Origin of the sequence: Parasphingomonas halimpatiens (genome assembly GCF_036663795.1) — a bacterium.
GTDB lineage: Bacteria > Pseudomonadota > Alphaproteobacteria > Sphingomonadales > Sphingomonadaceae > Sphingomonas.
On sequence record NZ_JAXOJP010000002.1, the window covers coordinates 229,290 to 286,960 of the forward strand.

General features: G+C 65.1%; 49 protein-coding genes (2 of these 49 cut by a window edge). 26 read left to right on the forward strand and 23 right to left on the reverse strand.

Annotated features, from left to right (window positions below; translation table 11 throughout):
- Positions 1–111, reverse strand: partial view of a VOC family protein gene (locus tag U1839_RS03520; RefSeq protein ID WP_332802291.1) — the 5' portion only. 357 nt of this gene lie to the left of the window's left edge; the window shows 111 of its 468 coding nt (coding positions 1–111); the start codon lies at positions 109–111; its stop codon lies off the left edge, out of view.
- A 4-nt stretch (positions 112–115) separates the two neighbouring features.
- Positions 116–1,258 (reverse strand): sulfotransferase family protein, encoded by a 1,143-nt coding sequence (locus U1839_RS03525; RefSeq protein WP_332802361.1) that lies wholly within the window; start codon positions 1,256–1,258, stop codon positions 116–118.
- A gap of 227 nt (positions 1,259–1,485) precedes the next feature.
- On the opposite strand from U1839_RS03525, the gene U1839_RS03530 reads away from it, so the two are divergent.
- Together U1839_RS03530 and U1839_RS03535 are read left to right on the forward strand one after the other, a co-directional pair.
- A complete protein-coding gene (locus U1839_RS03530; protein WP_332802292.1) occupies positions 1,486–2,343 on the forward strand; it encodes an SDR family NAD(P)-dependent oxidoreductase in 858 nt (285 codons plus the stop codon).
- On the forward strand, positions 2,340–2,990 hold the full coding sequence (locus U1839_RS03535; protein ID WP_332802293.1) for a carboxymuconolactone decarboxylase family protein: 651 nt from the start codon (positions 2,340–2,342) through the stop codon (positions 2,988–2,990). Before U1839_RS03530 ends, U1839_RS03535 begins: the two co-directional genes overlap by 4 nt.
- A 353-nt stretch (positions 2,991–3,343) precedes the next feature.
- Here U1839_RS03535 and U1839_RS03540 read toward each other — a convergent pair whose 3' ends face one another.
- Complete coding sequence (locus tag U1839_RS03540; protein WP_332802294.1) at positions 3,344–4,210, reverse strand: helix-turn-helix transcriptional regulator; 867 nt, start codon at positions 4,208–4,210, stop codon at positions 3,344–3,346.
- 159 nt (positions 4,211–4,369) lie between these two features.
- Here U1839_RS03540 and U1839_RS03545 point away from each other — a divergent pair, with 159 nt between their 5' ends.
- The 6 genes from U1839_RS03545 (at position 4,370) to U1839_RS03570 (ending at position 11,113) form a co-directional block, all read left to right on the forward strand.
- Positions 4,370–5,191: an SDR family NAD(P)-dependent oxidoreductase gene (locus U1839_RS03545; RefSeq protein ID WP_332802295.1), complete on the forward strand. Its 822-nt coding sequence runs from the start codon at positions 4,370–4,372 to the stop codon at positions 5,189–5,191.
- A 15-nt stretch (positions 5,192–5,206) separates the two neighbouring features.
- Positions 5,207–6,217 carry a zinc-dependent alcohol dehydrogenase gene (locus U1839_RS03550; protein WP_332802296.1) on the forward strand — a complete coding sequence of 337 codons (1,011 nt, stop codon included), beginning with the start codon at positions 5,207–5,209 and terminating at the stop codon, positions 6,215–6,217.
- Positions 6,214–7,455, forward strand: a complete 1,242-nt coding sequence (locus U1839_RS03555; RefSeq protein WP_332802297.1) for an MBL fold metallo-hydrolase — start codon at positions 6,214–6,216, stop codon at positions 7,453–7,455. Before U1839_RS03550 ends, U1839_RS03555 begins: the two co-directional genes overlap by 4 nt.
- Before the next feature lie 81 nt (positions 7,456–7,536).
- Positions 7,537–8,442, forward strand: coding sequence for a sulfate adenylyltransferase subunit CysD (gene cysD, locus U1839_RS03560; RefSeq protein WP_332802298.1), 906 nt, complete (start codon positions 7,537–7,539; stop codon positions 8,440–8,442).
- Positions 8,442–10,361, forward strand: coding sequence for a sulfate adenylyltransferase subunit CysN (gene cysN, locus U1839_RS03565; RefSeq protein WP_332802299.1), 1,920 nt, complete (start codon positions 8,442–8,444; stop codon positions 10,359–10,361). Before cysD ends, cysN begins: the two co-directional genes overlap by 1 nt.
- Positions 10,362–10,369: 8 nt before the next feature.
- On the forward strand, positions 10,370–11,113 hold the full coding sequence (locus U1839_RS03570) for a 3'(2'),5'-bisphosphate nucleotidase CysQ (RefSeq protein WP_332802300.1): 744 nt from the start codon (positions 10,370–10,372) through the stop codon (positions 11,111–11,113).
- Positions 11,114–11,120: 7 nt separating this feature from the next.
- On the opposite strand, the gene U1839_RS03575 is transcribed toward U1839_RS03570, so the two are convergent.
- From U1839_RS03575 to U1839_RS03625, 11 genes are all read right to left on the reverse strand, one after another.
- Positions 11,121–11,411 (reverse strand): hypothetical protein, encoded by a 291-nt coding sequence (locus U1839_RS03575; protein ID WP_332802301.1) that lies wholly within the window; start codon positions 11,409–11,411, stop codon positions 11,121–11,123.
- A 76-nt stretch (positions 11,412–11,487) separates the two neighbouring features.
- Positions 11,488–13,095, reverse strand: a complete 1,608-nt coding sequence (locus U1839_RS03580) for a gluconolaconase (RefSeq protein WP_332802302.1) — start codon at positions 13,093–13,095, stop codon at positions 11,488–11,490.
- A complete protein-coding gene (locus U1839_RS03585) occupies positions 13,092–14,516 on the reverse strand; it encodes an aldehyde dehydrogenase family protein (protein ID WP_332802303.1) in 1,425 nt (474 codons plus the stop codon). Before U1839_RS03585 ends, U1839_RS03580 begins: the two co-directional genes overlap by 4 nt.
- A 45-nt stretch (positions 14,517–14,561) precedes the next feature.
- A complete protein-coding gene (locus U1839_RS03590; RefSeq protein ID WP_332802304.1) occupies positions 14,562–16,361 on the reverse strand; it encodes a thiamine pyrophosphate-binding protein in 1,800 nt (599 codons plus the stop codon).
- Positions 16,358–17,731, reverse strand: coding sequence for an aromatic ring-hydroxylating oxygenase subunit alpha (locus tag U1839_RS03595; protein WP_332802305.1), 1,374 nt, complete (start codon positions 17,729–17,731; stop codon positions 16,358–16,360). The genes U1839_RS03590 and U1839_RS03595 overlap by 4 nt, the downstream gene beginning before the upstream one ends.
- Before the next feature lie 117 nt (positions 17,732–17,848).
- Positions 17,849–19,684: a flavin-containing monooxygenase gene (locus tag U1839_RS03600; RefSeq protein ID WP_332802306.1), complete on the reverse strand. Its 1,836-nt coding sequence runs from the start codon at positions 19,682–19,684 to the stop codon at positions 17,849–17,851.
- Between the two features lie 139 nt (positions 19,685–19,823).
- Positions 19,824–21,050, reverse strand: a complete 1,227-nt coding sequence (locus U1839_RS03605; RefSeq protein WP_332802307.1) for a phytanoyl-CoA dioxygenase family protein — start codon at positions 21,048–21,050, stop codon at positions 19,824–19,826.
- Between the two features lies 1 nt (position 21,051).
- Positions 21,052–21,546, reverse strand: a complete 495-nt coding sequence (locus U1839_RS03610) for a nuclear transport factor 2 family protein (protein ID WP_332802308.1) — start codon at positions 21,544–21,546, stop codon at positions 21,052–21,054.
- A gap of 23 nt (positions 21,547–21,569) precedes the next feature.
- A complete protein-coding gene (locus U1839_RS03615; RefSeq protein ID WP_332802309.1) occupies positions 21,570–22,331 on the reverse strand; it encodes an SDR family NAD(P)-dependent oxidoreductase in 762 nt (253 codons plus the stop codon).
- Positions 22,328–23,290 carry an alpha/beta hydrolase gene (locus U1839_RS03620; protein ID WP_332802310.1) on the reverse strand — a complete coding sequence of 321 codons (963 nt, stop codon included), beginning with the start codon at positions 23,288–23,290 and terminating at the stop codon, positions 22,328–22,330. The genes U1839_RS03615 and U1839_RS03620 overlap by 4 nt, the downstream gene beginning before the upstream one ends.
- 2 nt (positions 23,291–23,292) lie before the next feature.
- On the reverse strand, positions 23,293–24,741 hold the full coding sequence (locus tag U1839_RS03625; protein ID WP_332802311.1) for an NAD-dependent succinate-semialdehyde dehydrogenase: 1,449 nt from the start codon (positions 24,739–24,741) through the stop codon (positions 23,293–23,295).
- Between the two features lie 268 nt (positions 24,742–25,009).
- Here U1839_RS03625 and U1839_RS03630 point away from each other — a divergent pair, with 268 nt between their 5' ends.
- Together U1839_RS03630 and U1839_RS03635 are read left to right on the forward strand one after the other, a co-directional pair.
- The gene (locus tag U1839_RS03630) at positions 25,010–26,278 is read left to right on the forward strand and encodes an amidohydrolase family protein (RefSeq protein ID WP_332802312.1); all 1,269 of its coding nucleotides are present in this window, start codon (positions 25,010–25,012) and stop codon (positions 26,276–26,278) included.
- A 79-nt stretch (positions 26,279–26,357) separates the two neighbouring features.
- A complete protein-coding gene (locus U1839_RS03635) occupies positions 26,358–26,624 on the forward strand; it encodes a hypothetical protein (RefSeq protein ID WP_332802313.1) in 267 nt (88 codons plus the stop codon).
- A gap of 3 nt (positions 26,625–26,627) precedes the next feature.
- Here U1839_RS03635 and U1839_RS03640 read toward each other — a convergent pair whose 3' ends face one another.
- The 3 genes from U1839_RS03640 to U1839_RS03650 all read right to left on the reverse strand — a co-directional run bounded on the left by U1839_RS03640 (position 26,628) and on the right by U1839_RS03650 (position 30,650).
- Positions 26,628–27,848, reverse strand: coding sequence for a CaiB/BaiF CoA transferase family protein (locus U1839_RS03640; RefSeq protein ID WP_332802314.1), 1,221 nt, complete (start codon positions 27,846–27,848; stop codon positions 26,628–26,630).
- Positions 27,849–27,920: 72 nt separating this feature from the next.
- A complete protein-coding gene (locus U1839_RS03645; RefSeq protein ID WP_332802315.1) occupies positions 27,921–29,066 on the reverse strand; it encodes an FAS1-like dehydratase domain-containing protein in 1,146 nt (381 codons plus the stop codon).
- 18 nt (positions 29,067–29,084) lie between these two features.
- Positions 29,085–30,650, reverse strand: coding sequence for an acetate--CoA ligase (locus U1839_RS03650; RefSeq protein WP_332802316.1), 1,566 nt, complete (start codon positions 30,648–30,650; stop codon positions 29,085–29,087).
- 146 nt (positions 30,651–30,796) lie between these two features.
- Between U1839_RS03650 and U1839_RS03655 the strand changes: the two genes are divergently transcribed.
- Positions 30,797–31,600 carry an IclR family transcriptional regulator gene (locus tag U1839_RS03655; RefSeq protein ID WP_332802317.1) on the forward strand — a complete coding sequence of 268 codons (804 nt, stop codon included), beginning with the start codon at positions 30,797–30,799 and terminating at the stop codon, positions 31,598–31,600.
- 100 nt (positions 31,601–31,700) lie between these two features.
- Positions 31,701–32,735 (forward strand): NAD(P)H-dependent amine dehydrogenase family protein, encoded by a 1,035-nt coding sequence (locus tag U1839_RS03660; protein ID WP_332802318.1) that lies wholly within the window; start codon positions 31,701–31,703, stop codon positions 32,733–32,735.
- Positions 32,736–32,757: 22 nt separating this feature from the next.
- On the opposite strand, the gene U1839_RS03665 is transcribed toward U1839_RS03660, so the two are convergent.
- The 3 genes from U1839_RS03665 to U1839_RS03675 form a co-directional block, all read right to left on the reverse strand.
- On the reverse strand, positions 32,758–33,804 hold the full coding sequence (locus tag U1839_RS03665; RefSeq protein WP_332802319.1) for an NAD(P)H-dependent amine dehydrogenase family protein: 1,047 nt from the start codon (positions 33,802–33,804) through the stop codon (positions 32,758–32,760).
- A gap of 65 nt (positions 33,805–33,869) precedes the next feature.
- The gene (locus U1839_RS03670; protein WP_332802320.1) at positions 33,870–34,676 is read right to left on the reverse strand and encodes an SDR family NAD(P)-dependent oxidoreductase; all 807 of its coding nucleotides are present in this window, start codon (positions 34,674–34,676) and stop codon (positions 33,870–33,872) included.
- Positions 34,677–35,072: 396 nt separating this feature from the next.
- Entirely contained in the window at positions 35,073–36,419 is a 1,347-nt protein-coding gene (locus U1839_RS03675; protein WP_332802321.1) for a tyrosine-type recombinase/integrase, read from the reverse strand.
- Between the two features lie 808 nt (positions 36,420–37,227).
- On the opposite strand from U1839_RS03675, the gene U1839_RS03680 reads away from it, so the two are divergent.
- Positions 37,228–37,470 carry a DUF6894 family protein gene (locus tag U1839_RS03680; protein WP_332802322.1) on the forward strand — a complete coding sequence of 81 codons (243 nt, stop codon included), beginning with the start codon at positions 37,228–37,230 and terminating at the stop codon, positions 37,468–37,470.
- A 42-nt stretch (positions 37,471–37,512) separates the two neighbouring features.
- Here U1839_RS03680 and U1839_RS03685 read toward each other — a convergent pair whose 3' ends face one another.
- The gene (locus U1839_RS03685; protein WP_332802323.1) at positions 37,513–38,187 is read right to left on the reverse strand and encodes a glycoside hydrolase domain-containing protein; all 675 of its coding nucleotides are present in this window, start codon (positions 38,185–38,187) and stop codon (positions 37,513–37,515) included.
- Positions 38,188–38,383: 196 nt separating this feature from the next.
- Between U1839_RS03685 and secE the strand changes: the two genes are divergently transcribed.
- The 10 genes from secE to U1839_RS03735 all read left to right on the forward strand — a co-directional run bounded on the left by secE (position 38,384) and on the right by U1839_RS03735 (position 44,878).
- Positions 38,384–38,581: a preprotein translocase subunit SecE gene (gene secE / locus U1839_RS03690; protein ID WP_281129644.1), complete on the forward strand. Its 198-nt coding sequence runs from the start codon at positions 38,384–38,386 to the stop codon at positions 38,579–38,581.
- 13 nt (positions 38,582–38,594) lie between these two features.
- A complete protein-coding gene (gene nusG, locus U1839_RS03695; protein ID WP_281129645.1) occupies positions 38,595–39,131 on the forward strand; it encodes a transcription termination/antitermination protein NusG in 537 nt (178 codons plus the stop codon).
- A gap of 125 nt (positions 39,132–39,256) precedes the next feature.
- Positions 39,257–39,688, forward strand: a complete 432-nt coding sequence (gene rplK / locus U1839_RS03700; protein ID WP_281129646.1) for a 50S ribosomal protein L11 — start codon at positions 39,257–39,259, stop codon at positions 39,686–39,688.
- A 4-nt stretch (positions 39,689–39,692) separates the two neighbouring features.
- Complete coding sequence (gene rplA, locus U1839_RS03705) at positions 39,693–40,385, forward strand: 50S ribosomal protein L1 (protein ID WP_332802324.1); 693 nt, start codon at positions 39,693–39,695, stop codon at positions 40,383–40,385.
- Positions 40,386–40,505: 120 nt separating this feature from the next.
- Positions 40,506–40,697 (forward strand): type II toxin-antitoxin system VapB family antitoxin, encoded by a 192-nt coding sequence (locus tag U1839_RS03710; protein WP_332802325.1) that lies wholly within the window; start codon positions 40,506–40,508, stop codon positions 40,695–40,697.
- 3 nt (positions 40,698–40,700) lie between these two features.
- On the forward strand, positions 40,701–41,072 hold the full coding sequence (locus U1839_RS03715) for a type II toxin-antitoxin system VapC family toxin (RefSeq protein WP_332802326.1): 372 nt from the start codon (positions 40,701–40,703) through the stop codon (positions 41,070–41,072).
- A 67-nt stretch (positions 41,073–41,139) separates the two neighbouring features.
- On the forward strand, positions 41,140–42,615 hold the full coding sequence (locus U1839_RS03720) for an NCS1 family nucleobase:cation symporter-1 (protein WP_332802327.1): 1,476 nt from the start codon (positions 41,140–41,142) through the stop codon (positions 42,613–42,615).
- A 270-nt stretch (positions 42,616–42,885) separates the two neighbouring features.
- On the forward strand, positions 42,886–43,401 hold the full coding sequence (gene rplJ, locus U1839_RS03725; protein WP_281129653.1) for a 50S ribosomal protein L10: 516 nt from the start codon (positions 42,886–42,888) through the stop codon (positions 43,399–43,401).
- Positions 43,402–43,465: 64 nt separating this feature from the next.
- A complete protein-coding gene (gene rplL / locus U1839_RS03730) occupies positions 43,466–43,840 on the forward strand; it encodes a 50S ribosomal protein L7/L12 (RefSeq protein ID WP_281129655.1) in 375 nt (124 codons plus the stop codon).
- 171 nt (positions 43,841–44,011) lie between these two features.
- A complete protein-coding gene (locus U1839_RS03735) occupies positions 44,012–44,878 on the forward strand; it encodes an alpha/beta hydrolase (RefSeq protein ID WP_332802328.1) in 867 nt (288 codons plus the stop codon).
- Positions 44,879–44,976: 98 nt separating this feature from the next.
- Here U1839_RS03735 and U1839_RS03740 read toward each other — a convergent pair whose 3' ends face one another.
- Both U1839_RS03740 and U1839_RS03745 read right to left on the reverse strand, forming a co-directional pair.
- Positions 44,977–46,494, reverse strand: a complete 1,518-nt coding sequence (locus U1839_RS03740) for a hypothetical protein (RefSeq protein WP_332802329.1) — start codon at positions 46,492–46,494, stop codon at positions 44,977–44,979.
- 174 nt (positions 46,495–46,668) lie between these two features.
- Positions 46,669–48,033, reverse strand: coding sequence for a hypothetical protein (locus U1839_RS03745; RefSeq protein ID WP_332802330.1), 1,365 nt, complete (start codon positions 48,031–48,033; stop codon positions 46,669–46,671).
- 346 nt (positions 48,034–48,379) lie between these two features.
- On the opposite strand from U1839_RS03745, the gene rpoB reads away from it, so the two are divergent.
- From rpoB to U1839_RS03760, 3 genes are all read left to right on the forward strand, one after another.
- A complete protein-coding gene (gene rpoB / locus U1839_RS03750) occupies positions 48,380–52,531 on the forward strand; it encodes a DNA-directed RNA polymerase subunit beta (RefSeq protein ID WP_332802331.1) in 4,152 nt (1,383 codons plus the stop codon).
- 126 nt (positions 52,532–52,657) lie between these two features.
- Positions 52,658–56,929: a DNA-directed RNA polymerase subunit beta' gene (rpoC, locus tag U1839_RS03755; protein WP_332802332.1), complete on the forward strand. Its 4,272-nt coding sequence runs from the start codon at positions 52,658–52,660 to the stop codon at positions 56,927–56,929.
- 432 nt (positions 56,930–57,361) lie between these two features.
- A protein-coding gene (locus U1839_RS03760; RefSeq protein WP_332802333.1) for an NHL repeat-containing protein crosses the window boundary here: on the forward strand, positions 57,362–57,671 show its 5' end (the start). The gene runs 1,763 nt beyond the window's last position; only the first 310 of its 2,073 coding nucleotides appear in the window; its start codon is at positions 57,362–57,364; the stop codon falls past the right edge of the window.

Consider the following 57,671-nt stretch of genomic DNA (forward strand, 5'->3'; position numbering starts at 1 on the left):
GGTCTCGATCTCCATGATCGTGCGCACATCGGCGTGGCGTCGGAAACTCGCCACGGCCTTGTCGACGTCCCGCGTGACATAGGCGTTCTGGTAATGCCGGCCGATGCTCATCGTATCAGCCCTCCCGCGCCACGTCATATTGCGACAGATAGCGCCCGAAGCGTGGCGTCAGCGCCTCGACCGACAGACCATATTGGTCGAGCGCATATTCGTGCTTGCCGAATTTGCCTTGCGGGTTCTCGTCGAGCCAGTTCTGCATCGCCGCTTCCGCCTCCGGCGTCAGCGTATCGCCGAGGTCGGCATAGAGTTTGCGGATGGCGGCCATCGGGTCGCGGGTCACATCGGCATAATGCACATCGACGATCCGGTCGTGGCCGAGCGCCTCGCGGCTATCCATGATGCGGTCGAGGTGCAGCTGCGCCTGGTAGGAGCAATCCTCGCCGAGCCATTCGTAATCGATCTTCCCGGTATAGCCCATATGCGCCATCGACAGGATGGAGCAGAACGAGCTGGTCGCGGTGAACGGATCGCGATGCGCCCACACGAGCCGCGCGTCGGGATAGGTCTCGAGCAGCGTATCCAGCCACAGGCCATGGCTCGGCATTTTGAGGTTCCATGCACCCGGGGCATCTGCCTGGAGGAGTTGCAGGAAGCGCTTGTGATAGGCGTAGGCCGAACTCATGTCGGTCTGGAACAGCCAGTCGCGATACGCCTTCAACTTGCCGCGAGACTCGAGCGCCAGACCCTTGAAGTCATGGATCATGAAGAACATGCATTCGTTCGGATAGACCGCCGAATTGCGATAATATTTGCCCATTTCCGGGCGCGCGGCGAGCATCGCCTTTTCCTGTTCCAGCTTGGCGATCGCGCGCGGATCGGTCTTCAGCGTCGCGGTCGTCGGCGGCGGCACCGGCTGCTCGATCTCCCAGGTCAGCGCGGAGCGCCGCGCGGCATCGCAGGCGAGCAGGTTGCTGAGCAACGTCGTGCCGGTGCGCGGCATGCCGAACACGAACAGCGGCCGTTCAACGGGACGATCGAGCAGTTCGGGGCGATTGGCGAGATAGTCGGTCGTTTTCAGCCGATCGACCAGAGACTGGGCGAGCCCGCCGCGCATGCGCTCGATCAGCGGCTCGGGATGGTCGCTCGCATTATAGTCGGCGAGGAGAACATCCAGTCCCTCGCGATATGAATCGGAATCGAACCGGTCGAGCCCGGTCGTCGTCATGGCCTGTTCGATCAGCGCGTCGGCAACGAGCATCTGGCTCACAGCATTCTCTCCCAATGTCGTATTTTGTCGTCATCATGCGGAGCGCGGATGCCGTCGCCAATCCGCTTGGCTGTCGCTGGATAGCCGATCTATCCAAATCCGGCCACGAAGCCGACGCGCCATTCTACACGGCATCGCACCCGCGATGCCGGCCCCAGGCGCGATTGTCGCTCGCCAGTTTCGGACCGAAGGTAGCGGCATAAATTGGGAGAAGATCGATGACGCATCGCGTCGCTGTGGTGACCGGCGCCAGTTCCGGCATCGGCAAGGAAACGGCCAAAGCGCTTGCCGCACAAGGCTGGCATGTCATCGCGCTCGGTCGCGATCCGACGCGCACCGCCGCCGCCGAAGCCGAAATCCGCGCCGCTGCGACCGGCAAGGTCGACATGATCCGCGCGGATCTGTCGCTTATCGCCGAAGCCGAACGCGCCGTCGATGAGATCGCCGCGCTGACCCCAAGCATCGACATATTGATCAACAACGCCGGCGGCATGGCGAACCGCATGGTGATGACCAGTGAGGGGCTGGAACAGAATTTCGCCGGCAATCATCTCGGCCCGTTCGTGCTGACCAATCGCCTGCTGCCGCTGCTGCGCGCTGCCGCGCTGGACGCACCGGCCGGCAGCGTGCGGATCATCAACACCTCGTCCGACGGCAGCGAGATGATCCCCGGCCTGCATTGGGACGACCTGCAACTGCTCGGCGATTTCGTCGCCGGCCGCGCCTATTGCCAAGGGAAGCTCGCCAATGTGATGCACATGCGCGCGCTCGCCCGACTCCTCGCCGAGGACGGCATCGTGGTCCATGCGCAGCACCCCGGCACGGTCGACTCGAACTTCATCACCCATACCGACGCGGCCACGCAGGCGCATATCCGCACACGCGAGGCGATCAGCCCGGAAGCCGCTGGTGACGCTCTTGTCTGGCTCGCTATCGGCGACGAGCCGGGGCAATCGAGCGGAAACTATTATCATCAACGCAAGGTCATGCCGCCCAACCCGGCGGCGTTGGATGACCAACAGGTCGACCGCCTGTGGCGCGAGAGCGAGCGGCTCGTGGCATCAGCCAGGGCATGACCGACGCTCCACGCATCGCTGCGCTCGAGGCGCACGAAATCTCCGACGAACTGGCGGACTTGCTCGCCAGCATGATCGCGATCAACGCGGTGGTCGGGTCGCGCGAAGCCGAGACGCTGACCGATCTCCAGGCCGCCGATCTGAACGACAGTGGCGCGACCGACACGCGCGCCATGCTCGCCAATTTGCCCGAGATCATGCGCACCATGTTGCGCCATCCGGCACTGTTCACCCAATTGGCCAATACCGGGCTGCAATTGCTTGGGCATGGCGCGTTGCCGGGCCGGGACCGCGAACTGTCCATCCTGCGCATCGGCTGGCTGTGCCGCGCTCCCTATGAATGGGGCGAACATGTCCTGATCGCGAAAAAGCACGGCATCACCAGCGAGGAGATCGAAGCGATCACCACGGGATCGACGGCACCCGGCTGGAGCGAGCATGACCGCGCGGTCCTGCGCGCCGCGGAGGAATTATACGCCGACGCCACGATCTCCGACACCACCTGGGCGACGCTTGCCGCGCGGTACGACGAGCAGCAGTTGATCGAACTGCCCGTCGTGATCGGCCAATATCAGGCGGTAGCCTATTATCAGAACGCACTGCGTCTGCGGTTGCATCACGACAATCCGGGATTGAGCGCCCGCTAGGGTCGCGGCCGTCATGGCGCGATTCGACGCGCCGCAGGGCGATGGCAGGATGGGATCGGACGAAATGCCTCCAGGCATCCCGCCCTGCTCCTTCTCAGCGTGAATGATGCGACAGGATCAGCGCGGAACAGCGGGCAAGCCCGCTGTCCCGCCGGCTGTTACATCCGCTGTTCCTGCGCTGTTATCCCGCTGTTCCCACGTTGTTATTCGTCGCCGCCGAATGCAGTCCAAGCATTTGATATCGGCCTGTAAATCCGGAGATTCCCGCCAACAAAACAGCGCGCAAAAAAATTATCGGCGGAACAGCGGGGAACAGCGGGCAAATCGTCCGCTTTGTCCGGATGGTCCTGCCCCTAGATACGGGTGCGCAAAAAGCGCTGACGGAAGCGCAGCGGCGTGATCCCCGTCGCCCGCCCGAACGCGTAGGAAAAGCTCGACGGCGAGGCAAAGCCCAGCCCGAACGCGATCGACTTGATGCTGTCTTCGGTTGCCAGGGCACGCTTCGCCATCTCGATCCGCGTTTGCGCGATATGGTCGCCGATCGTACATCCGCGGCTGGAGCGAAAGCCGCGCGTCAGTTGCCGGATCGAGACGTTGCAAAGCTCCGCCAGTTCGCCGAGCGACGGCGGCGGTCCGCCGCGATGCAGTCGCTCGTCGATCAACCGCAGCCGCCAGGACGCCAGCCCGCCGGTGATCGGCCCCTCGGAAATCGCCTCGAGGTAGCGCGCCAGCTCGATCGCCAGCTGCCCCGCGATCATCGCCGCCAGATCGGCGCTGCCGGTACCGCCATGCCGTGCTTCCTCGGCCAGCCGCGACAGGCAGGAGCGGATATAGGGATGGACGATATCCAGCCCACCCTCCAGCCGCCGGTCGGTCCATTCCAGCCCGTGCGTCAACCAGCGATCGACCGCATCGGCATGGATCTCGCACGCGATCGATGCCTGGTTCTCGCCCGCGTCGGTGCGCACGTGCAGCGCTTCGCCGGGCGGCACGAGGAAGATTTCGCCAAGCCGCTCGAACCGGTGCGGCCCCCAGCGTTCCGAATAACAACCGCGCGCCTGTTCCGGCCGCGGCGTCAGGCACAGATCCAGCCAATAATGCGCACCACGACGGAAGATGTGGTTGGTCGGCCGGTCGTTGGCGAAGCGCATGATGCGCGCGACCCCGTGCGGGATCGGCAATTCCGCCTCGAACACCGATTTGGTGAATGTGTCCTCCATCGACCGCTCCCGCGCCATGTCGCTGCATGTCGCCCTTTGGCCATATGCCGATAAAATGGCCCGCCGTCGATAGGCAGGTCGATTGCCGACGAGCGCGCTCTGCCTGCACATTCACACCATCGATCGACCCGAACCAACCGGGCCACCAGGAGGATGTGAATGGCGAACGCTCTTTTCGATTGCACCGGCAAGGTGACTTTGGTGACCGGCGGCAATGGCGGCATCGGCCTCGGCTTCGCGCTGGGCGTCGCCAAGATGGGCGGCGACATCGCGATCTGGGCACGCAATGCGGACAAGAATGCCGAGGCCAAGGCGCAGCTTGAAGCGGCCGGCGCCGGGCGGGTCGAAACCTACCAGGTCGATGTGTCTTCCGAGGAAGCGATCATTGCAGGCTATGCCAGGTTGCTCGCCGATTTCGGCCGGATCGATTGCGTCTTCGCCAATTCGGGCCGGGCGTCCAAATCGCGGTCGGTGCTGACGCTGGACTCGGCCGAGTGGCATGACCTGCTGGCGGTCAACCTGCACGGCGCGTTCTTCACGCTGCGCGAGGGCGCCAAGGCGATGGTTGCGCGCGCGGAAGCGGGCGAGCCGGGCGGAAGCCTGGTCTATTGCGGCAGCCTGTCGATGTTCCACGGCATCCCCGGCATCAACAATTACGCCGCCTCCAAGGGCGGCATGGGTGCCGCGGTGCGCGGCATGGCGGCGGAACTCGGCAAATACGAGATCCGCGCCAACACCATCGCACCGGGCTATACCAAGACCGGCATCGGCAGCGACGCCGAACAGAGTCCGGAGATGCAGGCGCGCATGGCCGCGGTCGACGCGCATTTCTCCGCCAAGACACCGATCCGCCGCCCCGGCACGATCGCCGACTTCGAGGGGATCGGCGCCTATCTCGCCAGCGATGCATCGCGCTTCCACAGTGGCGATACGATCGTCATCGACGGCGGCAGTGCCATCTATCCACCTTATGCCTTCTGACGCCGGAGAGCTGAAATGCGCCGCCTGACCATCCATGACGTCAATGACGTCCGGCTCGATCCCTATGAGCGCCCCGCCGCCGGTGCGAACGATGTCGTCGTCAAGATGAAGGCATGCGGCATCTGCGGCAGCGACCTTTCCTATATCAAGAATGGCGGCATCCCGACGCCCGGCACGCGCACCGCTTTGGGCCATGAAGGCGCGGGCGAGATCCTCGAAGTCGGCAGCGATGTCGAGGGCCTGCATGTCGGCCAGAAGGTGATCGTCAACCCGATGAACACGCCGAGTTTCATCGGCAGCGGCGGCCCCGAAGGCGCATTCACGGAGGAGTTGCTGGTCCGCGACGGTCGCCTGAACGACAGCCTGCTGCCGATCCCCGAAGGCATCTCCTATGACGTCGCGGCGATGTGCGAGCCGCTCGCGGTCGCATTGCACGGCGTCAATCGCGCAGAGGCCAAGGCGGGTGACAAGCTGGTTATCTTCGGCTGCGGCCCGATCGGCCTCGGCATGGTGATGTGGGCGGTCGATCGCGGGTGCGACGTCGTCGCGGTAGACCTCGCCGAAGAGCGGCTGGAGCGCGCCAGGACGCTTGGCGCTCGCACGATCAACCCCGCAACCGAAGACCTGACCGCGCAGGTCAAGGCGCTGCACGGCGCGGAAATGTATTTCGGCCGCGAACGCGCCTCGGCCGATGCCTATATCGATGCCGCCGGCGCGCCCTCGATCCTCGGCGATGTCGTGCGCATGGCCAAGCGCCATGCGCGTCACGTCATCACCGCCGCCTATCTGAAGCCGATCGAACTGCCCGCCGGACCGATGCTGACCAGCGAGATGACGATCACCACCGCGGTTGGATACCCGACCGAATTTCCCGACGTCATCGCCGCGATGCCGCGCCTGCGCGACACGATCGCCATGCTGATCAGCCACACTCTGCCGTTCGGCGAGGTGCTTGATGGCCTGAAGATCGCCGCGACGCCGCAATCGGCGAAGGTCATGATCCGCTTCGAGGGACGCGACGCATGAGCGACAACAAGCAAACCCCGCTCGGCGCGCTGGTCACCGCGGGCGCAGGCCAGACCGAGGCCGAGGCGATCACCGATACCATCTTCATGGTGAAGGACATCTCCAACGCCTATCTCGTCACCACCGCGGATGGTGACCTGCTGATCAATACCGGCTTCATCGGCAACGGCCAGCGCAACAAGGATCTGTTCGCGCCGCACCGCACAGGCCCGCTCAGGCGCATCATCCTGACGCAAAGCCATGCCGACCATTATGGCGCGCTCCCCGAACAACGCGAGGACGGCACCGAGGTCATCGCCGGCGCAGGTTTCACCGAGACAGCCGAGTATTTCGACAAGCTCGCCCCGTTCCTTGCGCGCCGTTCGGGCAAATTATGGGCCTCGATGACCCGTCGCAACGGCCCTCCACCCGTGCCGCCCAAGATCGTGCCCGATATCGAGGTGTCGGACAGGCTGTCCTTCGAGCAGGGCGGCCGGAAGTTCGAGGTGGTCAAGACGCCGGGCGGCGAAACATTGTGCGCGGTATTCGTCTGGATGCCGGAGGAGCGCACGATCTTCACCGGCAACCTGTTCGGTCCGGTGTGGCGCGCCATGCCCAACCTCGTCACCATCCGCGGCGATCGCCCGCGCCTCGTGCGCGCCTATCTCGCCTCGCTGGAGGCAGTGCGTGCGCTCGAGCCCGAGCTCGTCGTCACCGGTCACGGCGAACCGATCCGTGGTGCGGCGAAGATCCGTGCCGATCTCGATGCGATGCGCGCCGCTGTCACGCATATCGAACGCGAGACGATCGCGGGAATGAACGCCGGCAGGACGGTCCACGAACTGATGCGCGAGATCACCTTGCCGGAAGACGGCCAGATCGGCGAGTTCCACGGCAAGACGTCATGGGTGGTTCGCGCGATATGGGAAGAGAATGCCGGGTGGTTCCACTATGCCGACGGCACCACCGAACTGTTCGCCGTGCCGCGCTCCTCGGTCGATGCCGACGTTGCCGAACTCGCTGGATGCGCTGCGCTGACCGATCGCGCGCATGAACATGTCGCTGCCGGCAAGCTGCTGGAGGCGTTGCACCTCGTCGACATTGCGCTTTCCGCCGCGCCGGCAGACGCCTCGGCGCTTAACGTGCGCAAGGCCGCGCTCGAATCACTTGCCGCCGCCAGCTCGGGAAAGAACCTCAGCGAGACGATGTGGCTGAAAGCCGAAATCGCGGACGTGGACGTGAAACTGGCGGCGGGATAGCTGCGCATTCCCGCCTCCAAAAATGCATTGATTGCCGGATCCTACCGGCTCGGGGCAAGGCGCCTCGCGGAGACTTAGACGATGACCAGGACACTAACCCATCTGGAACGCCTGGAAGCCGAGGCGATCCACATCATGCGTGAGGTCGTCGCCGAGGCCGACAAGCCGGTCATGCTCTATTCGGTCGGCAAGGATTCGGCCGTGATGCTGCATCTCGCGCGCAAGGCCTTCTACCCCTCGCCCCCGCCTTTCCCGCTGCTCCATGTCGACACGACCTGGAAGTTTCAGGAGATGTACAAGCTTCGCGATCACATGGCGACGGAGAGCGGCATGGAATTGCTGGTTTATCACAATCAGGAAGCGATGGACCGCGGCATCAACCCGTTCGACCATGGTGCGCTCCACACCGACATGTGGAAGACCGAGGGGCTGAAGCAGGCGCTCGACAAATATGGCTTCGACGCGGCCTTTGGCGGGGCGCGGCGCGACGAAGAGAAGAGCCGCGCCAAGGAACGCATCTTCTCGTTCCGCACCGCGAGCCATGGGTGGGACCCGAAGAACCAGCGCCCGGAATTATGGAACCTCTACAACGCCCGCAAAAACAAGGGCGAAAGCATCCGCGTGTTTCCGATCTCGAACTGGACCGAGCTCGACGTGTGGCAATATATCCAGCTCAACAACGTGCCGATCGTCCCGCTCTATTTCGCCGGCAAGCGCCCGACGGTCGAGCGCGACGGCATGCTGTTGATGGTCGATGACGACCGTTTCCCGCTCAAGCCCGGCGAGGTGCCGGTCGAACGCTCGATCCGCTTCCGCACCCTCGGCTGCTACCCGCTGACTGGCGCGGTCGAGAGCACCGCCTCGACCCTGTCCGAGATCATCCAGGAAACGCTGCTGACTACCACCAGCGAACGGCAAGGTCGCGCGATCGACAAGGATGCCGGCGGCGCGGGCATGGAAAAGAAGAAGCAGGAAGGGTATTTTTGATGGCCACGACTGCGGAACAATCGGTCTACCAGACCGAGGCGCTGATCGCCGAGGACATCGACGCCTATCTCGACCAGCACCAGCACAAGACGATGCTGCGCTTCATCACCTGCGGCAGCGTGGATGATGGCAAGTCGACGCTGATCGGGCGCCTGCTGTACGATTCGAAGATGATCTTCGAGGACCAGCTCGCCGCCCTCGAGGCGGACAGCAAGCGGGTCGGCACGCAGGGGCAGGAAATCGATTTCGCGCTGCTGGTCGACGGCCTCGCCGCCGAGCGCGAGCAGGGCATCACGATCGACGTCGCCTATCGCTTCTTCTCGACCGAGAAACGCAAGTTCATCGTCGCCGACACGCCGGGCCACGAGCAATATACCCGCAACATGGTGACGGGCGCCTCGACCGCCGACCTCGCCGTGATCCTGATCGATGCGCGCAAGGGCGTGCTGACGCAGACCCGACGCCATTCCTATCTCGCGCACCTCATCGGCATCAAGAACCTCGTGCTGGCGATCAACAAGATGGACCTGATCGGCTATGATCAGGCCCGCTACGAGGCGATCCTCGCCGACTATACCGCCTTTGCCGAGAGCATCGGCATCACCGCCTTCACCCCGATGCCGATCTCCGGCTTCAAGGGCGACAACATCTCGCTCAAGTCGGACAATATGCCATGGTATGACGGCCCGACGCTGATGGAGCATCTCGAAAGCGTCGAGGTCGGCGTCGACGAGGATCAGGCCAAGCCGTTCCGTATGGGCGTGCAATGGGTCAACCGCCCCAACCTCGATTTCCGCGGCTTTTCCGGCCAGATCGCCAGCGGCTCGGTCAAACCCGGTGACGCGATCCGCGTGCTGCCGGGCGGCAAGACGTCGACGATCAGCCGTATCACGACGCTTGGCGGCGATCTGGACGAAGCCGTTGCCGGCCAATCCGTCACGCTCTCCTTCGCCGACGAGATAGACTGCTCGCGTGGCAACGTCATCGCCTCGGCCGACACGCCGCCCGAAACCGCCGACCAATTCGAGGCGACGATCGTGTGGATGGACGATGCGCCGCTGACCGCTGGCCGCGCCTATTGGCTGAAGCTGGGAACGCAGATGGTGTCAGCGACGGTCCATGAGCCGAAATACCAGGTCAACGTCAACACGATGGAGCATCTCGCGGCGAAGACGCTGGAGCTCAATGCCATCGGTGTGGCCGAGGTAACGACCGACCGCGCGATCGTGTTCGAACCCTATGCCGACAACCACACGTTCGGCGGCTTCATCCTTATCGACAAGATCACCAACGCCACCGTCGCGGCGGGCATGCTCCACTTCAGCCTGCGGCGCGCGCAAAATGTCCACTGGCAGCCGACCGATATCGGGCGCCAGGCGCATGCCGATCTGAAGAACCAGAAGGCGCGCGTGCTATGGTTCACCGGCCTGTCGGGGTCAGGCAAATCGACCATCGCCAACGAGGTCGAGAAGTCGCTCAACCTGATGAACCGTCACACTTTCCTGCTCGACGGCGACAATATCCGGCACGGGTTGAACAAGGATCTCGGGTTCACGGAAGCGGACCGGATCGAGAATATCCGCCGCGTCGGCGAGGTGGCCAAGCTGATGGCGGATGCCGGGCTGATCGTGCTGACGGCGTTCATCTCGCCGTTCCGTGCCGAGCGCGACATGGTGCGGTCGATGCTGCCGGAGGGTGAGTTCATCGAGATCTTCGTCGACACGCCGCTGGAAGTGGCCGAGGCGCGCGACGTCAAGGGCCTCTATAAAAAGGCCCGTGCGGGCGCACTGAAGAACTTCACCGGTATCGACAGCCCCTACGAGGTCCCATTGAACGCCGACATCCGGGTCAACACGGTCGAAATAACGCCGGCCGAGGCGGCGGAGTATATCGTGCGCCAGATCATGCCGCTCAAATGAAAGGCACCATGACCGACGTCGATCTCGCCGCGCATCTGGCCGACACCGCCGGCAAACTGTTGCTCGCCGTGCGTGAGGCCGGGCTATTCTCCGACAAGTCGCTGGGCAAGGCGGGTGACCAGACCGCCAACCAGTTCCTGGTCCACGCCATCCGCGAGCAACGCCCCGATGACGGCCTGCTATCGGAGGAAATGAAATGCGACGGCTCGCGGCTCACGCATAGCCGTGTGTGGATCATCGATCCGGTCGACGGGACGCGCGAATATGGCGAGGGCCGGCCCGACTGGGCGGTGCATATCGGACTGGCGATCGACGGCGTGGCGACGATCGGCGCGGTGGCGCTGCCGGGGCTCGGGGTCACGCTGACCTCGGAAGCGCCCCCTACCCTGCCGCCGGCACAGGATCCGCCACGGATGCTGGTCAGCCGCACGCGCCCGGCGCGCGAGGCGGTCGCGGTGGCCGAGGCGCTGGGCGGCGAGCTCGTTGCGATGGGTTCGGCCGGGGCCAAGGCGATGGCGGTCGTGCGCGGCGAGGCGGAAATCTACCTGCACACCGGCGGCCAGTATGAATGGGACAGTTGCGCACCCGTCGCCGTGGCGCAGGCGGCCGGCCTGCACGTCAGCCGCGTCGATGGGTCGCCGCTGCGTTACAACGCGGAGGACACCTATCTGCCCGACCTGTTGATCTGCCGCGTCGAACTGGCCGCACGAGTGCTGGAACTGGTGCGAACGCTGCCTGTCGCGACGGACTGACCTGCGATCAGGGCGTCGCGGGGTCCGTCAGCAGCCAGGCCAGCGCGTCCTTCTCATTGGTGAAATAGCCCGTGGCGTCCTTCGGAGCCATCCGCTGCGACTGCAACTTGGCAATCGCCGAATGCATGATGATCGCGCTGCGATCGCCGGCCTGCCTCTTTGATTCAGCCAGGGCCGAGAAGGCCGCCGCGGTTTCCTGCGTATGGACCGCGGTTTCGCTGGCATCGACCAGGATCAGGCAGCGTCCATGCAGCGCGCGCGCCCGCGCCTGAAGTGCCACCGCCTTCTCCGCGAACACCTCGAGCTCCGCGATCGGCGTGGCGCCCCGCGACACGCAACGCAAGATGCCCAGTGCTTCATGTACATCATGTCGATCATGCGGCGACCCGACGCAGCATCAGCACGCTGCCTTCCGCGTCTCCCGAGACGTACAGCGTGCCGTCCCCCGCCACCGCGACATCGGCGAACGGGATCATCGGCCCGGCCATATCGCCGATCGAACCAAGGAACTTGGGCGTTACGCCAGCCGGCGCACCGACCGGCAGGTCGGTCGCGATGGCACGCGAGGTCCGCGCCTCGGGGTCGATCTCGAACAGCGCCTTGGCAACGGCATCGACCACGAACAGCTTCCCCCCATGCGCAGCCAGCCCCTGCGGACACGACAATCCGTCGACGACGGTCTGGGCTTTGCCGCCGGCGACCTTCACCACGCGACCCGCCCCTGCTTCGGTGACATAGACGACACCGTCGCTGTCGATCGCCACGCCCATCGGCTTGTCGAGGCCAGTGGCGAGCTCCGTGACATCGCCACCCAGCGCCGACAGCAATCGTCCGCCAGCATATTCGGCAAAGACCATCGACCCGTCACGCGCGATATCGACCCCCATCAACTGGTCGTATCCGGTCGCGATCATGTCGGATTCGCCCGCCCCCGGCCGGTAACGCGCGACGGCGCCGAGACCGGTCGTCACCACCCACTCCCCTGGTCCGGACGAGACGACGCCGCGCAGATAGCCAGGGCAGCCGGGATAGAAGATCATCCCCGCCAGCACGAGCCCGCCGCCCGGCGCGAGTGTATAACCGAACGCCCCATCGGCGACGAACAAACCGTCGTCCGCTCCAACTGCCAGCCCGAGCGGCCATTGCAAGCCGCGCGGAATGACGGATCGCACCTGCCCGCCACCAAGGATTTCGGTGATCTCGCCGGGGATGCTGGAGACGAAGATCCGGTCTCCGACAAAACTGACATTGTCGAGCCCCGGGCCGAGCTCGGCGAGCACTTCGCGAGCGCCGCTACGCGGATCGATCCTCAGCACCTGACCGCTCGCTACCTGGGTCGAGACGATCCGCCCTTTGGAATCGAACTTGACCGAGTCCGGCACGCCAAGGTCGCCCGCCACAACCTCGGGCGCGCCACCGGTGAGGCTGACCCGCCAGATCTCGTTTGTCCCCATGACCGGGAAATACAGCATCCCGTCGGGCCCGACATCGAAGGCGTTTGCCATCGGCACGCCCTCGAGGATCACGCGCGGCGCGCCGCCGTCGCGATCGAGTTCCATGATCCGCGCCCCGATCCGGCACTCGCCCGCGATCAGCCGGCCCTGATGATAGGTGATCGGGTTGGCGACCGGCATGTCGCCCTGAATCACGCGCACCGTGCCGTCCGGGGCGAGCATCGACACGCGGCCCTCGGTGATCTCGGTGGCGTAGATGTTGCCCGCCTCGTCGAACGCGATGTCGTCGGGCGCAACGATCTTGCCGCCCATCGGGCTGATCGCCTCGACCAGCCCGGTCTCGATATCGACCGCGCTGATCTGGCTGGCGGTGACCTGCGCGACATAGAGCCGCCCGTCGGCGCCGGTGCGCAGCCCGTTGGCCCCGTATAATCGGCTCGGCGGCGTCAAGCGCGACAGCGTCCAGCCATCGACAGCGACAGCGGTAGCGGCGGCGGGGGCGCTATAGCGGCTGAGCAGTGTGGTCATCCGGCGGGCGCGTAACCGAGCAGCGACTTGATCTCGACATATTCATGGAAGCCGAACGCGCCCCATTCGCGGCCGTTGCCGCTGCGCTTGTAGCCACCGAACGGGGCGTGGAAATCGAACCCGCCATTGATGCTGATCCAGCCCGTGCGCATCCGCCGCGCGACCGCCCGGCACAGATCGAGGTCACTGCCGTTCACATAGCCGGCGAGCCCGAAATTCGTGTCGTTGGCGATCTCGACCGCATGATCGATATCGTCATAACCGATGATCACCAGCACCGGCCCGAAGATCTCCTCGCGCGCAATTACCATGTCGTTGGTGCCGGCAAACACCGTGGGCTTCACGAACCAGCCCTTGTCGATCCCGCCGGGGCGGCCGAGACCGCCGGCGACCAATGTCGCGCCCTCGTCGAGACCCTTTTGGATGTAGTCCTGGATGATGTTGAACTGCGCCTTGGAGACGACCGGCCCCATTGCGACATTGCCTTTCGGATCGCCGACCGTGACGCCGTCCGCCGCCGCCTTCGACACCGCTTTCGCCTCGTCCAGCCGCGCCGCAGGCACCAGCAGACGGGAACCGGCGCTGCAGGTCTGGCCGGAATTGCCCATCATGCCCGCCGTCGCGCCCGCGACATTCTGCGCGAAGGCGTCGTCGTCGAGCACGATGAACGGGCTCTTGCCGCCCAGTTCGAGCCCGACGCGCTTGACGGTGGTCGCCGCATCCTTCTGGATCTGCACGCCGACCAGTTCGGATCCGGTGAAGGACACCATATCGACGTCCTGGTGGGTCGAAAGCGCCGTGCCGATCACGCCGCCTGAGCCCTGCACCATGTTGAACACGCCGGCCGGCACGCCCGCCGCGTGCAGGATTTCCGCCAGGATCTGCGCCGAGAACGGCGCCAGCTGCGGCGGCTTCAGGATCATCGTGCAGCCCGTCGCCAGCGCCGGAAAGATCTTCACGCAGGTCTGGTTCATCGGCCAGTTCCACGGCGTGATCAGCGCGCACACGCCGATCGGCTCGCGCGCGATCATCGTCGCACCACGTTGTTCGTCGAACTTGAACTCGCGCAGCACCTCGATCGCGGTCTGCAGATGCCCCGCGCCGAGCCCGACATGGAAACCATGCGCGAGCGACGACGGCGCGCCCATCTCTTCCATGATCGCGTCGCCGAGCTCGGTCTGGCGCTTGGCATATTCCGCCTGGATCGCGCCGAGCAGATCGAGCCGCTGCTCGCGCGTGACCTGCGACCAGCTGGCGAAGGCCTTGCGCGCCGCCCCCACTGCCTTGTCGACATCTGCGGGCGACCCGGAAGCGATCACGCCGGCGACTTCCTCGGTCGCGGGATTGATCACTTCCGCCGTCTTCGGTTCGACCGGGTCGACCCATGCGCCATCGATGTAGAATTTCAGATATTCGCGCATGTCCGTCTCCTGATCGTCACCGGGCGTTTGCCTCTGGTCGAAAGTCTATTGCGTGCCCTCGGCGTACCAGGTGCGGAACTTGTCGTATTTCGGCATCTCTTCCGAATTCGCCTTGGGGTCGATCGGGACATGGATCACCGCCGGGCCGCCATGAGCATAGGCGCGCGCGATCGCCGGGCCGATCTCGTCCGCCGTGGTGACATATTGGCCGTAGGCGCCCAGCCCCTCGGCGATCTTGTCGAAGCGCACCTTGTTGCTCCAGTGCGTGCCCGTCTCGGCGGTGCCGAGACCGAAGGTGCGTTTGTACACGCCGACTTCGAGGCCCCATTGGAAATCGACCGCCACCACGCAGACCAGCGGCAGGTTGCGGCGCACCGCCACCTCCAGTTCGGCGATGTGGAACAGGAAGGACGAATCCGACGTCACCAGCATGCCCGGACGCGTTACGCCGGTCTCCGCGATATCGGCGAGCATGGCGCCCGTCGCATAGGGCAGGCCAGTGCCGATATGCCCGTAATTCTGGTTCCAGATCACGTCGTTCGGTTTGCATTGATTATAGGTCCAGCCGAAGATGACCGAGGCGCCGCCATCGCGGATCATGATGCCGTCCTTGGGGAAGGCCTTGGTCGCCTCGACGATGAAGCGCGAGGTGTGGATCGGCACCTCGCCGGTGCCGTCGCTCTTGGTCAGCGTCTCCGCGGCGAGGCTGTCGAGCTCGGCCTGCCCGTCCTTCATGAACTTGGCGAGAGCGGGTCCAGCCGCGCGTCCCTTGCCGAGCGCGCGGCTCAGCTGCGGCACGACCGCGCGCACGTCGCCGACCAGCGGCACGTCGATCGGGCGGTTGACGCCGATCGCGGTGGGATCCTGCTGCACATAGATCCATTTGCGGTTCGCCTCGCCGGCATGCCAATGCCGCCAGCGCCCGAAATGCACAGGCTCGCCGAGCTCGGTGGCCAGGGCGACGACGCAGTCCGAGGCCTCCACCGCCTCGATCGAGGCGTCGGAGAAGACGTACTGGAAGGTCCGGTCCTCGAGTCCTGCGATATAGCTGGTGCCGCCCGAGGTTTGGATGACCGGGCAATTCATCAGCTCGGCCAGTTCCTTCACCGCCGCGCCCGACTTGGTCGTGTGCACCGCGTGGCCGACCAGCAGGATCGGGTTCTTCGCGGCGAGGATCAGCCTGGCCGCCTCGGCGATGCGGTCGCCATCGGCGCCTTGGTTGGTGAGGCGATAGCGATGCGGCGGCAGCACCGGCGGCACGTCCAGTTCCTCGAGGATGATGTGGCTCGGATATTCGACATAGGTCGGCCCCGGCGTCCCCGACATCGCGACGCGGATCGCCTCGCGGACCACCTCGTCGGTCTGATCGGCATATTCGATCGCGCCCGAATATTTGACCGAATCCTCGATCATCGGCTCCTGCCGCACGAACTGGATGCGCCCCCGGCGCACGCGGCGTTCGGTGACGCGCGCGCGCTGTCCGCCGAGGAAGATCACCGGCGAATTCTCGACCTTGCAGCACTGGATCGCGGGCATCATGTTCGCAAGGCCCGGGCCCAATGTGCCGAAGCACAAAGCGGGCTTGCCGGTGATGCGCGATGCCGCCTCGGCCATGAAACCGGCCGCAGCCTCGTGATGCGGCGACACCACGGTCCAGCCGCGCTGCTCGGCTTCGAGGCACATATGGACGAAGTTCGGATCGGGAATGCCGAACAACGTCTTGATCCCTTCCGCCTCGAACAAATCGAGGATGCGCTTGTAGACCGGCGTGCCGCCCGCCTTCAGCTTGAGGTCCGAGGTCGCAGTGGCCGGCTTGGGGGCCGGCTTGGGGTCGTCGTAGCTCATTTCAGTAACCTCGGTTCGCCCGTTCCCATGAACTTGGCCAGATTGCGGTGGAAATTGGTGATCTTGCGTTCCTGGTGCGGGTTAGGCAGCGGCCCGCGGAAGCCGCGCGATTTCATGCCCTTCTGCACCCAGCGCATGTTCGAGAAATCCTGCGCGAGGATGGCACCCCAATTCTCGGCGGTCGGCTCGGCGCATTCCCACTCGGTCGCGGGCTCGGCGCCCTCGGGATAGCGCTCGATCGCATAGGATTCGAAGATGCACATATTCGGGTCATCGCCGAAGGGGCGCGTGCGATAGCAAAGGGCAAAGGTGATACCCTGAAGCACCGACATGTTGGGGAAGATGTGCCAGGCGAGACCAGCTTCGGCCACCACGGCGGGCGGAATTTCCGGCCAGGCCACACCCCGCGCGGCATCGTCCGCCTTGGCCGATTTCAGCCAGTGCGCAATCACCTCCGGCGCAGACGCGCCTTCGGGAAGCTCGTCCTTCAACCGGCTGGCGGCTTCGACCAGCGTCTGGGTCGAGGCCGCATGGTTCAGCGTCTCATAATTTTCGCGGATCAGTTCATAGGTCGAGACGCGCGGATCGTCGCCCTTGCCGGCGCGCGTCACGGTCGACCCTTCGCTCATCTTGGCTTCGAGACCCTTCTGGTCGAAGCCGCTCACGCCATGAAGGTCATAGGCCGCGCTGTAGGCGTAATATTCCGCGTGGGCGAGCAGCTGGGTGTGCGTGCCCGCGACGTGATAGGGCTCCATGAACGCTTCGAGCGCGGTCTTCCAATTGCTGGGATAGACCACCCATTTGCGCCATTTATAGCGCATCCTGTCCATCTCGAAGTGCGACAGGAGCTCCCCTGCCCGGCCGAGAAAATCGACCAGGGGCTCGCACCCGGAATCCATGTTGATCCACAGCCAGCCACTCCAGGTGTCGACCTTGACGCGCGACAGGCAGGTCCGATCGGGTGTCAGCGCACCCTTCCAGTCCTGCGGATCGAGGACATAGATGTTGTTGCCTTCGGTATCGAAGGTCCAGCCGTGGAAACCGCAGACGAAATTGCGCCGGTTGCCGCGCACGCTGTGCGCGTCGTCGGGCGTGTCGATCAGCTGCCGGCCCCGATGCGGGCAGACGTTCTGGAACGCGTTGAAACTCGCCTCGCCGGTCTTGATCACGATGATCGAATCATCGGCGATGTTGTAGGTGACGAAGTCGCCGACCTCCTTGAAGTCCTCGACGCGCTCGACGACCTGCCACACCTTCGGCCAGAGCCTGTCCTTTTCGGCCTGCGCATAGTCGCGCGACAGAAATGCCTCGACCGGATAGGTCAGCGGTTCGGTCAGGTCTTCCTCAGCGATGTTGACTGGCTTGTTCACGGCGTCCTTCCCTTCGGTCCAAACGGCGGCGCGCATGGCGGTTCTTCGGAAATCACCTGCCGAAGTCCAGCCTTTCCGGCCTCGTTCCGGCAATCAACGCCCGAGCGATCCCGCGCCTCATTTCGTCAGTGACAGCCCTTCCATGTCGCCCCTTGCGCGCCACTCAGCGAGCAATGTCTGAAAAGCGTCCCAGCCAGGTCCGTAGCTGCGGAACAGGCGCCATTTCGCCTTTCCGTCTCCCTCGCCCTCATTGTTGAAATAGCTCGGCGTGCACTCGCGCGAGAAAGCCGAGAGGTCGATTTCGTGGCCCTCGAAATGCTCGACATAGGCGTCCTGCGCCGCCTGGGTCGGCTCGACCACCGCGACGTCGCGCTTCAGCGCCTCGCTGATGATATGGGCGATGTGATAGCCCTGTCGTCGGTTCTGCTCGGTCACCGACGCGTTCAGGCCGCCCTGGATATAACCCATGTAGAACTGGTTCGGGAAACCCGCCGTCATCACGCCGTGAAAGGTCTTCGGGCCATCGGCCCAATGCTGGTAGATCGACGCGCCGTCACGTCCCTCGATCGTGTCGATGCCCCAGCGCCGCTCGAGATCGCTGGTCACCTCGAAGCCGCTGGCAAAGATCATGCAGTCGACCTCATATTCCCGGCCGCCGGCGATGAAGCCCTTCTCGGTCATCGCCTCGACGCCCTTGGTCAGAGAGACATCGACCAGTTCGACATTCGGCTGGTTGAAGACCGGGTAATATTCGTCGCTCGACAGCGGGCGCTTGCACAGGAACCGGTAATAGGGCTTGAGCGCCTCCGCCGTGGCGGGGTCGTCGACCAGATCGTCGACGCGGCGACGGAGCCGCTCCATCACGCGGAATTCGACGACGTCGCGCTTCGCCAAGAACTGTTCGGGCGTCAGCGCGGGCCAGCCCTCCGCCTCCATCTCGGCGGCGAGGTTTCGGCTGATCTCGGTCCAGATATCGCAGATCAGATCTTCCTCGCCGGGATGGAACGCCTCCATTGCCGCGCGATGAAAATTGGCCTGTCGATCCTTCTGCCAGCCCGGCTGCAGCGCCTTGACCCAGTCCGGATTGGTCGGCGGGTTGGGGCGCTCGTCGACGCTCGAAGGGGTGCGCTGCACGACATAGAGTTTCTTGGCGTAACGCGCGAGATGCGGGACGATCTGGATCGCCGTGGCGCCGGTACCGACGACCGCGACGCGCTTGTCGGCGAGCTTGTCGAGCACCGGATTTTCGTGCGAGCCGCCGGTATAACCATAGTCCCAGCGCGCGCTGTGGAACATCTTGCCCTTGAACTTCTCGATGCCGGGAATGCCGGGCAATTTGGGCATGTTGAGCACGCCGCTGGCGATGATCACGAAGCGCGCGCGGATGTCGTCGCCGCGGTTCGAGAAGACGCGCCACCGATTGATGCTGGCATCCCAGCGCAGGCCATTCGCCTGGGTGTGGAACAGCGCCTTGTCGGCGAAGTCGAACTTCTCGGCGATCGCGCGCGCATAACCCTGGATCTCGCGTCCGTCGGCGAATTTGCGCGACGGCATGAAGCCGGTTTCTTCGAGCAGCGGCAGGTAGATATAGGATTCGTTGTCGCACTGGATGCCGGGATAGCGGTTCCAGTACCACACCCCGCCAAAGTCACCCGCGCCATCCAGATTGCGGAAGCTGGTGATGCCAGCCTTGGCGAGATGATAGGCGGCCATGATCCCCGACCAGCCCGCGCCCAGGATGATGACGTCGATATCCTCGGAGATCGGTTCGCGCGGCATCACCGGCATGTGCGGATCGGTGACATAATCCTCGACCACCTCGCCAGTCGGCCGGGAATATTGCTCCTGTCCCTCGCGCCGGATGCGCTTGTCGCGTTCATGGGCATAGCGCGCCTTGAGCGCGGGGATATCGATTTCATCGGCCGCGGGCGTCCGTGATGGCAGGCAGGTCATATCCGCTCCGGTCTCTTGCTCGTCAGCAGCTCAATCAACAGCTGCGTCTATTAGAGCTGCCCTAGCACGCCCGGTGCGGCGCACGAATTCGCCGGAGCGATGAGTTGCCGGCCGGGGGGACGGCGCCGGCCGGTCGAGGTCAGGCGGGGCGCAGGCCCCGGTCGCGGTGCAAGTCGCTGACTTGTTCGCGGATTTTCAGCAGCGCCGCCGACTCCCCGGCGTCGGCCCCCGGCAGCGCTTCCAGCGTCAGGTCGGTGTACATGACCCGGCGCTCGGTGGTTTTCGGCGCGGTCGCCTCGTGCAGCGTGCAGGAAAGATGGACGGTCAGATCGCCCTTGTCGGTGTCGAGCGCGACGACCGGAAGATAGGGGCGCGTCCTGGCGATCTCGACCGGCATCAACACACGATGCGAGCCGGCGATCACGCGCAGGCCGCCATTCTGTTCACCGCTGTCGCTGAGCGATACGCCGATCGTCAGCGTCGCGCATTTATAGGCGTGGCGACCGAGGTGACAATCGCGATGAAACGACAGGTCGGAGGGCCCCGACATGACGCCCACAGGTTTGATCAGCGCCTCGATGATACGCCCTTCGACGGGCGCGCGCACCAGGGTATCCGCGCCCCCCAGCAGGGTGCGGAGCCGATCCCAGCGTTCGCTCGACAATATCCGCGCTGTGGTCGGCGAGTGCGCAACAAATTCCTGGAGCCGCACGCAAACGCGCGACCCGTCCGCCAGCGTCGCCCACCACGATTTTCCGTCACCCTCGACATAGTCGGGCAGCACCCGGTCCATGTCTGCTGAAATCGCGTCCATATCCGCCGGATCGAGCCAGCCCCGCAACCGAAGAAAGCCGGCCTCGCGCAGGAAGTGCCGGATGTCGTCGGTGTCATCTCCTTGGGTGAAGCTCTGCGCCAGGTCGAGCGGCGCGCCGTGGCGATCGAGGAAGGTCAGCGCATCGTCGACCACCGGCCAGCCCTCGAGCAGGCCGAGCCACAGTGAATCCCACAGCGAAACCTCGGCGGCGCCGCCGCCCCGTACCGACAGGTTGCGCGCCGTCATGAAGCCGTTGAACGACGTCTGATTTTGCGCCCAGTCGGAAAATTGCTCGGGCGAGAGCGTCACGACCAGCGCTCCCTCGGCACTGCCGTCACGCACGGAAATCCCGTTGCCGTCGCGCGCCATCGTCCAGCACGCATCGCCGACCTCGATCGTCAGCGGCGGCGCATCAAGTGCGAGCATCGCCCTGGCGACAAGCGCGCCATGCGCCGCGGCGAGCCCTGGAAACGCCTCGGCGAAAAACACCCCCGGAGTCACCTTGCGCACATCGCAGTCGCGCCGGGATCGCCGATCGAGCGAGACCGCCATGTCAGAGAACCTTTCGCACGAAAGTGGGCTCGTCCACCCCCGGCATCGCCGGAAAGGGCCCGTAATCGGGCGGCACGACATAGCTGCCGCTCATGTCGACCGGGCCGTGATAGGCCATGCTCCAGTGACGCCACTGGAACCGCCACGCGCCGTCTTGCTCGACATAGCGATCATAATAGGTGCCGAAGGTGATCGCGCTGGTGCTGTCATGCTTCTTGGCAAATTCGGTGACCTGCAAGCGGCCGATGGCCGTGCCGTCGCCAACCTCGAGGATCGGTTGCCCGATGACGAGCTGGATCCGCTCGCAGCGGCCGAGCAGCTTGCTACAGGCCTCGCCGATTTCGTCGCGCCCGGTGATCACCATGCCGGCGATCTTCCACACGCCGTCGGTCGCGAAGCACGCGGCGAAGGTCGTCGCGTCCTGCCGCCACACCGCATCGACGAACCTGGCGTGCAATTGCCGGATGCCGCAATCGGCCACTACGAAATCGGTCATCTCGTCTCTCCCGTTGCCGGCGTTCAGCGCGGTGCCATGCGAATGGCGCCGTCGAGCCGGATCACTTCGCCGTTGAGCATCGGATTGGCGACGATCGCGTCGACCATCTGGGCATATTCCTCTGGCTTGCCGAGGCGGCTTGGATGGGGGACCTGCGTCCCGAGCGAATCCTGCGCGGCCTGCGGCAGCCCCATCAGCATGGGTGTGAGGAAGATACCCGGCGCGATGGTCACCACGCGGATGCGGTGCTGTGCGAGATCGCGCGCCGCGGTCAGCGTCAGGCCGACCACGCCGCCCTTGGACGCGGCATAGGCCGCTTGCCCGATCTGCCCGTCATAGGCAGCGACCGAGGCGGTGTTGACGATCACGCCCGCTTCCTCGCCCCCGATCTTTGCCGCGATCAACCGCGCGGCGAATTTCGAGATCATGTTGAACGTGCCGATCAGATTGACTTCGACCGTCTTGCGAAAGGCGTCGAGCGGATGCGCCACGCCCTCCTTGTTGACGATGCGGATGGCCGGCGCGACGCCCGCGCAATTGACCAGGATCCGCGCTGGCCCATGCACCGCCTCGGCCGCCTCCAGCGCTTCGGCGACGCTGGCATCGTCCGCCACATTGACCTTGAAGAAGGCGCCGCCCAGCTTTTCGGCAGCGGCTGCGCCGACCTCCTCGTTGAGATCGAAGATCGCCACCTTCGCGCCCGCCGCTGCGAGCATCGTCGCAGTTGCGTTGCCGAGGCCCGATGCGCCACCCGTTACGATCGCCGCTACGCCGTTCACATTCATTGTCTTGCCTCTTCCGTCGGGTGGAGCGCGCGGCGCAGCGCCGCGAGCGAATTTCGATATGCGGTTTTCGTCACTCCGGCCTCGACTGCGATGTCGAAACCGTGGAACGCACCGGGATAAACGTGCAGTTCGGTCGGCACGCCACTGCGCAGCAGGCGCCGCGCATAGTCGATATCCTCTTCCACAAAGAGATCGAGCGCACCAACCGCAATATAGGTAGGTGGCAGGCCCGTCAGATCGGTCGCGCGTGCCGCGGCGCCATAGGCATCGACACCCTCGCCGCCGGCGCCTTCTCCCAGCAGCGCCGTCCAGCCGAAGCGGTTTGACTCCGCCGTCCAGACGAATTCGCCCGTATAGGGATGCGGGTCGCCGAACGAGGTGCGATCGTCGATCATCGGATAGATCAGATGCTGGTGCGCCGCGGCCACGCCGCGGTCGCGGGCCATCAATGCCAGCGCCGCGGCAAGGCCGCCACCGGCACTCTCGCCCATCACGGCGATGCGCGCCGGATCGACGTCGAGTGCCGCGGCCTGCCCGATCACCCATTGCAGCGCGGCCCAGCAATCCTCGACCGGGCCGGGATGGCGCGTTTCGGGCGCAAGCCGATAGTCGACCGACACGACGACACATCCGACATCCGCGGCGGTGCGCTGGTTGCTCGCAACGGACATCTCGGCCGAGCCGATCACATAGCCACCGCCATGGATGTGCAGCACCGCCGGCAGCGGCCCCACAGCAGCACGCGGCCTGTGCACCATCAGCAGAATGTCGTTGCCGTCCGGCCCGTCGATATGCCGTTCGACGGACACTATGTCGGGATGCTCGACCGGTCGTCGCGACGCGACCATCTGCGCCATCATCGTTCGCGTCGGCGACAGCATCTCTTGCGAGAAGCCCATCGTCGGCATCATCTCGAGCCCGACCCACAGCCCCGGATCGACCAGATGGCGCGACGACATGTTCACATCCCCGCCATGCAGAGATACTTCATCTCGACATAATCCTCGATCCCGTGCCGCGATCCCTCACGGCCCATGCCCGATTGCTTGATTCCGCCAAACGGCGCGACCTCGGTCGAGATGATTCCTGTGTTGATCCCGACGATGCCGACCTCCAGCGCCTCGCCGACGCGCCAGGTGCGCGCGAGATCGCGGGTGTAGAAATACGCCGCGAGCCCGACCTCGCTGTCATTGGCCAAGGCAACCGCCTCTTCCTCGGTGTCGAACAGGAAGATCGACGCGAGCGGCCCGAAGGTCTCCTCGCTGGCCAGCGCCATATCGGTCGTGCACCCGGACACGATCGTCGGCTCGAAGAAGCTATGGCCCAGCGGATGGCGGTGCCCCCCGGCGACCAGGCGCGCGCCCTTGGCGAGGGCGTCGGCAATATGCTCCTCGACCTTGGCGACGGCATTGTCGTCGATCAGCGGCCCCTGCATCACGCCTTCGCCCACGCCGGGCCCGACCTTCAGCCGGGCCACCGCCGCGACCAGCTTCGCCTCGAACGCCGGCGCCACTTCGCGCTGCACCAGGATGCGGTTGACGCACACACAGGTCTGCCCGCTGTTGCGATATTTGGACGCGATCGCGCCCTCGACCGCAGCATCCAGATCGGCATCGGCAAAGACGATGAAAGGGGCATTGCCGCCCAGTTCCATCGACAGTTTCTTCATCGTCGGCGCGCACTGCGCCATCAGCGTCTTGCCGACCTCGGTCGAGCCGGTGAAGCTCAGCTTGCGCACCACTGCGCTTCCGGTCAGTTCCGCGCCGATCACCCGCGACGATCCGGTGACCACGTTGAACACACCCTTGGGGATCCCTGCCCGCTCCGCCAGCACCGCCAGGGCGAGCGCGCTGAGCGGCGTCTGCGTGGCGGGCTTCAGCACCATCGTGCACCCGGCCGCGAGTGCCGGCGCGGCCTTGCGCGTGACCATCGCGGCGGGGAAGTTCCACGGCGTGATCGCGGCGACCACGCCGACCGGCTGGCGGATCACGACGATGCGGCTGTCGGCGCGGTGGCTGGGGATCACCTCGCCATAGATGCGCTTGGCTTCTTCGGCGAACCATTCGATGAAGGAAGCGGCATAGGCGATCTCGCCTTTCGCCTCCGCCAGCGGCTTGCCCTGTTCGCGCGTCAGGATCATCGCCAGATCGTCTTGCGCGGCCATGATCAGCTCGAACCAGCGGCGCAGCAGGCGCGACCGCTCGCCCGCCGTCTTTGCGCGCCATGCCGGCAGGGCGGCTTCGGCGGCCGCGATGGCCGCACGTGTCTGATCTGCGTCGAGCGACGGCACCAGCGCCAGCGTCTCGCATGTCGCGGGATCGTCGACGGCGATCGTCCCGTCGCCAATCCACGCCCCATCGACGAAGCATTGCGCGCGCAGCAGCGCCGTGTCGGCCAGTGTCAGAGTCATGCGCATTGCCTTGCTGCCGCGAACATCGGCCGCTTTCTGCGGGGCGCGAATTGCGCCGTCAATTTCACCCGCAAGGCATCGCCCGCGCGCTGTCCGACGCGCCGGTGCGACAGCCGCCATCGCCGGGGCGGACTTTGCGGGATGCCCTTCGCGCAGGGTGGATACCCGCGCGACGATGAGCGTATGAGTCCGCGACTGCGGTTCCCGAGGACGCTCGAAGCACGTCGCGCGAGCATGGCCGGGCAAGCTGATTGAGATGGAGAAAGCCATGGCGGACAACGACACCAAGGATCTGGCGAGCGACGCCAAGAAATATTGGTCGGCAGAGGGCTATACCCGTGGCGGCGTGATCCGCGAGGTGGATTATGCCACGCAGTCGGGCGGGCTCGACGAAGCGCTCGCCGGCATCAAGATCGTCGATACCGACACCCATTTGACCGAGGCGCCCGACCTGTTCACCTCGCAGGCACCGGCCAGGTTCAAGGACCGCGTGCCGGTCGTGCGCCGCGTCAACGATGTCGATCGCTGGTTCGTCGGCGATCGCGATTTCGGGTCGATGGGCGGCAATGTGATCCGCAAGGACAATAACAAGCTGCTGGGCCGTCTCGCCTTCCCGACGCTGGATGAGGCGCATCCCGGCGGACATGAAGTCAAGCCGCGCCTGCAGGCGATGGACGACATGGGTGTCTATGCGCAGATCTGCTATCATAATTCGGGCGTGACGCAGGCGGGATCGCTGATGTCGCTGGGCGACAACGAGCTCGCGGTCGAAATCATCAAGATGTACAATGACGCTGCGGTCGAGCGGCAGCGGGTTTCCGGCGATCGCCTGTTCACGATGGCGCACCTGCCGCTCTGGGACAAGGCAGCGCTCGACAAGGAAGCACGCCGCTGTATCGACATGGGACTGAAGGGCTTCGTTCTGCCCGACACGCCGGAGCGCGTCGGTGTGCCGTCCTATATGCGCGATTACTGGGACGATTTCCTGACGCTGTGCAGCGATACGGCCACGCCGATCAACTTCCACCTCAACGCGGCGATGGACCCGACGACGCTCACTTGGGACGGCTTCGTGTTCGAGCAGACGCTGTCGGTGGTCGCGACGATGTTCTCGATCGGCAACGTCGCGACGCTCGGCAACTGGATGGTCAGCGGCCGGCTCGACAAGCACCCCGGCCTCAAGATCGGCCTGATCGAAAGCGGCATGGGCTGGATCCCGTTCGCGGTCGAGGCGCTGGAGCATCAGTTCCAGGAGATGCTACCAAACCGTGCGGGCGGCGTACTCAAGAAGACGCCGTGGGAATATTTCCACGATCACTTCTTCGGCACCTTCTGGTTCGAGACGATCGGCCCGCGCCTGCTGCTGGAGACGATCGGGGTAGACAATATGATGTTCGAAACCGATTTCCCGCACCCGACCTCGCTCTATCCGGGCGTTCAGAAGCACATCGAGAAGTCGCTCGGCGGGTATAGCTACGAGATCAAGAAGAAGGTCCTCGAGACCAACGCCGTCAAGATGTACAAGCTGCCATTCTGAGGAACGCCGACGCCCGGCCCGTCGTTCGCGTGGACGGCGGGTCGTGAGGCGTAGCGGCGAGAGACCTGAAGGAGCGACAATGACCAAAGAACCGGACGATACGCTCCGTGCCGTTGCCGACCGGGTGATCGAACTCGAAGAGGAAGTGGAGGCCTCGGGCGTTGCCGCGATCGACGGCAGCGAGCTCGAATGGAGCCGCGCGGCGCTCCACAAATGGGTCGATGAAATGATCGGCGTCGTGGTCTCGCCGGGCCTTGGCCGCGTCACGGTGATCCATCCAGGGGGGAAGCGCTCCTCGATCGCGTCGTCGACGCTGCCCTATGCGATGAGCCGGCCGGTCCGGTAATCTTCAGGCGACGATATTCGCCGCGCGCAGATCGGCGATTTCCGTCGCCGACAATCCCAGCACCTGCGACAGGATCTCGTAGCTATGCTCACCCAGTACCGGCGGCGCTGCGGGTTTGGGCTGGGCGGCGTCGACGAAGCGGATCGGGCGATTGACGATCGGTATGGGACCGAGCGTCTTGTGCTCGACCTCGACAACCATCTCGCGCGCGGTCGTTTGCGGTTGCGCCAGCGCCTCGGTCACGCCGAGGATCGGCGCATGGGGCACCTCGTGCGCGATGAAGATCGGGACCAACTCGGCCATCGTGCGCGAGGCGGTGAAGTCCGAGACGATCACGTTCACCGCGGCGCGATTCTCGCGGCGCTGCTCGATCGTCGCGAAGCGTGGATCGGTGGCGAAATGCTGCACCTCCAGCGCCGCGCAGACGCGCACCCAGAAAGCGTTGGTCAGGCAGGCAATGACGATCGATCCGTCGCTGGCCGGGAAGATGCCGTACGGTACCAGATTGGGGTGCTGCGAGCCCTGGGCCTTCGGATTCTCGCCGGTGAAGAACGCCAGTTGCGCGATATAGCCCAGCATGTTGACGAGGCCGTCCATCAGGCTGATGTCGATCAGACGCCCCTTCCCTGTGACGCTGCGCTCGTACAAGGCGGCGAGGATACCGATCGGCCCGTTGATCCCGCCGACCAGATCGCCCAGCGGAATGCCGAGCTTGGTCGGCAGCGAGCCGGGTTCACCATTGACGCTGAGCACGCCTGACATCGCCTGCAACACGATGTCGAATGCGGGCCGATCGCGCAGTGGCCCGGTCATGCCGTAGCCAGAGATCGCGCAATAGATCAGTCCCGGATTGAGCGCCGAGAGCGTCTCATAACCGAGCCCCAGACGGTCCATCACGCCAGGGCGGTAATTCTCGACCAGGATATCGCATTTGCTTGCCAGTTCGCGCGCCAGCTTCACGCCGGCGGCGGTCTTGAGATCGATGACGATGCTCTTCTTGCCGCGATTGACGCTGAGGAAATAATGGCTCTCGCCGTCGCGGTGTGGCGGGAAACCGCGTGTCTCGTCGCCGGTGCCCGGCGGTTCGACTTTGATCACCTCGGCGCCCAGATCGGCGAGCGCCAGCGCCGCCGAGGGCCCGGCCAGCACCCGCGTGAAATCGAGCACGCGCACGCCCGTCAAAGGGCCGGCCCAGTTTGAGGCGGAGGTGACTGGATCCGTCATCGTGCCAACCGACTGACGGGACGACTCATGCCCCGGAGGAGACGAGCCGTTCCGTCAGATCGTTGCGGTGGTTCAGCTACGGCTGGGCAGTTCGGCGATCGACGTACCGAAGGCCGATACCTCGCCGCGATGCGTGGTCGCCTGCTGCTGGATCTCGACGAACTTCTTGCCGTTCTCCTCGAACTTCCGGATCACCGAGCCGTCGATATACATCGCGTCGCCATCGGGATTGTGGCGGCGGATCTGGCATTTCGACCTGGTCAGGAAGCCGTCGTCGCCGATCCAGTTGGTGATGTGGTGGGTCAGCCACGAACAGCGCTCGGGGCCGTAATCATAAGCGCCGGGCGCACCGACCTCCAGCGCGAAGGCTTCGTCCCAATGCACGCGCTCGGGGCAATCCGGCACGTTGAAGCGGTTGCGGATGCCGAGGCCGGGATGCGCCTGCTGCATCTGGTTGGCGAGCTTGTTGGCGCGAATGTAGAGGCCGCCCCACCCTTGCGCGTAGCAGATGAAACCGGTCACGGTCATCGGACCCTTCATCATGCGCGGCAGGGTGTCGCCGACGTTGACGTCTTCCCAATAACGCGGGTTCGAGCCGCGAATTTCCTCGGCCTGGTAGAGCCGAGTGAACTCGGCGAGTTCCTCCTCGGTATATTGCTCCACGCGGCCGCGTGCCTCGGTGTATTTGGTGCCACGCTCGCGGGCTTCGTCGCGATCGGTGCGGAACACCCAGCTGTCGCCCTGACCGACCTTGTCGCCCGACTGGTTGAAGAAATCGACATGGTAGATCTGTTGAAAGCTGCGTCCGGCGAACTTGGTCTGATGCTCGACCAGATCCTTCAGATACGCTTCGGTGCGGATCGTGTCGTTGCGCAGCACGGGCTTGTGCCACTCCCAGTCGGCTCCGGCCCACATTGCGTGAATACCCGACAGGCCGCCGCAATAGCCGGAGATGATCCGGCTGGTGGTGAACAGGAAGCTCGGCAGCGCGACGAGCGTGCCGTATTTGGTCTTCTCGGCATAGGCCGGATCGCACCATAGCGGGTTATCGTCGCCGATGCCGTGCGCGTAATGGCGGATCGCGTCGCGCGTCGCCTCATAGTTCCACGGCTCGATCGTGTTCTCGATCTTGACGCCGATGCGCTGACGCAGATCGTCAAGGCCTTCCTCGGTGATCTTGGGGAAACGGTTTTCGGGTTTTTCCAATATCGTCGCCATCATTCTTCTCCTGGGATTTCAATCGGCCATCACGGCCGCCGCAGCGGCTTCGCGATCGCGCAAGATCTTGCGGTGGACCTTCCCCGCGGGTGTCTTGGGAAGGTCGTCGGTAAATTCGACAAGGCGCGGGAATTCGTGCTGCGCTAGCCGCTCCCGCGTGAAGTTCTGCAACTCCGCGACGAAGGCAGCGCCCGGCGCGCGATCGCTGACGACGAACGCCTTGACCACCAGGCCGCGCGTCGTGTCGGGCGCGCCAATGACGGCGCATTCCTTCACATCAGGATGCTTGAGCAGCGTGTTCTCGATCTCGACGGCGCTCATCGTCCAGCCGGCGGAGATGATCACATCGTCGGCGCGGCCACAGTGATAGAAATAGCCGTCTTCGTCGGTCTTCGCGAGATCCTTGGTGGTTTCCCAGCGGTTTCGACGCCACAGCATCAGTTCGCCGACGACGCCGGGTGCGGCGGGCGCCCCGTCCGGACCCTGCACTTCGAGGCGCTGCCCGGGAACCGGCTTGCCGAGCGAGCCGGGTTTGACGACAAAGTCCTCGGCGCCCGGATAATTGACCAGCACGACGCCGATCTCGGTCGTGCCGTACATGCTGCATGCGGGCACGTGGAAATTGTCCTCGATGAACTCGAGCGTCGCCGGGTCGATCGGCTCGCCGGTGTAGGACAGCTTCCTAATCGCGAAGCTGAAACCGTCCGCCTGCCCCGAATTCTTCATCATGCGGTAGTGCGTCGCGGCCGCCGACATATTGGTGATGCGATAATCCTGCAGCGCCTTCATCAGCCGCACGGCATCAAAGCGACCGGCAAATGTCCCGGTGGTCACGCCAAGACCCAGCGGTGCCAGCGTACCGTGCCACAGGCCATGCCCCCAGGCCGGGGATGACGGGCAGAAGAACTCATCGCCCGGCCGGATCCCGGTGCCGTAGAGCGCGGCAAACATCAGCGTCACCAGCGCGCTGTGCGTGTGCTTCACCGCCTCGGGCAGCTCCCGCGTCGTGCCAGAGGTATATTGATACACCGCGAGATCGCTAGCGGCCGTCTTCGGCTCATAGGTCGAGGGGAACGAGCCCGCGAGCCTATCGAGAAAACCCTCGTCGGCGACCATGACAGTGATGCCGTCGATCTGACGCGCGACGTCCACCTTCTCGGCATTGGTGACGAGCAGCTTGGGTTTGCAGTCGTCGACCCGCAGCCGTAAGCCGTCGAGTCCGAACAGCGTGAACAGAGGCACGCTGATCGCGCCGGTCAGCATCGCGCCGAACAGGCAGACGTAAAAGGGCGGGCCGGGCTCGAGCATGAAGGCGATGCGGTCGCCCGGGTTCACGCCGTTCGCGTCGAGCCAGTGCGCAAAACGCGCAGCGCCGGCGGAAATCTCGTCGAAGCTCAAAATCTCGTCGCGGCCGTCCGCATGCGCGATGCGCACCGCCGCACGACCGCTGCCATCGGCGTGGCGGTTGATGCACTCGTGCGCGATGTTCAGCTGATCCCGGTCGCCATCGAACAGCGCCCAGGGCGCGCCGCGATCGGCGTGCAGCTGTGCGTCGGCATGGGATGTGTAATCGGTCAATTTCATGATCGGGTCCGGCCACCGCCCGAGAGTCGTTCGAACGCCCAAGCGATATGCCACGTCGCGATTTGCGTTGTATATATCGAATGATGTTCTATATATTGAACGATCCAGTCATCGCCTTGGCGATGCCACACCTTGCCGGAAGCGTCATGCGCCCCTCGGAACAGCCCTCACCGTTGACCAGCAAGGCCCCGGCGATCGCCCGCGCCGCGGCAATCCTGCGCCTGCTCGGCAAGAGCGACGCGCCGCTCGGGGTGCAGGCCATCGCGCGCGAACTGGGACTCGTCCCAAGCACCTGCCTCTATGTGCTGCGCGCACTGGTCGAAGAGGAATTCATCGCCTTCGATGCCAACACCAAGCGCTACGCGCTCGACGCCGGCGTGCTGACGCTGGCACGGCAATGGTTGCAACGTAGCCAGTTCGTCGACCTGGCCCAGCCGCTGCTCGATCGCCTGAGCCAGTCGTTCGACGTGACGATGCTCGGCGTACAGGTCGTCGGTCTGGACCACATGGTGGTGGTCGGGCTCGCGCAATCGGGTCACAACTTCCAGTTGAGCACACAGATCGGCAGCCGCTTTCCTGTGCTGATCAGCGCCACCGGCAGGTGCATCGCCGCCTTCGGAGATTATTCGACGGCCGAGCTCGAACGTCGCTTCGTCAAGCTGCGCTGGGACGATCCCCCGACTTTCGATATCTGGCTCGCCGAAGTCGAGGAAACCCGCCTGCGCGGCTTCGCGCTCGATCAGGGCAATTATATTGCCGGCGTAACGGTGGTCGCCGCCCCGGTTTGGACGACGCCCGGTGGACCGACCCATGCGCTTGTCGCCACCGGACTGGGCAAGGCAATGGAGCGTAGCGGCCTGCCCAATCTGTGCGACACTTTAGTGTCCAACGCCCGCACCCTGTCGCAGCAACTGGGTCACACGCGAGCGACCGGCGCCCCCTTCGACTGATCTCATCGCCCCGGCGGATTGACCATGCCGGGCGGGTCAAATAGCCGAAGGAGAAGACGCCGCCCAAGCGGGACGCGCACGATGGCGGGAGAATGACGTAATGGCTGAGCGGCTCCTTCGCGTCGTCCAATGGTCGGTCGGCAATATCGGGCGCAAAGCCTTGCGTGGCGTGATCGAGCATCCGCACATGGCGCTTGTCGGCCTCTATGTGAGTTCGCCCGAAAAGGCCGGTCACGACGCCGGCGACCTGTGCGGGCTACCTGCTGTCGGCATCGCCGCGACCAATTCGCTCGACGAGATTGTCGCCCTCGACGCCGATTGCGTCCTCTACATGCGAGAGGGTTGCGACTACGACGAAGTCTGCGCCTTGCTCGCCTCGGGCAAGAACGTCGTCACGACGCGCTCCGAATTCCACCATCCGGTCAGCATGAACCCGGACATTCGCGCCCGGATCGAGGCCGCGTGCGACGCGGGCAATTCCTCGATCTACAGCACCGGCAGCAGCCCCGGCTTCATCACCGAAGCGCTCATCCTGCCGCTGATCTCGCTGCAGCGCCGTCTCGACTGCGTCACGATCGATGAATTTGCCGATGTCTCACGCCGCGATTCACCTGAAATGCTCTTCCAGGTCATGGGGTTCGGCGCGGAGCCCGGCCCGCTGGACCAGGGCAAGCTGGCCCATGTGCATGACAGCTTCATCGCGTCGCTCAGGCAGATCGGCGATGCGATTGGTCTCCCGTTCGACACCACCACGGTGACCGGCGACGTGGCCGCGGTGAACGAGGATACCCGGATCGCCGCCGGGTTGTTGAAGGCCGGCACCGTCGCCGCGCAGCGCATCACCGTCACGGGATTGCACCAGGGCAAACCCGTGCTGCGTTTCCGCGCGCACTGGTATTGCGCAACCAAGGTCAATCGCGACTGGACCTTGCGCGAAACCGGGTGGCATTTGTCGGTCGCGGGCGACACGCCGATGGAAGTGGCGATCACCTTCCCCGTCGCGCTGGAGGACTATACTGCGGTGATGCCCGGCTACACCGCGCACCGCGCCGTCAATGCCGTCGCCGCAGTGTGCGCCGCACCGCCCGGCATTCGCAACACGATCGACCTGCCGAACGTGATCGCCACCTTCTGACGACCCGGCGTCGTTAGGCCGATCAGCGCCGCACCAGCCCGTGCGGCCGAACGACGCCCAGATTGAGATGGGTCACCACACCGGGCGCCGCGTCGCAAACCGCCTGGACGGCCGTCGCACCCAGCAGCCCGGTCCAGGGCAGTCCGAGGAACGGCCTGCGGCCATCGTCCGCGACACCACCCGTCAAGGTAACTTCCAGCGGCGCATCGCCGTTGATCTTCACCCGGTAGCAGCTGTCGCCATTGTCCCAGCGGGGTTCGATATCCTCGCCCATCGTCCAGTAGAAATGGTAGGTCATGAAGGGCGCGCCATCGACCCACGCGGTCCAGGCGAAGTGCTGGCCGGCGACCGTTCCGGCCCGAATGACGCCGTTGGGGTAAGGGATATCCTTCGTCGCCTTGGCCACCTCGAGATCGGTTGTCAGCTTCTCGATCTTCTTGCCAAGGCTCTCGATCACCATGGTCATCGACTGCGCGAAGACGTGTGGCGCCTCGGCCGATCGGCTCGGCTTTGCCAGCAGGTCATCGGGGTCGCGTCCGAAACCCATGACCTCGATATAGACCATCGGATTGCGAAGCTTGTCGATGATCTCGGTCACCTCAATGCTGTCGATGCGGTTCATCAGCCGCGCCAGCGTCAGCGGCAGGATGTCGCCGGAAAAGCCCGGATGGACGCCGCACCCGTGATAGGAGGTTCCCCCTTCGCGGCACGCGGCCTCGATCCGGTCGAACTGCTCGCGATAGCGCTCGGTCGGGAAAAACGGACCGGCCGGCGAGACCACATTCTTGCCCGACCGCAACAACCGGCAATACAGGTCGAGATCCTGCACCAGCCCCGCGAACAGGACGCAATCGGCATCCATCGCAACGAGTTGATCGGCGTCATTGGTTGCGATGATTCCGGTCGGCGGAACACCGACGAGTTCGCCGGCATCCTTGCCGGCCTTGTCGGGGTTGGTAACATAGACGCCGACCAGTTCGATAACCGGGTTCTCGATGAAATGCTTGAGCGCCGCCTGGCCCACCACGCCGGTGGACCATTGAATGACGCGATAGGTTTTCTCGGACATCGTTCTCGCCCTGATCAAATGATGCGGATGGTTCTGTGACGAAGTAAGCGCCGGCGGGGCCGGGATCAGTTCACCGTACGGATCTGCCCGCCATCGACGCGGTAGTTCGCGCCGGTGATGAACCCCGACCGTGGACTCGCGAGCATGCAGGTGACCATTGCCAGGTCCTCCGGCGTTCCGAGCCGACCGGCCGGCGGCAAATCGAACACCTTTTCGGCCGCGAGTCGCGTGGTGATCTCCTCGATCGACAAGGCTTCGTCGCCATATTTCCGGCGCCCGAACCGGATCAGGCCATCGACCATGATCACGCCCGGCGAGACGGTGTTGACGGTCACCCCGACGCCCTTCAGCGAGCCCGCAAGGCTGACCGTGTAATTGTTCAGTGCAGCCTTGGCCGCCGAATAGTCCGTTCCGAGATTGTTCGGCTGGACGGCGACAGCGCTCGATATCTGAATGACGCGCCCGAATTTCGCGGCGACCATTTCTGGCACAGCGAGTCGGCAGAGCCGCACCGACGACAGCGTGTTCGCGTGATAGTTCGAGATCCAGTCGTCCACGCCGATCTCGATCGGGCTGCGCGACGTATTGCCCGTCGAGCTGCCCCCCGCATTGTTGACCAGGATCTCCACATTCCCGCCGAGCGCAGCCCGCGCCTGGGCGTGCACGGATGCTGCACCTTCGTCGTTGGACAGATCGCCGATCGCCACGCCGGCCGCATCGATATTGGCCGCAATCTTCTCGGCCCGATCGCGATTGCGGCCGTGAACGATCACAGCCGCTCCCTCTTGGGCAAGCATGCGAGCGATCGCCTCGCCGATGCCACTGCTGCTGCCTGTGACGAGCGCGCGCCGTCCCGTTAGTTGCAAATCCATGCCGGTCTCCTCCCCCTACCTGGGATTTCGCAACCTTCGTCCGTTGACTCGCGTCCGGCCGATCTGGGACGTGCTTGAGTGTGCGATATCGCGCCACGCTCGCCGCCGGGTAGATCGCCCTTCGGCCAACAACCAGGCGAGGTAGGTTCATCCGATATGAATGCCCTTGAGCGGTCAAGGCGCGCGCGACGTAATCGCGCAGGCGATACGGAAATCGCGCCATGTCGGCCCATCCGACGCGGCAATAAGATACCTGATCGCGCCGGGTCGCGCATCGCGCATCGCGAATCGCGTGCGCGAACGCGGCCACGCGATCGGCGTGCACGCCGTGCCCTGCCATATCGAACGATGTTAGTGCGGCGGCCGTATCGACGATGTTAATGCGGCGGCCGTGATTCACGATGAGGCGGCTCGGCACCGTGTCGGAAACCTGAACTCGCCGTCCACCGCCACCGGGTTGAAGCGCCGGGAGCGCATCTCTGTCGCTTGTGCGGGCCGCTGCACCAGCACGAATGGCGCAGGGAGCCCCTCACACACCTTATCCGCCCAGACCTGCGCCAGCTCGCGCCGTCGCGGCATATAGGCGGCGCGATTATAAGCGCCTTCGACTTTTCCCCTGGGAACATGGGCTAGCATCAGATCGATGATCGCGCGGTCGCCGTCCTTGCCGTGTCGCTCCGCCCATTCGTTCATGATCGTCGAGAACGCTGCGCGGAACCCGTGCGGCACGTGATGGCCGTGATAACCCGCACGGTTGAGTAGATAACCGAGCGCATTTGCGCTCATCGGTTGATGCATCTGCCGCGCGTTGGGGAACACCAGCACCCCCTCACCGGTCAGCGGCCACACCGCTCTCAGGACCGCAATTGCCTCTGCGGCCAACGGCACGAGGTGGTCGCCGCCCAGTTCTTCCTTGCGGTCGAGATCTCCCTTCATTCGGGCAGCCGGGATTCGCCACGGCGGCTCGCTGCCGTTCAGGTCTTCGAACTCTTCCCAGCGAGCGCCGCGCAGCTCGCTTGGCCGCACGGCAGTGAGCGCGAGGAAGCGCAAGGCGAGCCGGGTGATCGGGCGCGCATCTTCATTCTCGGCCGCCAGAATCATCTTCCTGAGCGGCGGGAGCTGGAGGATCGCGGGCTGGCGGCCACGCCGCAGTGGTTTGAGCGCGGCGCCGAGCCGCTCGGACGGATCGCTCTTCACCATTCCTTCCGCGATCGCGAAGCCGAACACGGCGTTGATCCTTTGCAGGATGCGCTTTGCCGTTTCGATCGAGCCTCGCGTCTCGATCTCGCGCAGGCTCGCGAGGATGAGGGGCGGTGTGAGTTCCGCGATGGGCAGGCTGCCGATCGCCGGGAACACGTCCCGCTCCAGGCTGCGCATGACGTCATTGGCGTGCCTCTTGGCCCATTGCCCCCGGACGGTTTCATGCCACTGTCGCGCGACGCGCTCGAATGTCTGGCGGGCGGCGGCGATGTTGGCCTCGATCCTGAGCTTTTTCGCGATCGCCGGATCGCGCCCTTCGCACAGGATGGTGTAGGCTTCGTCCCGCCTGGCGCGCGCGTCGGCAAGTTCGACGAGCGGCCATGCGCCGAAGGCCATGCTCTTCTGCTTGCCGTCGAACGCGTAGTTCCAGCGCCACAGTTTGCCGCCGGTCGGCATCACCAGCAGGAACAGGCGGTTGCTGTCGGTCAGTTTATAGGCTTTGGCCCGCGGCCTGGCGTTGCGGACCTTCGCATCGGTGAGCATGTCTCGTCGCCTTCGAAAAATGTACCACGTTTTTCGACCGCACGTACCACGCGAAAGCACCGGGATTCGCCAAAACGGGCGCGAACGGGTACGGACGGTCGTGGCCGAGCTGATCGGCTAAGCGTCGGTTTTCAGGCGGAAAACGTCGATCCCGATGGTCGGGCACGGACCCCTGTGGAGGGCCCCGTGGCGGAGAGGGTGGGATTCGAACCCACGGTATGTGGCAAAAGCGCGGCGGCCAACAACAACGAGTGACCAGATGTTCCGAAAGCGCGTGTTCGCGGCCTGAGCCGTCCAAACTGCATTCACATTGGCGATCCACCACGCGCGCCTAGCTATCAACCCAAGGGTTGATTTGCACTCGCTGACAGCTGTCAAGCTGGAGGCCGAGGTAGGAATCGACGCGAAAAAGAGGCGTTGAAAAAATCCCGCGCTCGATCGAGCGCCATACGTACAATCTTATTCTGTACCACCCATAGCGTTTTCTCCGTCTCCGCCATCGTCCTTATCGGTGTTTCGATCGACGCGAGGCAGCGCTCCAATTAGTCGAAGACTGAGCACTCGCGCGACCACATCGTCAGCTTCTTCCCATATGGAAGTTCGAATAGCGTCCACGAAGGACTGCCACCCCGCCACGAGCGATATGCAGCGCGCCAGCACGGGCGCTTCGTCGCCGGCCCGGGGTTGCAACAGGGTTATAGGGTAGCTACCCGCTTGCTTTTTGCATCTTGCGCCAAATCGAGACAGCGGCGCCGCATGGCGTTTGCCGCACGGTGCGACGCGACTCCCCCCGGACAACCGAAAGCTCATGACCCAGTATTTTTTTCACGTTCACGAATGCGGCACGGTAACCGAGGATCGCCAGGGCAAGATCCTGATCGACCTCGCCAGCGCCTTTCAGGTCGCGATCCGCAAGGCATGGTCGACGATGGCGCATGAGGTGGCCAACGGCAAATTGTGCCTCGCCTGCCATATCGAGATCGAAAATCGCGAAACCGGCGAACGCACGCGGGTACCGTTTCGCGAGACGCTGCGGCTCCAGGGTATCTGAGCGTCGCAGCATGCGTCGGTTTGCGCTGCGCTGACGCGGCGATCAGGCCGGCGCCAGCCAGATCGGCGCACCGCCCAGCGAATCGTACATCACCACATCCTTGTCGAATTCCTGCGGCGTGCCGATGTTCGAGGTGTGCTGGAACAGCTGATAGCCGCGATGCGCGACATCGACGATCTTGCCGTCGGCGCGCCAGTAATGCTGGGTGTGCAGCTCGAAGAACAGCTGCTCGGGCGTCAGCCAGACGTTGAAGCCGACATAGACGCCAGCGACATAACGCGCCGCCACGACCGGCGCGATCCACCCATTGGCGTAGCCGATGATGTCGGTCGCCGGCGTACCCTGCGGAATGTCCTCGAGATCGAGCCACAGGTTGACGCCCTTCGGCATGCCGGCGGCCTGCGCGAACTGCGCCGCCTTGGCACCGTAATCGGTGCCGAGTTGCACGGTCGGGACCCAGCCATGCGCCGCGACATGCTGGACGATCATCAGGGCCAGCCCGGCCGACAGGATCGCCTTGCCCTCCGCGACAGACAGGTCGGCAAGGCCACGCGCCGCATTGGCGTCGCGCGACTTGTCGGTGCGGCTGACATAGCGGATGCAGAACTGGAAACCCTTCGCCGCATAGCCCTTGGCCGCAGCCGCGCTGAGCGGTACCGCGGTATCGAAACCGATTGCCCCGATCGGCGCGAATTCCACCTTGCCCGTCAGCATCATGTTACCCCCCTGTCCCACGTCGCCTGCCTAGCATGGCGGGACCGGCGGCGGAAAGCGCGGCCCTTGCCTTTGGCCGCGCCCGGGGTTATTGCCCGCGCCATTCCACATCGGGAATGAATCGTCGTCGGTGCCTCTTGGCGGGACCGGGCGGCGGTCCCATGTCCCGAGTTCGGTATTGAAAGTGAGTGCAGGCAAGGTGGCGAAGACGACCCCGATCGAATTCATCCGGCAGGTGCAGGCCGAAACGCGCAAGGTCATCTGGCCGACGCGGCGCGAGACGGTGATGACCGGGGTGATGGTGATGATCATGACGTCGATCCTCGCCATCTTCTTCTTCGGCATCGACACGATGTTCGAAGCGATCGTCAAGGTCCTGCTCAGTCTCGCGAATTAAGGTTCAGGATCCCATGGCACGCTGGTACATCATCCACGCCTATTCCGGTTTCGAGGGCAAGGTCCGCGACTCGATCATGGCGGAGGCGACCCGCATGGGGCTCGACGCGCTGGTCGAACAGATCGAAGTGCCGACCGAGACGATCACCGAGGCGCGTCGCGGCAAGAAGGTATCGGTGGAGCGCAAGTTCATGCCCGGCTATGTCCTCGCCAAGCTCAACATGAACGACGACGTCTATCACCTGGTGAAGAACACGCCGAAGGTGACGGGCTTCCTCGGCTCGATGGGCAAGCCGCAGCCGATCAGCGAGGCGGAAGCCGCGCGGATGCTCAATTCCAAGGAAGAGGCCGCCGCAGCGCCCAAGACCAAGATCAAGATCGATTACGAGATCGGCGATTCGGTCAAGGTGCTCGAAGGTCCGTTCGCGAGCTTCAACGGCATCGTCGAGGAGCTCGATTTCGATCGCAGCCGCGTCAAGGTGTCGGTGTCGATCTTCGGCCGCGCCACGCCGGTCGAACTCGAGTTCGAGCAGGTCGAGCGCTCGAAGTAAGAAATTCGGTCGCCCCGTCGGGGCGGCGAATAGCCGCGGGAGGCTGTCTTCGGGCAGCTGTTTGAACCGCTAAACTTGAACCGGGCCAAAGCGATATCGCCGCGCCCCATGACAGAGTGAGATAAATGGCAAAAAAGATTACCGGCTATATCAAGCTGCAGGTGCCCGCCGGCTCTGCCAATCCGTCGCCGCCGATCGGCCCGGCGCTCGGTCAGCGCGGCGTCAACATCATGGAATTCTGCAAAGCGTTCAACGCGCAGACCGGCGATGTCGAGAAGGGCACGCCGCTGCCCACCGTCATCACCGTCTTTGCCGATCGGTCCTTCTCGTTCGAGACCAAGACCGCACCGGCGACCTTCCTGATCAAGAAGGCGGCCAATCTGAAGTCGGGCTCGAAGGAGCCGGGCAAGATTTCCGCCGGCAAGATCAAGCGCTCGGCGCTGACGGCGATTGCCGAGCAGAAGATGAAGGACCTGAACGCCAACGATATCGAGGCGGCGACCCGCATCATCGAAGGCTCTGCCCGCGCGATGGGCCTCGAAGTGGTGGAGGGCTGAGATCATGGCGAAGATCACCAAGAAGCATAAGGCGATCATGATCGATCGCGAGAAGCTGCACGGCATCGACGAGGCGATTGCGCTGGCCAAGGCCGGCGCCACGTCGAAGTTCGACGAGACGATCGAGATCGCGATGAATCTCGGCGTCGATCCGCGTCACGCCGATCAGATGGTCCGCGGCGTCGTCACGCTGCCCAAGGGTACCGGCAAGACGGTGCGCGTCGGCGTGTTCGCCAAGGGCGCCAAGGCCGATGAGGCCCGTGAGGCGGGTGCCGACGTGGTCGGTGCCGAGGACCTGATGGAAATCATCCAGGGTGGCACGATCGATTTCGATCGCTGCATCGCGACCCCGGACATGATGGGCATCGTCGGTCGTCTCGGCAAGGTGCTGGGTCCGAAGGGCCTGATGCCGAACCCGAAGCTCGGCACCGTGACGATGAACGTCGCCGAAGCGGTCAAGGCCGCCAAGGGCGGCCAGATCGAATATCGCGTCGAGAAGGCCGGCATCATCCACAGCGGCATCGGCAAGGCGAGCTTCCCGGCTGAAGACCTGCGCGCGAACTTCGACGCGCTGGTCGACGCCATCGTCAAGGCCAAGCCGTCGGGCGCCAAGGGCAAATATGTCCGCAGGGTCGCCGTCAGCTCGACCATGGGCGCCGGCATCAAGGTCGACACGACCGAGGTTGCGGGGGCTTAACGCTCCTCCGACTGCCGAAAGAATCGAAAGGGCCGGGAGCGATCCCGGCCCTTTTTTTCGTGTGCGGTAATGGATTTTGGCATCAAATGATGTTACTATTCGTGCCGAACGGAACTGATCATGCGCACGACCATTGCCCTTGATGACGCTCTCGTCGCCGAAGCGGAGGACCTTTCCGGCCTCAAGGAAAAGTCCGCGCTCGTCCGTGAGGCTCTTCGCGCGCTCATCGAGCGCGAGGCAGCGCACCGACTTGCGCGCCTTGGCGGCAGCGATCCCGCGGCATCCGCTGGCCCGCGCCGGCGATCCAACTGAGCGGTGCTTCTGGCCGACACTTCCGTCTGGATCGATCATCTCAGGCATGACGATGCACAATTGCGGGCATCGCTCCTTGCACACGACATTTTGTGCCACCCCTTCATCATCGGCGAGATTGCCATGGGAAGCCTCAAGGACCGCGCGATCGTGCTGCGCTTTCTCAAGCACCTGCCCGGGGCGCGCCCGGCAAAGGACGACGAGGTGTTCGACCTGATCGAGCGGCATCGACTATTCAGCCGGGGTCTTGGCTATGTCGACGCGCACCTCCTCGCCGCCACGATGTTGACGCCTGAAGCCTTGCTCTGGACACGCGACCAGCGCCTGCATGACGCAGCGACGCGATTGAACGTCGCGGCTGCAATGACGAACTGACCAGGTCGCGAAATCGGCTTGCTCCCAACGCGAAGCATGCGAAGCTCCCGCCAAAATGGGGGAATGCATGACCGACAGGCCGGACGCCAAGCTGTGGAATCCCGATCTCGCACCGACCGGTCCGGGGCAGCGCACATGGCTGTGGTATCACTACGCCGCCTTGTGGGTCGGCATGATCGTCGCGGTGCCGGCATGGATGCTCGCTGCAGGGCTGATCGAACTGGGCATGTCGGCCGGACAGGCCGAGCTAACGGTGCTGCTCGGCAATCTCATCGTGCTGGTGCCGATGCTGCTCGTCGGCCATGCCGGCGCGAGGCACGGCATCCCCTATGCCGTGCTGGCGCGCGCCTCGTTCGGCACGGTCGGCGCGCGGTTGGCGGCGATGGCGCGGGCGCTGGTGGCGTGCGGCTGGTTCGGCATCCAGACCTGGATCGGCGGCGAGGCGCTGCTGACCCTGCTCGGCATCTTCCTGCGCGCCGACCTCAAGGGCACGCCCCTGCCCCTGCTCGATATCGGCATCGGCCAGCTGCTCGCCTTCGCCACCTTCTGGGCGCTGCAATTGTTTTTCGTACGCAAGGGGCTGACGACGATCCGCCGGCTCGAGACCTGGACCGCGCCGGTCAAGATCCTGGTGTGCGCCGCGCTGGTGTGGTGGGCGGTCGATGCCGCCGGCGGGCTCGGCCCGATCTTCGGCGCGCCGTCCGCCTTCGTCGCCGGCGGCGCGAGGGCCGGGCAGTTCTGGACGGTGTTCTGGCCCGCACTGACCGGCATGATCGGCTATTGGGCGACGCTGGCGCTCAACATCCCCGACTTCACGCGCTTCGCGAAAAGCCAGCGCGACCAGTTGATCGGCCAGTCGCTCGGCCTGCCACCCGGCATGGGCCTGATCGCACTGGCCAGCGTCATCACCACCTCGGCGACCGTGGTGATCTATGGCAGCGCGATCTGGGACCCGGTGGCACTGTCGGGCCGGCTCGCCGGGCCGTTCGTGCTGCTCGGGTTGGTGGTGATCAGCATCGACACCATCTCGTGCAATATCGCCGCCAATCTGGTGGGCGCGGCCTATGACTTCTCCTCGCTGGCACCGAAACGCATCTCCTATCGCAGCGGCGGGCTGATCACCGCGATCATCGGCGTGCTGATCATGCCGTGGAAGCTGCTCGCGACGAGCGGCGGCTACATCTTCGTCTGGCTGACCGGCTACTCTGCGCTGCTCGGCCCGATCGCCGGCATCCTGATCGCCGATTACTGGATCGTCCGGCGCACCGAACTCGACGTCGCCGCGCTCTACCGCGCCGATGGCGCCTACACTTATCGCCGTGGATGGAATCCGGCCGCGCTGGTTGCGCTGGCGCTGGGCGTGGCGCCCAACGTACCCGGCTTTCTCGCGATTGCCGCACCGGCGCGTTTCGGCCAGATCGGCGAACCGTGGACCACGACCTATACTTATGCCTGGTTCGTCGGCCTGGCGATCGCGCTGCTGAGCTACACCGTGCTGATGCGCGCGCGACCCGCCGAGCTGGCTGTAAGCGCCGAAACTTGACTTTGCCGCCAACCCGGCTAAAGGCGCCCGCTCATCCGTCGGCGGCAACGCCTGCGGGTTCCGTCCGAGACAGCAAGTGCCGGCTTCCGGCTTAATTTCTTGCCGAGGCGGGGACAGGATATTCACCGGGTCGCCCTGGCGCCCGGTCTGCCGCTCCTTTTGGGAGCGTCGGTTCCCATTCCCCATCGCTGGACACCCCATGCGGCGCATCAAGCGCCCTGTGGCTTGTAACCGGGTCCGTTTCGGCGGGCCCAGAATGTGGAGAATGGCATGGATCGTGCTCAAAAGGCCGAGTTCGTCGCCGAGCTGAAACAGACTTTTTCCGAAGTGGGCGTGGTCGTCGTGACCCGCAACCACGGGCTGACCGTCGCGCAATCGACCCAGCTGCGGAACAAGATGCGCGACGCTGGCGCCGCCTATAAGGTCTCGAAGAACAAGCTTGCCAAGATCGCACTCGATGGCACCGACTATAGCTCGCTGGGCGATCTGCTCACCGGCCCGGTCGGCCTCGCCACCTCGATCGATCCCGTCGCGGCTGCCAAGGTGGCGGTCGATTTCGCGAAGACGAACGACAAGTTCGAAATCGTCGGCGGCTCGATGGGTGCGACCGCACTCGACGTCGAAGGCGTGAAGGCGCTCGCGACGTTGCCGTCTCTGGACGAACTGCGTGCCAAGATCGTCGGGCTCATCGTTGCGCCCGCGACCAAGCTCGCAACCATCGCCCAGGCACCGGCAGCGCAGCTGGCCCGCGTCCTCAGCGCCTATGCGGAAAAGGAAGCTGCCTGAACTTCAGGCGAACCGATACTTTCACTGAAAACGACGGGGCGTGGCCCCGAAATGGAGAATATACATGGCAGACCTGAACGCGCTGGTTGACCAGCTGAGCGCCCTGACCGTCCTCGAGGCGGCTGAGCTCTCGAAGTTGCTCGAAGAGAAGTGGGGCGTTTCCGCCGCCGCTGCCGTCGCCGCTGCCCCGGCAGCCGGTGGCCCGGCTGCGCCGGCCGCCGAAGAGCAGACCGAGTTCGACGTGATCCTCACCGGCGACGGTGGCAAGAAGATCAACGTCATCAAGGAAGTCCGTGCGATCACGCAGCTCGGCCTGACCGAAGCCAAGACGCTGGTCGAGTCGGCTCCCAAGGCCGTCAAGGAAGGCGTGTCGAAGGACGAGGCCGCCAAGATCAAGGCGCAGCTCGAAGCCGCTGGCGCGACCGTCGAGGTCAAGTAATCTTCGCCTCGGCGAAGATTGCCCCGGCCCAGGCCGGGGTCCAGGCTTGAACGTCCGAAGCGATCGTTTCCCGGTTCCGCCGGGATCGCGCTTCGAGGAACAGGGCGGTGCCGCAAGGCGCCGCCCTTCTTCGTTGCCAGCCCCGCGCCGCGCCTTCAGCGTGACGATGTCATGCGTATCTTCCGCCCGCTCGCCGCTATCCTTGTCGCCGCGCCACTCGCCTGCGCCGTGCCGGCCCAGGCCGGTCCGATCAACGATCGCATCTACCCAGCGCCCAAGGTCGCGCTGACGCTCGACGGAACCCTCGCGGGCACCGCGCCGATCACCGTCGTCACCCGCGACGGGCTTTCCCTGACCGGGCTGGCCTTACCTGCGCAGCCTGGCCGACCGACCCTGCTGGTCTTCCACGGCAATGGATCGAGCGCGACCACGCTGATGCGCTGGTTCGCCCCGCTCGCGGCCAGGGGATATGGCATCGTCGCCGCCGAATATCGCGGTTACAGCGCCAATCCGGGCAAGCCGTCCGAGCCCGGTCTCGCCGCCGATGCCGATAGCTTTCTCGCCTATGCCAGCGGCCTGCGACCAACCCGCCTGATCGTCGTCGGCCACAGCCTCGGCGGCGCCGTCGCGCTCGGGCTGGCCAATCGCGCGAAGCTCGACGCCGTGGTGACGATCGGCGCGTTCACCCAGCTGCGCGAATTCGTGCCCAAGATCGCCCGTGGGCTCGTCAGCGACCGCTATGACAATCTCGCCGCCATCGCCACGCTCGACGAACCCTATTTCCTCATCCACGGCACCGCCGACGATACCGTGCCGTCGCCGATGGGGTCGGCCCTGCACGCCGCCGCCGGCACGGCGCATCGTGAGGGCGCGTCGTTCGTGATCATGGGCGCGGGCCATGCACCGACCGGCGAGCATCTTGCCACCATTGTCGATGAGGTAAACCGCCACCTCGACGGCGCCGCGTTCGACGCGGCCCGGCTGCCGGCGGAGATCAAGCTGGTCCGGTTCGGCGAGACCAGGCCGATCAATCCCTAGAGCGTGCTGCGAATAGGTGGAATCCGGCTATTCGCTATCAATCACGCGACCACAAAGAATCTAGAGCGTGCTGCGTTTCCATCGAAATGCAGCTCGCTCTAGCGATCGACGGCGATGGTATATTCGAGCGCACCAACCTGTTCGTACATCCGCGACGTATCGAGCCGGAAGGCGCCGAGACGCGCGTCCCCCCCGCGATCGATGCCGATGACGAAGGAGCGTGCGGTCTGCCCGCTGCCCCCGGCCCAGTCATAGGTCAGGTTGACCGTCATCACCGGCAGGAACATCGCGCGCCCCTCGACCGTCATCGCGTCGACCTTGTCGCCCGGCAGGATCCCCATCCCGCCCAATTTTACTTCCGCGTCGGCGGGCAAGTCGAACGCGGCGGTAATGGAGCGATCGATCGGTGCGGCGAACAGCGCGGAAATCAGCGCATCCTGCTGCGCGCCGGCGCTGAGCAGGCGAACGTCGAGCCGTATGTCGGTTGCCATGGCGTTGCCGACGTTATGCACGATCAGGTCATATTCGACCGCGGCACCGGTCAGATTGGTCCCGGCGCGGCGTGGCATGAGCTTGATGTCGAGCGTCGCGCGTCCCTCTGCCGAATCTTGCGCGCTGATCGGCGCAGCAGCCGGCACCGGCGCTGCCACCGGTTCGATCGGCTGAAACGGCACGCGATCGGGTTGGGGTGCTGCCGGCGGCGGGGCCGGCGGCGCTTGTGTCGGCGCGATGGGCAGCGGTAGCTCGGGCGCGGGCTCGGGCGCTGCAGACGGCGGCGATTCCGCCGACGGCGGAGGCGGAGGCGGTGCCAACAAATCCAACCCGAGATCGAACCGCTCATGGCCGGCGGCGCGGCGATCGTCTTCCTCCGGCACCGCGTCCTGCTCGCCGCGACGGCGACGTATGAGCCACAGCGCGAGGCCCAGCACCAACACGACGCCGCCGCCGATCGCGAGCGTCGGGACGAGGTCGCTCATGCTCGCGAGCGTATTGCGCAGCGTCAGGCGTCCCTCGTCAGTCGGTACGTCGACCGGCGGCAGAGCGGTCGACGTCGCGGCCGGGGTGGCATCGGGCACAGGTGTCGCTTCGATCGGCGTCGCCACCGGCGTCGGCGTCGCGACCGGCGCGACGGCAACCGGCGACGGTGCTGCGGCCGGCGGCGCGGCGACGGGCGTCGGCGTGACGATCTGGCGCGGCGTCGGCGGCGGCACGGTGCGGACGATCGGCGGCACGAGGGGCGCGCGCACCACCGGCGTGGGTCGCGCCGCGGGCACCGGGCGTAGCGTCGGCGTGGTGCGCACCACCGGCGCGGGGCGCGTCGTCGGGGCGGCGCGTGGCGTCGGCGTCGGACGGGGTGTCGGCGTAGCGCGCGGGGCCGGGCGCGACGGCGGGGTCGGTGCAGGCCGCGGCCTGGATGCCGCCGCCGTCGGCGTGGCGCGCGACACGGGCGGCCTGGCGCGCGGCGACGCACTGGGTGTCGGGCTCGGCGAGGGGGTCGGCGTGCGCGTTCCGGGCAGGCTGAAATGTTCGAGGCCGGGGATCGTCTGCGGGCCGCTTTGCGCGACCGCCGCGGCCGATACGCCGAGCACCAACGTCAGCGCCAACGCGCCCCGCATCGAAGAAACCAAAAACCCCACCGGCGCGCCCCTAACGCGAGAAAGCTGAACCGCATACGACCGTATCGCACCGTGCGACAAGCCGAACTCTACTCACGACGAAACGCAACCGGGCCCGCCTCTCGATCGAGAGACGGGCCCGGGCGCGACGATTGCATCTGCGCGCTGGCAGGATCAGGCGTGTTCGGGCACCCCGAACAGTTCTGCCGTCACCTCGTCATGCATGTGCGGGCGACCGATCGGGATCGGCGTCACATCGCCGCCGTCGTCGCTCACGCCGATGCGGAACGAGGCGGACGTCCGGCCCTCGCTGCCATCGGGCAGCGAATAGCGCGCATCGGCGACGATGACCGGCGACACCGATCCGTTCAGCGAGGCGCGCGGCATGGCCAGCGTCGCTTCCAGCGTGCGTCCTTCGCCCGGCTTGATTCGCACGGCGGGGACGTCACCGTCACGCTCGAGCAACAGGCGGTCCATCTCTTCGTCGGCCGGCGCGCCGGCAAACATGAAGGTGGAGATCCGCACATCGTCGGCTGACACCGAGCCGGAATTGCCGATCGTCAGTTCGATTTCGACCACGGCCTCGTCGACATTGGTGCCGGCGCGCAACGGGCGCATCGCCATTTCAAGCCATGGGCGGTCAGCGACCGGCGCATCGCCGGCGGTCAAGGCCGCCACATCGCCTGCGTCGGCGGCAACCAGTTCGCCGGTGCCGGCCACGGCAGCGGCCGAAGCCGAATCGTCGACGACGGGTGCCACGGGCTCGGGCTGCACGCGGGCGGCACGACGCAGGAACTGCGGCTCGCCGCGCATGATCGCGGCCGGTGCTGCTTCCGCCGCGATCGACGGGCTGACGGCAGGTGCGATCACCGGCTCCACCATCACGGGCGTAGCAACCGGCTCATAAACCGGTTCTTCGTACGTGACCGGCTCGTCATAGCTGTCATATTCGGCGGCGCGGCGACGACGGGCGGCCCAGAGCAGGCCGACCAGGGCAATCAGCCCGACGCCGAGCAACGCCAGCCATGGCGAGCTCCAGAAGCCGGGCTTGCTCGCTTCGTTGGCAGGCGTGGCGGTAGTGGTTTCGGTCGTTGTGGATGCGCTGGTCTGCTCAGCCGGCGCGGGCGTGGTGACGGGGGTGGTCGTTTCCGGCGTGGCCGCGACCGGCGCAGACACGGGGGCCGGAAGCGCAGCGACGGGCGCGGCGCTGGGACGCGCCACCGGTGTCTGGGTTGCGCGGCTTTGCGATGCGGCGCGCGGCGGCGTCGCGCGGGGCGCCGGCTGTCGTGCCGCGGTCGCGCGGGGCGCCACGGCTTCGGGCGGCGGCGGCGCCTCGACCGGCTCGGTCTGCACCGTCTGCACGGGGGCACTTTGCACCGGTACGGGCGCCGGCGCAGCCTGAGCCGGCGCGGTCTGCACGACGACCGGCGGCGCAACCGTGGTCGGCGTCTCCTGCGCCACGGCCGGAACCGCGAGCAGGGCAAGGGTTGGAACGAGCGCGGCAAGCGCGCGGCGATGCGGGGGGAATGTGTGTTTCATAACGCGGACTCAATGAAGGGAACCGGCATTTCGACCCGCGATCGGTTCGGAATTGCGATGAACCGGGCGACATGACCGATCAGCGGAGCACGACTCGGGGCTATCAGCCCGTTGACATCGCGCCGTTTGACAGTTTCCAACACGCTACCTATATGGCTGCCATCGCCACAGCTCCGGGAAATGACACGCCGTCGCGCAGCGTGTCGCATGCATGGGGGCTTTGGTTCATACGACGCCGGAGAGCTGCCATCTTCCGAACACGGAGATGCGCGGCTTTTTTGCGTCGTTTCGCGTGCCCGCCCGGTGGCAACCGAGCACGACATTCTGGCTGACGAGGCTCTATTACATGGCAACCAAAGCGTTCGACGGTGGCACGATGAAGCGCCGCATCCGCAAGGTATTCGGCAACATCCACGAAGTGGTGCAGATGCCGAACCTGATCGAGGTTCAGCGCGAATCCTACGAGCAGTTCCTGCGGTCCGATCCGTCGACGGGCTATATCTCGGGTCTCGAAAAGACGCTGCGCAGCGTCTTCCCGATCCGCGATTTCGCCGGCACCGCCGAACTCGACTTCGTCAACTACGAGCTCGAGCCGCCCAAGTTCGACACCGACGAGTGCCGCCAGCGCGGCATCACCTATGCCGCGCCGATGCGCGTTACGCTGCGCCTTATCGTGTTCGAGGTGGACGCCGATACCGAGGCCCGCTCGGTCCTCGATATCAAGGAGCAGGACGTTTACATGGGCGACATGCCGCTCATGACGCACAACGGCACCTTCATCATCAACGGCACCGAGCGCGTCATCGTCTCGCAGATGCACCGTTCGCCGGGCGTGCTGTTCGACCATGACCGCGGCAAGACCCACGCCTCGGGCAAGTATCTCTTCGCCGCGCGCGTCATCCCGTATCGCGGCTCGTGGCTCGATTTCGAGTTCGACGCCAAGGACATCGTCAACGTCCGCATCGATCGCAAGCGCAAGCTGCCGGTCACGGCGCTGCTCTATGCGCTGGGCATGACGTCCGAGGACATCCTCAACTATTTCTACAACCGCGTGACCTTCGTGCGCGGCGAGGGTGGCTGGCAGATCCCGTTCGCGGCCGAGAACTGGCGTGGCCAGAAGCCGATGTTCGACATCGTCGACGGCAAGTCGGGCGAAGTCATCTTCCCGTCGGGCCAGAAGATCTCGCCGCGCGCCGCCAACAAGGCGGCCAAGGACGGTCTCGAGACGCTGCTGATCCCGACCGAGGAAATCTACGGTCGTTATTCGGCCTATGACCTGATCAACGAATCGACCGGCGAGATCTACATCGAAGCCGGCGACGAAGTGACGTCAGAGAATCTCGAACTGCTCGACAAGGCCGGGATCGACCGCATCGACCTGCTCGACATCGACCATGTCACGACCGGTCCGTGGATCCGCAACACGCTCAAGGTCGACAAGGCCGAGGAGCGCGAGCAGGCGCTGTCCGACATCTACCGCGTCATGCGCCCCGGCGAACCGCCGACGCTCGAAACGGCGGAAGCGCTGTTCGGCGGGCTGTTCTTCGATCCCGACCGCTATGATCTGTCGGCCGTCGGTCGCGTCAAGCTCAACATGCGTCTCGAACTCGACGTCGAGGACACCGTCACGACGCTGCGCGCCGAGGACATCCTCGCCGTGGTCAAGACGCTGGTCGACCTCAAGGACGGCAAGGGCGAGATCGACGACATCGACAATCTCGGCAACCGCCGCGTGCGTTCGGTCGGCGAGCTGCTCGAGAACCAGTACCGCGTCGGCCTGCTCCGCATGGAGCGCGCCGTAAAGGAGCGGATGAGCTCGGTCGACGTGTCGACCGTGATGCCCAACGACCTGATCAACGCCAAGCCTGCGGTTGCCGCGGTGCGCGAGTTCTTCGGCTCGTCGCAGCTGTCGCAGTTCATGGATCAGACCAACCCGCTCTCCGAAGTGACGCACAAGCGTCGCGTCTCGGCGCTCGGGCCGGGCGGTCTGACGCGTGAGCGCGCCGGCTTCGAGGTCCGCGACGTTCACCCGACCCATTATGGCCGCATCTGCCCGATCGAGACGCCGGAAGGCCCGAACATCGGCCTGATCAACTCGCTCGCCAGCTTCAGCCGCGTCAACAAGTATGGCTTCATCGAAACGCCGTACCGCAAGGTCGTCGACCACAAGGTGACCGACGACGTCGTCTATCTGTCGGCGATGGAAGAGGCCAAGCACACCATCGCGCAGGCCAACGCCGAGCTCGATTCGACCAAGGGCTTTGTCGAGGAACTCGTCTCGTCGCGTCAGGCGGGCGAATTCCTGATGGCGATCCCCGACAACATCACACTGATGGACGTCAGCCCCAAGCAGCTCGTCTCGGTCGCGGCATCGCTCATTCCGTTCCTGGAAAACGATGACGCCAACCGCGCGCTGATGGGCTCGAACATGCAGCGTCAGGCCGTGCCGCTGGTGCGCGCCGAGGCGCCGTTTGTCGGCACCGGCATGGAAGAGACTGTGGCGCGCGACTCGGGCGCCGCGATCGCTGCCAAGCGTTCGGGCATCGTCGACCAGGTCGACGCGACCCGCATCGTCATCCGCGCGACGGGTGAGGTCGAGGCCGGCCAGTCGGGCGTCGACATCTACACGCTGATGAAGTTCCAGCGCTCCAACCAGAACACCTGCATCAACCAGCGTCCGCTGGTGAAGGTCGGTGAAGTGGTCAATATCGGCGACGTGATCGCCGATGGCCCGTCGACCGAGTTCGGCGAGCTGGCGCTGGGCCGCAACGCGCTCGTCGCGTTCATGCCCTGGAACGGCTACAACTACGAGGATTCGATCCTCATCTCCGAGCGTATCGTCAAGGACGACATCTTCACCTCGATCCACATCGAGGAATTCGAGGTCATGGCGCGCGACACCAAGCTCGGGCCGGAAGACATCACGCGCGACATCCCCAATGTCGGCGAGGAAGCGCTGCGCAACCTCGACGAGGCGGGCATCGTCTATATCGGCGCCGAAGTGGAGCCGGGCGACATCCTGGCCGGCAAGATCACCCCCAAGGGTGAATCGCCGATGACGCCGGAGGAGAAGCTCCTCCGCGCCATCTTCGGCGAGAAGGCGTCCGACGTGCGCGACACCTCGCTGCGTCTGCCGCCGGGCGTTGCCGGCACCGTCGTCGAGGTCCGGGTGTTCAACCGCCACGGCATCGACAAGGACGAGCGCGCGATGGCGATCGAGCGCGAAGAGATCGAGCGCCTCAAGAAGGACTCGGACGACGAGCGCAGCATCCTCAACCGCGCGACCTGGTCGCGGCTGCGCGAGATGCTGATCGACCAGACCGCCACCGGCGCGCCGAAGGGCGTCAAGAAGGGCGGCGTGATCGATCAGGACCTGCTCGACAGCGTCGACCGCCACGAATGGTGGAAGTTCGCCGTTGCCGACGACAAGGCGCAGAGCGATCTCGAAGCGGTCAAGGTCCAGTATGACGATGCCGTCAAGGTGATCACGGACAAGTTCCACGATCGCCGCGAGAAGCTCGAGCGGGGCGACGAGCTGCCGCCGGGCGTGCTCAAGATGGTCAAGGTGTTCGTCGCGGTGAAGCGCAAGCTGCAGCCGGGCGACAAGATGGCCGGCCGTCACGGCAACAAGGGCGTCATCTCGCGCATCCTGCCGGGTGAGGACATGCCGTTCCTCGCCGACGGAACGCCGGTCGACATCGTGCTCAACCCGCTGGGCGTGCCGTCGCGCATGAACGTCGGGCAGATCTTCGAGACGCATCTCGGCTGGGCCGCGCGCGGTCTCGGCGGTCAGATCGCCCAGGCGCTCGAGGATTGGCGCGAAGCCAATCCGGATGCCAAGGCGGGCGCGATGCCCGAGGTGGTCCGCGATCGCCTCAAGACGGTCTATGGCGAGCAATACCATGCCGAGATCGACGCCCGCACCCCTGAGCAGATCATCGATCTGGCGCAGAACCTGCGCGGCGGCGTGCCGATGGCGACGCCGGTGTTCGACGGTGCGCGTGAAGCCGATGTCTCGGCGATGCTGGCGCTGGCCGGGCTCGATACCTCGGGCCAGTCGGACCTGTTCGACGGACGTACCGGCGACAAGTTCGATCGCAAGGTGACGGTGGGCTATATCTACATGCTCAAGCTGCACCATCTCGTGGACGACAAGATCCACGCCCGGTCGATCGGGCCGTACAGCCTCGTCACCCAGCAGCCGCTGGGCGGTAAGGCGCAGTTCGGCGGACAGCGCTTCGGCGAGATGGAGGTCTGGGCGCTCCAGGCCTACGGCGCGGCGTATACCTTGCAGGAAATGCTCACGGTGAAGTCGGACGACGTGGTCGGCCGCACCAAGGTCTATGAGGCGATCGTCAAGGGCGACGACACCTTCGAGGCCGGCATTCCGGAGAGCTTCAACGTGCTCGTCAAGGAAATGCGCTCGCTGGGTCTGAACGTCGAGCTCAAGAGCCTCGAACAGTTCGACGACGACGGCGTCGCCATCGCGGCGCAGTAAGTTGCCTTCTCCCCTCCCGCTCGCGGGAGGGGTCGGGGGAGGGCCTGACGGACGGCCACCCTCGACGAGCAGAACAGTCCCTCCCCTAACCCCTCCCGCAAGCGGGAGGGGAACTGGAGAATCAGAATGAACGAACTGACCAACTTCGCCAATCCGGTCGCCAAGCCGGAGACCTTCGACCAGATCCAGATCGGCATCGCGTCCCCCGACCGCATCCGTTCGTGGAGCTTCGGCGAGATCAAGAAGCCGGAAACCATCAACTATCGCACGTTCAAGCCCGAGCGTGACGGCCTGTTCTGCGCGCGCATCTTCGGTCCGATCAAGGATTACGAGTGCCTGTGCGGCAAGTACAAGCGCATGAAGTACAAGGGCATCGTCTGCGAGAAGTGCGGCGTCGAGGTCACCGTCTCGAAGGTCCGTCGTGAGCGCATGGGCCATATCGAGCTCGCCGCCCCGGTCGCGCACATCTGGTTCCTCAAGTCGCTGCCGTCGCGCATCGGCCTGCTGCTCGACATGCAGCTCAAGCAGCTTGAGCGCGTGCTGTACTTCGAGGCCTATATCGTGATCGAGCCGGGCCTGACCCCGCTCGACAAGTATCAGCTGCTGACCGAGGACGAGCTGCTCGACGCGCAGGACGAATATGGCGAAGACGCCTTTTCGGCCGGCATCGGCGCCGAAGCCGTGCGCATCATGCTCGAGAGCCTCGATCTCGAGGGTGAGCGCAAGGACCTGCTCGAAGAGCTCGCGGTCACCAAGTCCGAGCTCAAGCCCAAGAAGATCATCAAGCGCCTGAAGGTCGTCGAGAGCTTCATCGATTCGGGCAACCGCCCGGAATGGATGATCCTCGAGGTCGTGCCGGTCATCCCGCCCGAACTGCGCCCGCTGGTGCCGCTCGACGGCGGCCGCTTCGCGACGTCGGATCTCAACGATCTGTATCGCCGCGTGATCAACCGCAACAACCGCCTCAAGCGGCTGATGGAACTGCGCGCGCCGGACATCATCGTCCGCAACGAAAAGCGCATGCTCCAGGAAGCCGTCGACGCGCTGTTCGACAACGGCCGCCGCGGTCGCACGATCACCGGCGCCAACAAGCGCCCGCTCAAGTCGCTGTCCGACATGCTCAAGGGCAAGCAGGGCCGCTTCCGCCAGAATCTGCTCGGCAAGCGCGTCGACTATTCGGGTCGTTCGGTCATCGTGACCGGCCCCGAGCTCAAGCTGCACCAGTGCGGCCTGCCCAAGAAGATGGCGCTCGAGTTGTTCAAGCCGTTCATCTACGCCCGCCTCGACGCCAAGGGTCTGTCGATGACCTTGAAGCAGGCCAAGAAGTGGGTCGAGAAGGAGCGCAAGGAAGTCTGGGATATTCTCGACGAAGTCATTCGCGAGCACCCGGTCATGCTCAACCGCGCGCCGACGCTTCACCGTCTCGGCATCCAGGCGTTCGAGCCGGTGCTGATCGAGGGCAAGGCGATCCAGCTTCACCCGCTGGTCTGCTCGGCCTTCAACGCCGATTTCGATGGCGATCAGATGGCCGTGCACGTCCCGCTGAGCCTCGAGGCCCAGCTCGAAGCGCGCGTCCTGATGATGTCGACCAACAACATCCTGTCGCCCGCCAACGGCAAGCCGATCATCGTGCCGTCGCAGGACATGGTGCTCGGTCTCTATTATCTGTCGATGATGAAGGAGAACGAGCCGGGCCAGGGCATGATGATCTCGGACATGGCCGAGGTGCATCAGGCGATCGAGGCCGGCGCGGTGACGCTCCACACCAAGATCATCAGCCGCGTCCCGCAGACCGACGAGGCCGGCAACCAGTATCTCAAGCGCTACGAGACGACGCCGGGCCGCATGCTGCTCGGCGAGTGTCTGCCGAAGAGCTCGAAGGTGCCGTTCGACACCGTCAACCGCCTGCTGACCAAGAAGGACGTCGGCGACGTGATCGACGAGGTCTATCGTCACACCGGCCAGAAGGAGACCGTGCTGTTCGCCGACGCGATCATGTCGCTGGGCTTCAAGCACGCCTTCAAGGCCGGCATCTCGTTCGGCAAGGACGACATGATCATCCCGGAAGCCAAGATCGCGCTGGTCGACGACACGCGCGACCAGGTGAAGGATTATGAGCAGCAGTATCAGGACGGCCTGATCACGCAGCAGGAAAAGTACAACAAGGTGATCGACGCCTGGAGCCGTTGCGGCGACCAGGTCGCGAACGCCATGATGGACGAGATCCGTTCGGTGAAGATCGATCCGGAGACCGGCCGCGAAATGCCGATCAACTCGATCTACATGATGGCCCACTCGGGTGCCCGCGGTTCGCAGGCGCAGATCAAGCAGCTTGCCGGTATGCGCGGGCTGATGGCCAAGCCGTCGGGCGAGATCATCGAGACGCCGATCATCTCGAACTTCAAGGAAGGCCTGACCGTCCTTGAGTACTTCAACTCCACCCACGGCGCCCGCAAGGGTCTCGCGGATACGGCGTTGAAGACGGCGAACTCGGGGTACCTCACCCGCCGCCTGGTCGACGTGTCGCAGGATTGCGTCATCATCGAGCAGGATTGCGGCACCGAGCGTGCGCTGGAAATGCGCGCGATCGTCCAGGGCGGCACCACCATCGCCTCGCTCGGCGAGCGTATCCTGGGCCGCACCACGGCCGAGGACATCGTCGACAGCAAGACCGGCGAGATCGTCATCCCCTCGGGCACGCTGCTCGACGAGCCGATGATCACCAAGATCGAGGCGATCGGCACGCAGGCGGTCAAGATCCGCAGCCCACTGGTCTGCGAAACCAAGATCGGCGTGTGCGGCAAGTGCTACGGGCGCGATCTCGCCCGCGGTACGCCGGTCAACATCGGTGAGGCGGTCGGCGTCATTGCTGCCCAGTCGATCGGTGAGCCGGGCACCCAGCTGACGATGCGTACCTTCCACATCGGCGGCGCGGCGCAGCTCAACGAGCAGTCGAACCTCGAGGCGGTCAGCGACGGCACGATGGTCTATCGCGATCTGCGCATCATCATCGATCAGCGCGGTCGTCGCGTGGTGCTCAGCCGCTCGGGCGAGCTGGTCATCATGGACATGGAAGGCCGCGAGCGCGCGGTGCACCGTATTCCGTACGGCGCCTATGTCATGTTCGACGACGGTCACATCGTCTCGCAGGGCGATCGCATGGCCGAATGGGATCCGTTCACCATGCCGGTGATTACGGAAAACCCCGGCATCGTGAAATATGTCGACCTGACCGAGGGCAAGACGCTCACCGAGCAGGCCGACGAGGCGACCGGCATCACCCAGCGCGTCGTGATCGAATATCGCGCCGCGACCAAGTCGAAGGAGGATCTGCGTCCGCGCCTGACCCTGCTCGACAGCGGTTCGGGTGAAGCGGCCCGCTACATGCTGGCGCCGGGTGCGGTGCTGTCGGTCGACGATGGTGCGACGGTCAGCGCCGGCGACGTGCTGGCACGTGTCAGCCGCGAAGCCGCCAAGACGCGCGACATCACCGGCGGTCTGCCGCGGGTGGCCGAGCTGTTCGAGGCGCGCAAGCCGAAGGAGAATGCCATCATCGCAAAGGTCTCGGGCCGTGTCGTGTTCGGCAAGGACTACAAGGCCAAGCGCAAGATCGGCATCCAGCCGGACGATGGCGGCGAGGTCGTGGAGTATCTGATCCCGAAGTCGAAGGTCATCGACGTTCAGGAAGGCGACTACGTCAAGCGTGGCGACAACCTGATCGGCGGCAGCCCCGATCCGCACGACATTCTCGAGGTGCTCGGCATCGAGCCGCTCGCGGAATATCTCGTGTCGGAAATCCAGGAGGTCTATCGTCTCCAGGGCGTGAAGATCAACGACAAGCACATCGAGGTGATCGTTCGCCAGATGCTCCAGAAGGTCGAGATCACCGACGGTGGCGACACCACCCTGCTCGCCGCCGAGCAGGTCGATCGTGACGAGATGGACGACATCAACAGCAAGCTGACCAAGGGCCAGCGCCCGGCGGTCGGCAAGCCGGTGCTGCTCGGCATCACCAAGGCGTCGCTGCAGACCCGCAGCTTCATCTCGGCGGCGTCGTTCCAGGAGACCACCCGCGTCCTCACCGAGGCGGCGGTCCAGGGCAAGCAGGACACGCTGATCGGCCTCAAGGAGAACGTCATCGTCGGCCGTCTCATCCCGGCCGGCACCGGCGCGGGCATGAACCGCCTGCGCGTGGCGGCCTCCAGCCGTGACGCCGCACTCCGCGTCCAGCAACGCGCCCTCCAGGCCTCGCTGATCGCCCCGAACTCGGCAGCGGAAGAGCGCGCCGCCGAGAAGCTGCGCGACGTCGCCGACGACACCGGCAGCGACGCGCTGGCGGTGGTGACCCCGTCGGGCCACGGCACCGACGAGGATGCCGGCGAGTATCTCAACTCGTAAGCGTTCCGCCTCGGCGAAGAAATGAAGAGCCGCCGTCCGGGGACACCCGGGCGGCGGTTTTTCTTTGGCCGCGCGGCGGGGGAGGTTGCAGCGCGGCTCGTTGTTGCCGCCACCTCTCCACTATGGGCTCCTGCGCAAGCAGGAGCCCAGGATCACAGGCGCCCCGCTGTGGGCTCTGGGTTCCTGCGCACGCAGGAACACTGTTGCTTGCCTGAATGACGCAAGCGCCAAACAAGCCGGGCATCCCGTTGCAGCCGCCACCTCCACTATGTGCTCCTGCGCAAGCAGGAGCCCAGGGTCACCGGCGCCCCGCTTTGGGCTCTGGGTTCCTGCGTGCGCAGGAACACTGTTGCTTGCCTGAATGACGCAAGCGCCAAACAAGCCGGGCATCGGCAGTTAACCTTGGCCGCAAATCACCCTAAGGCGCCTCGAATGCCCCGCACATTCCCCCGCAAACTCGCCCTCCTCGCCGCCCTGCTCCTCCTCGCGGTCGGGCTCGCCCTATGGCTGGCGACAACCCTCGGCTGGTTCTCCTCCGCCCCGACCCGCTTCGGCTGGCCCGCCGACCTCACCACCGCCGCCGGCGACGGCATCCGCGGCCACCGCGACGGCCCCGCGACCACCGCCCGCTTCAGCGACCCCTTCGCCATCGCCATTGCCCCCAACGGCACGCGCTATGTGGCGGACGCCGGCGACACCAACCGCATCCGTAAAATCGCCGCCGACGGCACCGTCACCACCC

Excerpts from the sequence above, each read along its gene's own strand:
- U1839_RS03550 (WP_332802296.1), top strand. The coding sequence starts at position 5,207 with ATGCGCCGCCTGACCATCCATGACGTCAATGACGTCCGGCTCGATCCC.
- U1839_RS03615 (WP_332802309.1), bottom strand. The coding sequence starts at position 22,331 with ATGAATGTGAACGGCGTAGCGGCGATCGTAACGGGTGGCGCATCGGGC.
- U1839_RS03665 (WP_332802319.1), bottom strand. The coding sequence starts at position 33,804 with ATGTCCGAGAAAACCTATCGCGTCATTCAATGGTCCACCGGCGTGGTG.
- U1839_RS03660 (WP_332802318.1), top strand. The coding sequence starts at position 31,701 with ATGGCTGAGCGGCTCCTTCGCGTCGTCCAATGGTCGGTCGGCAATATC.
- U1839_RS03635 (WP_332802313.1), top strand. The coding sequence starts at position 26,358 with ATGACCAAAGAACCGGACGATACGCTCCGTGCCGTTGCCGACCGGGTG.
- rplL (WP_281129655.1), top strand. The coding sequence starts at position 43,466 with ATGGCAGACCTGAACGCGCTGGTTGACCAGCTGAGCGCCCTGACCGTC.
- U1839_RS03585 (WP_332802303.1), bottom strand. The coding sequence starts at position 14,516 with ATGCGCGAATATCTGAAATTCTACATCGATGGCGCATGGGTCGACCCG.
- U1839_RS03650 (WP_332802316.1), bottom strand. The coding sequence starts at position 30,650 with ATGAAATTGACCGATTACACATCCCATGCCGACGCACAGCTGCACGCC.
- U1839_RS03610 (WP_332802308.1), bottom strand. The coding sequence starts at position 21,546 with ATGACCGATTTCGTAGTGGCCGATTGCGGCATCCGGCAATTGCACGCC.
- U1839_RS03555 (WP_332802297.1), top strand. The coding sequence starts at position 6,214 with ATGAGCGACAACAAGCAAACCCCGCTCGGCGCGCTGGTCACCGCGGGC.
- cysD (WP_332802298.1), top strand. The coding sequence starts at position 7,537 with ATGACCAGGACACTAACCCATCTGGAACGCCTGGAAGCCGAGGCGATC.
- U1839_RS03745 (WP_332802330.1), bottom strand. The coding sequence starts at position 48,033 with ATGAAACACACATTCCCCCCGCATCGCCGCGCGCTTGCCGCGCTCGTT.
- rplK (WP_281129646.1), top strand. The coding sequence starts at position 39,257 with ATGGCAAAAAAGATTACCGGCTATATCAAGCTGCAGGTGCCCGCCGGC.
- U1839_RS03590 (WP_332802304.1), bottom strand. The coding sequence starts at position 16,361 with ATGAGCTACGACGACCCCAAGCCGGCCCCCAAGCCGGCCACTGCGACC.
- U1839_RS03600 (WP_332802306.1), bottom strand. The coding sequence starts at position 19,684 with ATGACCTGCCTGCCATCACGGACGCCCGCGGCCGATGAAATCGATATC.
- U1839_RS03545 (WP_332802295.1), top strand. The coding sequence starts at position 4,370 with ATGGCGAACGCTCTTTTCGATTGCACCGGCAAGGTGACTTTGGTGACC.
- U1839_RS03535 (WP_332802293.1), top strand. The coding sequence starts at position 2,340 with ATGACCGACGCTCCACGCATCGCTGCGCTCGAGGCGCACGAAATCTCC.
- cysN (WP_332802299.1), top strand. The coding sequence starts at position 8,442 with ATGGCCACGACTGCGGAACAATCGGTCTACCAGACCGAGGCGCTGATC.
- rpoB (WP_332802331.1), top strand. The coding sequence starts at position 48,380 with ATGGCAACCAAAGCGTTCGACGGTGGCACGATGAAGCGCCGCATCCGC.
- U1839_RS03580 (WP_332802302.1), bottom strand. The coding sequence starts at position 13,095 with ATGACCACACTGCTCAGCCGCTATAGCGCCCCCGCCGCCGCTACCGCT.
- U1839_RS03710 (WP_332802325.1), top strand. The coding sequence starts at position 40,506 with ATGCGCACGACCATTGCCCTTGATGACGCTCTCGTCGCCGAAGCGGAG.
- U1839_RS03685 (WP_332802323.1), bottom strand. The coding sequence starts at position 38,187 with ATGATGCTGACGGGCAAGGTGGAATTCGCGCCGATCGGGGCAATCGGT.
- nusG (WP_281129645.1), top strand. The coding sequence starts at position 38,595 with ATGGCACGCTGGTACATCATCCACGCCTATTCCGGTTTCGAGGGCAAG.
- U1839_RS03680 (WP_332802322.1), top strand. The coding sequence starts at position 37,228 with ATGACCCAGTATTTTTTTCACGTTCACGAATGCGGCACGGTAACCGAG.
- rplA (WP_332802324.1), top strand. The coding sequence starts at position 39,693 with ATGGCGAAGATCACCAAGAAGCATAAGGCGATCATGATCGATCGCGAG.
- U1839_RS03645 (WP_332802315.1), bottom strand. The coding sequence starts at position 29,066 with ATGGCGACGATATTGGAAAAACCCGAAAACCGTTTCCCCAAGATCACC.
- U1839_RS03525 (WP_332802361.1), bottom strand. The coding sequence starts at position 1,258 with ATGCTCGTTGCCGACGCGCTGATCGAACAGGCCATGACGACGACCGGG.
- rpoC (WP_332802332.1), top strand. The coding sequence starts at position 52,658 with ATGAACGAACTGACCAACTTCGCCAATCCGGTCGCCAAGCCGGAGACC.
- U1839_RS03655 (WP_332802317.1), top strand. The coding sequence starts at position 30,797 with ATGCGCCCCTCGGAACAGCCCTCACCGTTGACCAGCAAGGCCCCGGCG.
- U1839_RS03570 (WP_332802300.1), top strand. The coding sequence starts at position 10,370 with ATGACCGACGTCGATCTCGCCGCGCATCTGGCCGACACCGCCGGCAAA.
- U1839_RS03630 (WP_332802312.1), top strand. The coding sequence starts at position 25,010 with ATGGCGGACAACGACACCAAGGATCTGGCGAGCGACGCCAAGAAATAT.
- rplJ (WP_281129653.1), top strand. The coding sequence starts at position 42,886 with ATGGATCGTGCTCAAAAGGCCGAGTTCGTCGCCGAGCTGAAACAGACT.
- U1839_RS03640 (WP_332802314.1), bottom strand. The coding sequence starts at position 27,848 with ATGACGGATCCAGTCACCTCCGCCTCAAACTGGGCCGGCCCTTTGACG.
- U1839_RS03735 (WP_332802328.1), top strand. The coding sequence starts at position 44,012 with ATGCGTATCTTCCGCCCGCTCGCCGCTATCCTTGTCGCCGCGCCACTC.
- U1839_RS03530 (WP_332802292.1), top strand. The coding sequence starts at position 1,486 with ATGACGCATCGCGTCGCTGTGGTGACCGGCGCCAGTTCCGGCATCGGC.
- U1839_RS03740 (WP_332802329.1), bottom strand. The coding sequence starts at position 46,494 with ATGCGGGGCGCGTTGGCGCTGACGTTGGTGCTCGGCGTATCGGCCGCG.
- U1839_RS03670 (WP_332802320.1), bottom strand. The coding sequence starts at position 34,676 with ATGGATTTGCAACTAACGGGACGGCGCGCGCTCGTCACAGGCAGCAGC.
- U1839_RS03675 (WP_332802321.1), bottom strand. The coding sequence starts at position 36,419 with ATGCTCACCGATGCGAAGGTCCGCAACGCCAGGCCGCGGGCCAAAGCC.
- U1839_RS03540 (WP_332802294.1), bottom strand. The coding sequence starts at position 4,210 with ATGGAGGACACATTCACCAAATCGGTGTTCGAGGCGGAATTGCCGATC.
- U1839_RS03625 (WP_332802311.1), bottom strand. The coding sequence starts at position 24,741 with ATGACTCTGACACTGGCCGACACGGCGCTGCTGCGCGCGCAATGCTTC.
- U1839_RS03605 (WP_332802307.1), bottom strand. The coding sequence starts at position 21,050 with ATGGCGGTCTCGCTCGATCGGCGATCCCGGCGCGACTGCGATGTGCGC.
- U1839_RS03620 (WP_332802310.1), bottom strand. The coding sequence starts at position 23,290 with ATGTCGTCGCGCCATCTGGTCGATCCGGGGCTGTGGGTCGGGCTCGAG.
- U1839_RS03720 (WP_332802327.1), top strand. The coding sequence starts at position 41,140 with ATGACCGACAGGCCGGACGCCAAGCTGTGGAATCCCGATCTCGCACCG.